Source organism: Fictibacillus sp. S7, from assembly GCF_004127935.1.
Classification (GTDB): Bacteria; Bacillota; Bacilli; order Bacillales; family Fictibacillaceae; genus Fictibacillus_C; species Fictibacillus_C enclensis.
The window spans coordinates 3,331,346-3,388,866 of sequence record NZ_QJKL01000001.1 but is presented as its reverse complement, the minus strand read 5'-3'; the positions used below and the strand labels follow the sequence as shown (position 1 = coordinate 3,388,866).

General features: G+C 45.7%; 61 protein-coding genes and 1 pseudogene (1 of these 62 cut by a window edge). 12 read left to right on the top strand and 50 right to left on the bottom strand.

Features of this window, described 5'->3' with window-relative positions:
* From DMO16_RS17605 to DMO16_RS17595, 3 genes are all read left to right on the top strand, one after another.
* Positions 1-63, top strand: partial view of a DUF1659 domain-containing protein gene (locus DMO16_RS17605; RefSeq protein WP_061973684.1) — the end only. 153 nt of this gene lie to the left of the window's left edge; the window shows 63 of its 216 coding nt (coding positions 154-216); its start codon lies off the left edge, out of view; the stop codon is at positions 61-63.
* Positions 64-111: 48 nt separating this feature from the next.
* A complete protein-coding gene (locus DMO16_RS17600; protein WP_129478912.1) occupies positions 112-330 on the top strand; it encodes a DUF2922 domain-containing protein in 219 nt (72 codons plus the stop codon).
* Positions 331-423: 93 nt separating this feature from the next.
* Entirely contained in the window at positions 424-561 is a 138-nt protein-coding gene (locus DMO16_RS17595; protein ID WP_061973680.1) for a YvrJ family protein, read from the top strand.
* A gap of 72 nt (positions 562-633) precedes the next feature.
* Here DMO16_RS17595 and DMO16_RS17590 read toward each other — a convergent pair whose 3' ends face one another.
* The 7 genes from DMO16_RS17590 to DMO16_RS17560 form a co-directional block, all read right to left on the bottom strand.
* On the bottom strand, positions 634-2,241 hold the full coding sequence (locus DMO16_RS17590; protein ID WP_129478910.1) for a catalase: 1,608 nt from the start codon (positions 2,239-2,241) through the stop codon (positions 634-636).
* 134 nt (positions 2,242-2,375) lie between these two features.
* On the bottom strand, positions 2,376-3,251 hold the full coding sequence (locus tag DMO16_RS17585; RefSeq protein WP_129478908.1) for an ROK family protein: 876 nt from the start codon (positions 3,249-3,251) through the stop codon (positions 2,376-2,378).
* Positions 3,252-3,367: 116 nt separating this feature from the next.
* On the bottom strand, positions 3,368-4,324 hold the full coding sequence (manA, locus tag DMO16_RS17580) for a mannose-6-phosphate isomerase, class I (RefSeq protein WP_129478906.1): 957 nt from the start codon (positions 4,322-4,324) through the stop codon (positions 3,368-3,370).
* A gap of 161 nt (positions 4,325-4,485) precedes the next feature.
* On the bottom strand, positions 4,486-4,995 hold the full coding sequence (locus tag DMO16_RS17575) for a M23 family metallopeptidase (RefSeq protein WP_061973672.1): 510 nt from the start codon (positions 4,993-4,995) through the stop codon (positions 4,486-4,488).
* 145 nt (positions 4,996-5,140) lie between these two features.
* Positions 5,141-6,595, bottom strand: a complete 1,455-nt coding sequence (gene panF, locus DMO16_RS17570) for a sodium/pantothenate symporter (RefSeq protein WP_129478903.1) — start codon at positions 6,593-6,595, stop codon at positions 5,141-5,143.
* The gene (locus tag DMO16_RS17565) at positions 6,592-6,870 is read right to left on the bottom strand and encodes a YhdT family protein (protein WP_082635860.1); all 279 of its coding nucleotides are present in this window, start codon (positions 6,868-6,870) and stop codon (positions 6,592-6,594) included. The genes panF and DMO16_RS17565 overlap by 4 nt, the downstream gene beginning before the upstream one ends.
* A 126-nt stretch (positions 6,871-6,996) precedes the next feature.
* Positions 6,997-7,410 (bottom strand): CHRD domain-containing protein, encoded by a 414-nt coding sequence (locus DMO16_RS17560; protein ID WP_164988949.1) that lies wholly within the window; start codon positions 7,408-7,410, stop codon positions 6,997-6,999.
* Between the two features lie 309 nt (positions 7,411-7,719).
* Here DMO16_RS17560 and DMO16_RS17555 point away from each other — a divergent pair, with 309 nt between their 5' ends.
* The gene (locus tag DMO16_RS17555) at positions 7,720-7,881 is read left to right on the top strand and encodes a Spo0E family sporulation regulatory protein-aspartic acid phosphatase (protein ID WP_162264559.1); all 162 of its coding nucleotides are present in this window, start codon (positions 7,720-7,722) and stop codon (positions 7,879-7,881) included.
* 29 nt (positions 7,882-7,910) lie between these two features.
* On the opposite strand, the gene DMO16_RS17550 is transcribed toward DMO16_RS17555, so the two are convergent.
* From DMO16_RS17550 to DMO16_RS17540, 3 genes are all read right to left on the bottom strand, one after another.
* A complete protein-coding gene (locus DMO16_RS17550) occupies positions 7,911-8,312 on the bottom strand; it encodes a thiol-disulfide oxidoreductase DCC family protein (RefSeq protein WP_129478897.1) in 402 nt (133 codons plus the stop codon).
* Positions 8,313-8,330: 18 nt separating this feature from the next.
* Complete coding sequence (locus DMO16_RS17545; protein WP_129478895.1) at positions 8,331-9,101, bottom strand: VOC family protein; 771 nt, start codon at positions 9,099-9,101, stop codon at positions 8,331-8,333.
* Positions 9,102-9,174: 73 nt separating this feature from the next.
* A complete protein-coding gene (locus tag DMO16_RS17540) occupies positions 9,175-10,371 on the bottom strand; it encodes a M20 family metallopeptidase (protein WP_129478893.1) in 1,197 nt (398 codons plus the stop codon).
* Between the two features lie 152 nt (positions 10,372-10,523).
* On the opposite strand from DMO16_RS17540, the gene DMO16_RS24375 reads away from it, so the two are divergent.
* Entirely contained in the window at positions 10,524-10,685 is a 162-nt protein-coding gene (locus tag DMO16_RS24375) for a hypothetical protein (protein ID WP_156412589.1), read from the top strand.
* A gap of 55 nt (positions 10,686-10,740) precedes the next feature.
* On the opposite strand, the gene DMO16_RS17535 is transcribed toward DMO16_RS24375, so the two are convergent.
* From DMO16_RS17535 to DMO16_RS17505, 7 genes are all read right to left on the bottom strand, one after another.
* Positions 10,741-11,697: an ABC transporter permease gene (locus DMO16_RS17535; protein ID WP_129478891.1), complete on the bottom strand. Its 957-nt coding sequence runs from the start codon at positions 11,695-11,697 to the stop codon at positions 10,741-10,743.
* A complete protein-coding gene (locus DMO16_RS17530) occupies positions 11,672-12,622 on the bottom strand; it encodes an ABC transporter ATP-binding protein (protein WP_129478889.1) in 951 nt (316 codons plus the stop codon). Before DMO16_RS17530 ends, DMO16_RS17535 begins: the two co-directional genes overlap by 26 nt.
* Before the next feature lie 168 nt (positions 12,623-12,790).
* Complete coding sequence (locus tag DMO16_RS17525) at positions 12,791-14,821, bottom strand: beta-galactosidase (RefSeq protein ID WP_241840586.1); 2,031 nt, start codon at positions 14,819-14,821, stop codon at positions 12,791-12,793.
* A 189-nt stretch (positions 14,822-15,010) separates the two neighbouring features.
* Entirely contained in the window at positions 15,011-16,003 is a 993-nt protein-coding gene (gene galE / locus DMO16_RS17520; RefSeq protein ID WP_129478887.1) for a UDP-glucose 4-epimerase GalE, read from the bottom strand.
* A complete protein-coding gene (locus DMO16_RS17515; RefSeq protein ID WP_129478885.1) occupies positions 16,003-17,181 on the bottom strand; it encodes a galactokinase in 1,179 nt (392 codons plus the stop codon). The genes galE and DMO16_RS17515 overlap by 1 nt, the downstream gene beginning before the upstream one ends.
* Positions 17,182-17,183: 2 nt before the next feature.
* Entirely contained in the window at positions 17,184-18,164 is a 981-nt protein-coding gene (gene galT / locus DMO16_RS17510; protein WP_129478883.1) for a galactose-1-phosphate uridylyltransferase, read from the bottom strand.
* 170 nt (positions 18,165-18,334) lie between these two features.
* Positions 18,335-18,721 carry a VOC family protein gene (locus DMO16_RS17505; RefSeq protein WP_061973651.1) on the bottom strand — a complete coding sequence of 129 codons (387 nt, stop codon included), beginning with the start codon at positions 18,719-18,721 and terminating at the stop codon, positions 18,335-18,337.
* Positions 18,722-18,850: 129 nt separating this feature from the next.
* Between DMO16_RS17505 and DMO16_RS17500 the strand changes: the two genes are divergently transcribed.
* The 4 genes and pseudogenes from DMO16_RS17500 to DMO16_RS17485 form a co-directional block, all read left to right on the top strand.
* Positions 18,851-20,053 (top strand): ROK family transcriptional regulator, encoded by a 1,203-nt coding sequence (locus DMO16_RS17500; protein WP_129478881.1) that lies wholly within the window; start codon positions 18,851-18,853, stop codon positions 20,051-20,053.
* A 112-nt stretch (positions 20,054-20,165) separates the two neighbouring features.
* Entirely contained in the window at positions 20,166-21,734 is a 1,569-nt protein-coding gene (locus DMO16_RS17495) for a hypothetical protein (RefSeq protein WP_129478879.1), read from the top strand.
* Positions 21,735-21,740: 6 nt separating this feature from the next.
* A complete protein-coding gene (locus DMO16_RS17490; RefSeq protein ID WP_061973645.1) occupies positions 21,741-22,433 on the top strand; it encodes an OmpA/MotB family protein in 693 nt (230 codons plus the stop codon).
* Between the two features lie 6 nt (positions 22,434-22,439).
* A pseudogene (locus DMO16_RS17485) lies at positions 22,440-22,730 on the top strand (phenolic acid decarboxylase); the annotation flags it as partial.
* A 14-nt stretch (positions 22,731-22,744) separates the two neighbouring features.
* Here DMO16_RS17485 and DMO16_RS17480 read toward each other — a convergent pair.
* The 3 genes from DMO16_RS17480 to DMO16_RS17470 form a co-directional block, all read right to left on the bottom strand.
* Complete coding sequence (locus DMO16_RS17480) at positions 22,745-23,254, bottom strand: GNAT family N-acetyltransferase (protein ID WP_129478877.1); 510 nt, start codon at positions 23,252-23,254, stop codon at positions 22,745-22,747.
* A gap of 109 nt (positions 23,255-23,363) precedes the next feature.
* Complete coding sequence (locus DMO16_RS17475; protein ID WP_206738118.1) at positions 23,364-24,041, bottom strand: class D sortase; 678 nt, start codon at positions 24,039-24,041, stop codon at positions 23,364-23,366.
* On the bottom strand, positions 24,042-25,094 hold the full coding sequence (locus DMO16_RS17470; RefSeq protein ID WP_129478875.1) for a processed acidic surface protein: 1,053 nt from the start codon (positions 25,092-25,094) through the stop codon (positions 24,042-24,044).
* 319 nt (positions 25,095-25,413) lie between these two features.
* On the opposite strand from DMO16_RS17470, the gene DMO16_RS17465 reads away from it, so the two are divergent.
* The gene (locus DMO16_RS17465) at positions 25,414-25,686 is read left to right on the top strand and encodes a hypothetical protein (RefSeq protein WP_061973637.1); all 273 of its coding nucleotides are present in this window, start codon (positions 25,414-25,416) and stop codon (positions 25,684-25,686) included.
* A gap of 241 nt (positions 25,687-25,927) precedes the next feature.
* Here DMO16_RS17465 and DMO16_RS17460 read toward each other — a convergent pair whose 3' ends face one another.
* The 24 genes from DMO16_RS17460 to DMO16_RS17345 form a co-directional block, all read right to left on the bottom strand.
* Positions 25,928-26,134 carry a hypothetical protein gene (locus DMO16_RS17460; protein ID WP_061973635.1) on the bottom strand — a complete coding sequence of 69 codons (207 nt, stop codon included), beginning with the start codon at positions 26,132-26,134 and terminating at the stop codon, positions 25,928-25,930.
* A gap of 216 nt (positions 26,135-26,350) precedes the next feature.
* Entirely contained in the window at positions 26,351-26,779 is a 429-nt protein-coding gene (gene fabZ / locus DMO16_RS17455; protein ID WP_061973632.1) for a 3-hydroxyacyl-ACP dehydratase FabZ, read from the bottom strand.
* A gap of 134 nt (positions 26,780-26,913) precedes the next feature.
* On the bottom strand, positions 26,914-27,222 hold the full coding sequence (locus tag DMO16_RS17450) for a DNA-directed RNA polymerase subunit beta (RefSeq protein WP_129478873.1): 309 nt from the start codon (positions 27,220-27,222) through the stop codon (positions 26,914-26,916).
* A gap of 14 nt (positions 27,223-27,236) precedes the next feature.
* Positions 27,237-28,058, bottom strand: a complete 822-nt coding sequence (locus DMO16_RS17445; protein ID WP_129478871.1) for a flagellar hook-basal body protein — start codon at positions 28,056-28,058, stop codon at positions 27,237-27,239.
* A 15-nt stretch (positions 28,059-28,073) separates the two neighbouring features.
* Positions 28,074-28,892 carry a flagellar hook-basal body protein gene (locus DMO16_RS17440; RefSeq protein ID WP_129478869.1) on the bottom strand — a complete coding sequence of 273 codons (819 nt, stop codon included), beginning with the start codon at positions 28,890-28,892 and terminating at the stop codon, positions 28,074-28,076.
* Positions 28,893-29,004: 112 nt separating this feature from the next.
* Positions 29,005-30,006 carry a rod shape-determining protein gene (locus tag DMO16_RS17435; RefSeq protein WP_129478867.1) on the bottom strand — a complete coding sequence of 334 codons (1,002 nt, stop codon included), beginning with the start codon at positions 30,004-30,006 and terminating at the stop codon, positions 29,005-29,007.
* A gap of 191 nt (positions 30,007-30,197) precedes the next feature.
* A complete protein-coding gene (gene spoIIID / locus DMO16_RS17430) occupies positions 30,198-30,464 on the bottom strand; it encodes a sporulation transcriptional regulator SpoIIID (RefSeq protein ID WP_026677325.1) in 267 nt (88 codons plus the stop codon).
* A 617-nt stretch (positions 30,465-31,081) separates the two neighbouring features.
* A complete protein-coding gene (locus DMO16_RS17425; protein ID WP_164988948.1) occupies positions 31,082-31,867 on the bottom strand; it encodes a M23 family metallopeptidase in 786 nt (261 codons plus the stop codon).
* 311 nt (positions 31,868-32,178) lie between these two features.
* The gene (gene spoIID, locus DMO16_RS17420) at positions 32,179-33,201 is read right to left on the bottom strand and encodes a stage II sporulation protein D (protein WP_129478863.1); all 1,023 of its coding nucleotides are present in this window, start codon (positions 33,199-33,201) and stop codon (positions 32,179-32,181) included.
* A 335-nt stretch (positions 33,202-33,536) separates the two neighbouring features.
* A complete protein-coding gene (locus tag DMO16_RS17415) occupies positions 33,537-35,198 on the bottom strand; it encodes a M4 family metallopeptidase (RefSeq protein ID WP_129478861.1) in 1,662 nt (553 codons plus the stop codon).
* 263 nt (positions 35,199-35,461) lie between these two features.
* The gene (gene murA / locus DMO16_RS17410) at positions 35,462-36,778 is read right to left on the bottom strand and encodes a UDP-N-acetylglucosamine 1-carboxyvinyltransferase (protein WP_061973608.1); all 1,317 of its coding nucleotides are present in this window, start codon (positions 36,776-36,778) and stop codon (positions 35,462-35,464) included.
* Positions 36,779-36,808: 30 nt separating this feature from the next.
* Complete coding sequence (locus tag DMO16_RS17405) at positions 36,809-37,552, bottom strand: YwmB family TATA-box binding protein (RefSeq protein WP_129478859.1); 744 nt, start codon at positions 37,550-37,552, stop codon at positions 36,809-36,811.
* A 162-nt stretch (positions 37,553-37,714) separates the two neighbouring features.
* Positions 37,715-37,948 carry a DUF1146 family protein gene (locus tag DMO16_RS17400; RefSeq protein WP_061973604.1) on the bottom strand — a complete coding sequence of 78 codons (234 nt, stop codon included), beginning with the start codon at positions 37,946-37,948 and terminating at the stop codon, positions 37,715-37,717.
* A 199-nt stretch (positions 37,949-38,147) separates the two neighbouring features.
* Positions 38,148-39,665, bottom strand: a complete 1,518-nt coding sequence (gene nuoN / locus DMO16_RS17395) for an NADH-quinone oxidoreductase subunit NuoN (protein ID WP_061973602.1) — start codon at positions 39,663-39,665, stop codon at positions 38,148-38,150.
* Positions 39,666-39,669: 4 nt separating this feature from the next.
* Positions 39,670-41,178 (bottom strand): complex I subunit 4 family protein, encoded by a 1,509-nt coding sequence (locus DMO16_RS17390; RefSeq protein ID WP_129478857.1) that lies wholly within the window; start codon positions 41,176-41,178, stop codon positions 39,670-39,672.
* On the bottom strand, positions 41,175-43,043 hold the full coding sequence (gene nuoL / locus DMO16_RS17385; protein ID WP_129480417.1) for an NADH-quinone oxidoreductase subunit L: 1,869 nt from the start codon (positions 43,041-43,043) through the stop codon (positions 41,175-41,177). Before nuoL ends, DMO16_RS17390 begins: the two co-directional genes overlap by 4 nt.
* Positions 43,044-43,059: 16 nt before the next feature.
* Complete coding sequence (nuoK, locus tag DMO16_RS17380) at positions 43,060-43,374, bottom strand: NADH-quinone oxidoreductase subunit NuoK (protein WP_129478855.1); 315 nt, start codon at positions 43,372-43,374, stop codon at positions 43,060-43,062.
* Positions 43,371-43,883 carry an NADH-quinone oxidoreductase subunit J gene (locus DMO16_RS17375; RefSeq protein ID WP_129478853.1) on the bottom strand — a complete coding sequence of 171 codons (513 nt, stop codon included), beginning with the start codon at positions 43,881-43,883 and terminating at the stop codon, positions 43,371-43,373. The genes nuoK and DMO16_RS17375 overlap by 4 nt, the downstream gene beginning before the upstream one ends.
* Positions 43,880-44,299 (bottom strand): NADH-quinone oxidoreductase subunit NuoI, encoded by a 420-nt coding sequence (nuoI, locus tag DMO16_RS17370; RefSeq protein WP_090236573.1) that lies wholly within the window; start codon positions 44,297-44,299, stop codon positions 43,880-43,882. Before nuoI ends, DMO16_RS17375 begins: the two co-directional genes overlap by 4 nt.
* Positions 44,300-44,327: 28 nt before the next feature.
* The gene (gene nuoH / locus DMO16_RS17365; RefSeq protein WP_129478851.1) at positions 44,328-45,332 is read right to left on the bottom strand and encodes an NADH-quinone oxidoreductase subunit NuoH; all 1,005 of its coding nucleotides are present in this window, start codon (positions 45,330-45,332) and stop codon (positions 44,328-44,330) included.
* A complete protein-coding gene (locus tag DMO16_RS17360; RefSeq protein ID WP_061973588.1) occupies positions 45,332-46,432 on the bottom strand; it encodes an NADH-quinone oxidoreductase subunit D in 1,101 nt (366 codons plus the stop codon). Before DMO16_RS17360 ends, nuoH begins: the two co-directional genes overlap by 1 nt.
* A gap of 3 nt (positions 46,433-46,435) precedes the next feature.
* Positions 46,436-47,695, bottom strand: coding sequence for an NADH-quinone oxidoreductase subunit C (locus DMO16_RS17355; RefSeq protein WP_129478849.1), 1,260 nt, complete (start codon positions 47,693-47,695; stop codon positions 46,436-46,438).
* Positions 47,695-48,207, bottom strand: a complete 513-nt coding sequence (locus tag DMO16_RS17350; protein WP_061973584.1) for a NuoB/complex I 20 kDa subunit family protein — start codon at positions 48,205-48,207, stop codon at positions 47,695-47,697. Before DMO16_RS17350 ends, DMO16_RS17355 begins: the two co-directional genes overlap by 1 nt.
* A complete protein-coding gene (locus DMO16_RS17345) occupies positions 48,198-48,572 on the bottom strand; it encodes an NADH-quinone oxidoreductase subunit A (protein ID WP_061973582.1) in 375 nt (124 codons plus the stop codon). Before DMO16_RS17345 ends, DMO16_RS17350 begins: the two co-directional genes overlap by 10 nt.
* A gap of 205 nt (positions 48,573-48,777) precedes the next feature.
* Between DMO16_RS17345 and DMO16_RS17340 the strand changes: the two genes are divergently transcribed.
* Positions 48,778-49,179, top strand: a complete 402-nt coding sequence (locus DMO16_RS17340; protein ID WP_129478847.1) for a DUF1722 domain-containing protein — start codon at positions 48,778-48,780, stop codon at positions 49,177-49,179.
* Positions 49,180-49,229: 50 nt separating this feature from the next.
* On the opposite strand, the gene DMO16_RS24975 is transcribed toward DMO16_RS17340, so the two are convergent.
* The 5 genes from DMO16_RS24975 to DMO16_RS17315 form a co-directional block, all read right to left on the bottom strand.
* The gene (locus DMO16_RS24975) at positions 49,230-50,051 is read right to left on the bottom strand and encodes a C40 family peptidase (protein WP_061973577.1); all 822 of its coding nucleotides are present in this window, start codon (positions 50,049-50,051) and stop codon (positions 49,230-49,232) included.
* A 130-nt stretch (positions 50,052-50,181) separates the two neighbouring features.
* The gene (locus DMO16_RS17330; protein ID WP_129478845.1) at positions 50,182-51,843 is read right to left on the bottom strand and encodes a glycerol-3-phosphate dehydrogenase/oxidase; all 1,662 of its coding nucleotides are present in this window, start codon (positions 51,841-51,843) and stop codon (positions 50,182-50,184) included.
* Between the two features lie 214 nt (positions 51,844-52,057).
* A complete protein-coding gene (gene glpK, locus DMO16_RS17325; protein ID WP_061973573.1) occupies positions 52,058-53,551 on the bottom strand; it encodes a glycerol kinase GlpK in 1,494 nt (497 codons plus the stop codon).
* Between the two features lie 131 nt (positions 53,552-53,682).
* Complete coding sequence (locus DMO16_RS17320; RefSeq protein ID WP_129478843.1) at positions 53,683-54,510, bottom strand: MIP/aquaporin family protein; 828 nt, start codon at positions 54,508-54,510, stop codon at positions 53,683-53,685.
* Between the two features lie 196 nt (positions 54,511-54,706).
* A complete protein-coding gene (locus tag DMO16_RS17315) occupies positions 54,707-55,249 on the bottom strand; it encodes a glycerol-3-phosphate responsive antiterminator (RefSeq protein ID WP_061973569.1) in 543 nt (180 codons plus the stop codon).
* A gap of 392 nt (positions 55,250-55,641) precedes the next feature.
* Between DMO16_RS17315 and DMO16_RS17310 the strand changes: the two genes are divergently transcribed.
* Complete coding sequence (locus DMO16_RS17310) at positions 55,642-56,859, top strand: IS110 family transposase (RefSeq protein ID WP_129476419.1); 1,218 nt, start codon at positions 55,642-55,644, stop codon at positions 56,857-56,859.
* A gap of 190 nt (positions 56,860-57,049) precedes the next feature.
* Here DMO16_RS17310 and DMO16_RS17305 read toward each other — a convergent pair whose 3' ends face one another.
* Complete coding sequence (locus DMO16_RS17305; protein ID WP_061973567.1) at positions 57,050-57,454, bottom strand: F0F1 ATP synthase subunit epsilon; 405 nt, start codon at positions 57,452-57,454, stop codon at positions 57,050-57,052.
* Positions 57,455-57,521 lie beyond the last annotated feature (67 nt).

Here is a 57,521-nt window from a genome sequence, read left to right as displayed (position 1 = left end):
CCTCTTCAGCAGCTGCCGTTGCTCTCGGTGGAACGCAATGATTCTCACAGCATCTATGCTTAAGACATTCACCCTCTTAAAAATGCTTAAAAAGAAAGGAGGTTTTTATCCATGGCAAAAACGTTGGAACTTCAATTTATCAATGAGCAGGACAAAACCGTCACTATCTCGCTTGACTCCCCGGCAGAACCGGTGGATACGGCAGCGGTTAAAGCGGCGATGGACACTGTTATCGCCCAAAACATCTTTGTTTCCACAGGCGGCGATTTTGTAAAAAAGAAAGGCGCGCGCCTCACGGACCGATCAACCAGTGACATTGTACTTCCATAATCAAAAATAACACCAAATAAGGGCTGTTGACCTCTTGTGTCAGCAGCCCTGTTTTTTAAAAGCGGGTGATCTCGTGCAAAGGAGGAAGCGAAAATGGAAACATGGCTCTCTTTCGTAAGCGATGTTGGCTTTCCGGTCGTAGTGACGCTGTATTTGCTGCACCGTATCGAAGGCAAACTTGATACATTGAACCACTCGATCCTGTCGCTGGCCGAACGGATCCAACGATAGCAAAAACAAAAAAGCCAGGCACTCCGCTTCATGGAGTGCCTGGCTTTTTTTGATGCCTTTCTTTATCGTTGATCAATAAGGATCTTCGGAATGTCCTTTTTCTTCTGCTTCCTTGACCGCGTCGGCTGCTCCCTCTGCCCCAATCGGTTCCTGGGTGGAGCTGTTGCCATCAGATGCCATGCGAAGTCCTTCTTCCAACCTTTTTCCGTAATCTTCATCACATTGGTGACACATATCTATCATTTTGCTCTTGATGCGTTCATCACAAGGAGCAAGTGTATTCACCAGGTTGGTGATGAGTTCCTCGCGCTCCCATTCTTCAAAATGACGGTATGTGTCACCCGCCTGTCCAAAGTTGTTCGGACGATCAATGCTTTCCCGCACAACATGGCCAGAGGCAAACGGTGTATGCTCCTTGCCGCTTTGCTTTGCTTCTTTTAGTCCATCCGTTGTGGAAGGTTCATAGTTCACATGCGGATTTTGATTTTCGCCAAGGTCAACCTTATATTGCATTTGGCCGCCTCGCTGATTGGTCGCCACCCGCTTTTTCGGAGCATTGATCGGCAGCTGGAGGTAATTGGCCCCGACCCGGTAGCGCTGTGTATCGGAATAGGAGAAGGTGCGTCCAAGCAGCATTTTGTCATCTGAAAAATCCATGCCGTCCACAAGCACCCCGGTTCCGAACGCCGCCTGTTCCACCTCATTAAAATAATCCTCTGGGTTGCGGTCGAGGACCATTTTTCCTACAGGCAGCCATGGAAATTGGTCTTCCGGCCACAGCTTGGTATCGTCAAGCGGATCGAAATCCAGTTCGGGATGCTCGTCATCACTCATAATCTGAACAAGCAGCTCCCATTCCGGATACTCTCCTTTTTCGATATGCTCATATAAATCCTGTGTCGCATGGTTGAAATTCTTCCCTTGAAGCTCTTCCGCATCTTTCTGCGTCAGATTTTTGATGCCCTGCTTCGGCTCCCAATGATACTTTACCAGCACAGCCTCTCCCTCTGCATTGACCCAGCGGTACGTATTAACCCCTGATCCCTGCATCTGGCGATAGTTGGCCGGAATGCCCCACGGAGAAAACAGGAACGTAATCATGTGCATTGCTTCAGGTGAGCTTGAAATAAAATCAAAAATCCGTTGTCCGTCCTGAATGTTCGTTACCGGATCCGGCTTAAAGGCATGAATCAAATCCGGAAACTTAATGGCATCACGAATAAAGAAGATTTTCAGGTTGTTTCCAACAAGGTCCCAATTGCCATCTTCGGTATAGAATTTGACCGCAAATCCACGCGGGTCACGCAAGGTTTCCGGAGAATGGGTTCCGTGGGTAACGGTGGAAAAACGGACAAACAATGGCGTACGCTTTCCTTTTTCCTGAAACAATTTAGCTCTTGTATATTTGGAAGGATGTTCATTCCCTACTTTTCCATACGCTTCAAAATAACCGTGTGCTCCTGCCCCTCTGGCATGTACGACTCGTTCCGGCACACGTTCACGGTCAAAATGACTGATTTTTTCCAGAAAGTCGTAGTTCTCCAGCGTGGCTGGCCCACGATTGCCTACGGTCCGCATATTCTGGTTGTTGGTTACAGGATGTCCCTGACGGTTCGTCAGCGTTTGGTCATTTTCTTCTTTAGACTTTTTTTCATTCGGGTTGGACTGATCTTTATTCACGTTCGTACCTCCCTGGTAATATGTAGTCGCAATACCTACATTTCCCTTTACATGGTAAAAAAACACCTCATTTCCTAAAATTAGATAAATATAGAAAAAAAGCCCGCCTGAGAAAAGACGGACCTGTGTAAAATTTAATGTTTGAGCGTTTTGGCGAGTGCCAATGCACCGCTAAGGCCGGCATTGTCGCCAAGACCCGGAGGAACAATATAATTCCTGATATTTTCCTCTGTCAGCTGGCTGTGCTGCACATAACCGTTCAGCTGGCTGATCACCTGCTGACGTACCATTGGGAAAAGATGCTCTTGTTTCATCACGCCACCGCCGATCACCATCTTTTTCGGCGACAGGATGAGAATATAGTTTACAAGTGCCTGGGCCAGATAATACGCCTGTAATTCCCAGACTTCCGGTCTGTCGGCAAGTTCAATTCCTTTCTGTCCCCAGCGCTTTTCAAGCGCAGGGCCAGCCGCCATGCCTTCAAGGCAATCCTTATGGTACGGGCAGTTCCCTGCAAAGCTATCTTCCGGATGACGCCTGACCAGGATATGGCCCATTTCAGGATGCGTTAAGCCGTGCAGCAATTTGCCTTCGGTGATGGCTCCGACGCCGATTCCTGTTCCGACCGTCATATAAATACAGCTGTCCAGTCCTTTGGCCGCTCCCCATTCCATTTCTCCCATAGCGGCAGCGTTTACATCTGTGTCAAAAGCAACCGGTACGCGAATGTGCTTTTGAATCTCTCCGACCAAGTTGTATTGAGCCCAATGCGGCTTTGGCGTGCTGGTGATATATCCGTACGTATCGCTGTTTTTATTCAAATCCACTGGTCCAAACGAACCGATTCCCATCGCGCTGATTTCCTTGCTGCGAAAAAACTCCAGAACCTGTCCGATGGTTTCATCCGGTGTGGTGGTCGGGATGCTGACCCGCTCCAGCACCTTGCCGTCCTCATCTCCAATGCCGCAAATAAACTTGGTTCCTCCCGCTTCAATTGCCCCGAGCTTCATTCCGACTTCCTCCTCGCATTCAGTTCTTTTCTTGTTTAATGTACCATATTCACCGACCGCCAGTCGTACTTTTTCGCGGTAAAAAAAAGGCAGCCTCCTAAAAGAGACTGCGGCTTTTATTTGGTGCTGTGCGAAGTGATGAAGGAAGCATTTCCTTTTAAAGAAAATTTCTTTACCGTTGAAGGAACAATAAAATGGTCCCCCTTTTTGAATGACGAAGATCCGCTTTGCGTTTCAATTTCGCCTTCACCGTCAAGCACACTGACAAGAAGATACATCGGGTTATCCAGGTTCTCTGCTTTTCCATCCAGGTTCCAGTGGTAGACCGTAAAATAGGATTCTTTGATCAGCTTCTTGATCTCCAAACCGTCCTGTTTATCTTCAACCGGCTGAAAATCCGCATCCTGGTGGGGAATCATCGCTACCTCAATCGACTGCTTGATATGAAGTTCCCTCGTATTCCCCTGATCGTCCTTGCGATCATAATCGTATACACGATACGTGACGTCCGAGCTCTGCTGCGTTTCAAGGATCATCGTACCGGCACCAATGGCATGAATGGTGCCGTTTGGAACATAAACAAAATCCCCAGGCTGAATTTTCACTTTGCGGAGAAGCTTATCCCATTCTCCATCGTCGACCATTCGCTGAAATTCACTTTTCGATTTGGCATGGTGGCCGTACACGAGTTCAGCATTTTCCTCGCAATCTATAACATACCAGCATTCGGTTTTTCCAAATGGTTCGTCCTCTTCTTGTTGCGCATAGTCATCATCAGGGTGCACCTGAACAGATAGATTGGTCTTGGCATCCAGGATTTTTACAAGCAAAGGAAAATCGTTCCCCTCCTGTCCGGCGAAAAGCCCCCTGTGCTTTTGCCACGCCTGATCAAGCGTCATACCTTGAAGCGGACCATTGAGTATCGTGCTTGGACCGTTTGGATGGGCTGAAATTCCCCAGCACTCCCCGGTTGTTTCCGATGGAATCTCATAACCGAAAACTTCCCTGAGCTTCGTTCCTCCCCAAATCCGGTCTTTAAAAACAGGCTGCAAAAAAATTGGTTCCGCGTACATACCAACATCCCCTCATCATTTTCATCCAATAACAAAAGATACAGCTTCTATTTTACCTTATTCCCGTAAGATAGTGAAACCGTGAACAACGGAATCTTTTGTGGCAAAACTTCAAAAATTTTGCTTCGATGAAAAGAAATAGAGAGGATATGCTTGTGCTTTTAGCTTTGATAGGTCTTGCTTCCCCAGTAAAAGATGCTGTGCCCCCTCCATCTGATCTGCTGGGCTTTGCCATTGTACCGCTGTTCATAATGAAGATGCGCCCCTGTGCTTGCCCCGCTGCTTCCCACGGCTCCTATCTTTTCGCCGCGCTTCACCTGTTGCCCGAGCTTAACTTGAACACTGCTCAAATGAGCATAGAGCGTCTCCCATCTGCCGCCGTGTGAAATTACGATATACCGCCCGTAACTTCGATTTCCCAGGTTCCTGATTTTTACGACCTTCCCTGGCGCCGATGCGGTTACCTCGTCCCCCTCGTCATAAAGGCGGTTTAAATCCACTGCATTTTGAGGATTGTGGTTCATCCGTGTCTGGCCGATCCACACTTGTCCCGGAGGAAAAGGAATCTGGAAAACCGGGGATGCCGCCGCCTTTTCAAACGGAAGATCCAGCATCACCACCAGGCTGATCAAGAACATACCACCGATTAAAAGCATTTTGTATCGATTCAAAGATAAAACCTCCCGGAAGCTAACATGGTATATTTATTAGCTTGCTGGAAAGTAGTAAAAATACATATGGGAAAAGGTGTAAAAATCGATTACTTGCGGTTCAAGAAAAAAACAGTGCCCCTATAAGAGGCACTGCTGTACAAAACTAGATGATATTTTGCCTTGAAAGCTCGTTTTCCGTATTTTTCTGAAACAGCAGGCTAAGCACGATATAGGTGGCCAGTGATATCGCCACCGGCAAAACGACCGTATGCATTCCCCACAGGTTCGGGGCGAGCTGGTCCAGAAGGATATAGGACACTACGCCTCCCACAATCGATCCTGCTGCACCTGCGGCATTTCCTTTTTTCCAATAGAGTCCGAGAACCACCGGCCAGATAAACGCAGCTTCCAGCCCTCCAAAGGAAAACAGATTCAGCCAAATCAGAAGATCAGGCGGATGAAGAGCCACAAAGAAAACCAGGACACCGATAATGGTGGTCACCGAAAAACTGAGTCTCTTTACGGATTGCTCGCTCGCATCGGGTTTAATGTAGTTGATGTAAACATCCTTCACGATGGAGGAACTGACAATCAACAGAATCGAATTCACCGTGGACATGACCGCTGCCAGTGGTGCCGCCAGCACGATTCCGGCGAGCCATCCCGGCAGTACTTTCAATGCAAGAAGGGGCATGACTGTGTCTCCGACCTTAATACCCGGAATCACCACCCGCGCAAAGACACCCGTCAAATGCATGCCAAGCATGATGAATCCGACCACAAACGTGCCAATAATCATCGCCTGATGCATCGCTTTGGAATTACGGTAGGACATCGCCCTTACCGTAATTTGCGGCAGCCCGACAACACCTACCCCCACAAGAAGCCAAAAGGAAGACAGATACAGCGGCGTTAACGATTTGTCTGCGCCAAATGGCGTAATTAGATTCGGGTTCTCTGCCGAGAGCGTCGAAATAATATGAGGAACACCCCCGCCGGCGACAATGGTTCCGGCAAGAATGATCAATGTGCCGATGAACATAACGATGCCCATTAACGTATCGGTAATCACAACGGACCTGAATCCCCCAGCTACCACATACACCAGAACCGAGAACGAAAAAATAATTAAAGCTGTTGGATAGGAAACACCGGTAAAGGATTCAATCAGCCGGCCTCCGCCTACCCACTGCGCAGCGGTGGAGGAAAACAAGAAAATGCTTATGCTTGCAGCGGAAAAGATCACCACCCATTTGTTTTCATAGCGGGCTTTCAAAAAATCGATAAGGGTCACCGCATCAATTTTTCGGGCCACAATGGCAAATTTCTTCCCGAGGACCGCCAGGGTAAAGTATCCCGTAACTAGCTGGGCCATCGAAAGAAGCACCCAGCCAAGGCCGAGGTTATAGGCAATCCCTGGTCCTCCGATAAAGCTGCTGGCACTTCCGTATGTAGCAACCATTGTCAATGCCAGAACAAACCCGCCAAGATGCCGGCCTCCCAAAAAGTAATCTTTAAGAAACCCAGGTCCTTCTGTCACTTGGCGCGCTGTAAATAATCCTGCCAAAAACATAAGTATTAAAAAGCCGATCAAGGGGAGGAGTACTTCCCAGTTCATTTTTCCTCCCCCTTTGTCTCTTGATAGGTGTCTTCTTCAAAGGGCAATTCTTTAAAGAAAACCTTCACCATAACGTAAACAAGAATGGAAAAGACCACGAAACCGGCTACACAGCTGTAGAAAAACCACGCAGGCAATCCCCATATGTACTGATATTCTTTAACGGGTTTCCCTCCGAGTCCATAGGCAAACGCGTACCACCAGATAAAATTCAGAACTGCAAGGCCTATTCCCATGAGTGCTTCACGGTTGGATACTTTGAAACGAGGATCCATCGAAACAGCTCCTTTCACACTGTCACTATAACTCATCATTTGTCTATTATACATAAGATCATGGACAAAATCTAAAAGTGGAAAAATAAAACAGCCTAGCTGAGTGAAGCTACGCCGTTGATATTTTTATTTAATTGGATCAATCTGGCCGCGCAGCTCCCCGCCCGTGCAGAATTCGGAATACACATTAACATAAGCGTTTCCCGCGCTGATTTCTTCAATAAGTTTGGATAAAGGCATGCCTTGAAGTGGCCCAATTAAATCTTTGCTTGTGATATTGCCCGTTACAATCCCGGTGTTGATGCTGATCCCAGGGTTGATGTTACCAAATAAATACGCTGCCGCTGGACCATTTTTTCCAGCTGGTCCAATATGAATACGCACTTGGGTCAACTTTCTTACATTGTTGACTTGAATGCGGTAATGCAGCTTGTTGCCGTTGGAGCTTAGGACAAATTCGGTGGTGCCGGATGCCCGGGTATGAACAGGCGAAACTTCATTATCGCCTTTTAACCTGCATAAAAAATGCTTTAACAACAATCCAACCACTCCTTTCCGATAGCTATTGACAGTATATTCCGGAATGGAAAAGAGGCTTGTTTATTTATCTAGCTTTTAGAAAAATAGTGTATTTCCCAAGGAATTTTTGAAAAATAACCATACATTTTTTACAAAAATGAACAAACCGTGAATTTTTACGTAAAAACTATGAAAAAGGCTTAAAAATAAACTATATATTGTGAAAATTAAATAGACAGCATTCTATATCTAGTATAAAATGGGAATATATAGTGATACATACTTGAGGTGTGCAGTTATAAAACATTTTTCTGTATAGGGGGAATGGATATGACTCAGCAGAACATGGTTACGTTAAAACTTGAGATCGATGCCATCCGCTTAACAATGTACGTTATGAGCTCCACTGTAACCAACCTCGCAGACCCGCTACTTGTACAGTTAAGCCAGTTACTAGACCAAAAACTAAATGAACTTCACAATTGTGCTTAAAGCTGTCCCCTTGTTTGGGGACAGCTTTTTTAATCGATGAACCGCCGGCGCACTTCCGGTGAAGGAATCATGCATTGGTCTTTCTTTCCAAACCATTTATAGCGGTTTCTGGCAATCCATTCATAGAGCGCATCACGGGCCCGGCGCGGAATGAATTTGGCCAGAACCGCTAATTTCCACACGCCTCCAAGGTCTCTTGCAATCACTATCGCCGCATCTGACTTTTGGTAGGCTTCGCCGTCTTTAATATAAACCACGCTTTCAAATGAATCCGCAGGAAGACGGAAGTGCTGCAGAATCTGCTTCCCGGCTTCTGACTGCAGCGAACCATAGGAAATCGTCCCTTTTTTATCCTGCTTAATTAAAAAGTTTACGATGCTGTTGCAGAAGTTGCACACACCATCAAACAATAATACCGGGCCATTGCGCATGATGTTATCTCACCTTCCTTATATCGTCATCCCGTTTGAGAGCACTAATTTGTACGGCCGCTCTCCCCTCTCTTCCAAAAAGCGCTGCGCCTTACCTTCAGAGGATGGCGAACAAAAGTGAAGGTCGCAGTCCTTCAGTTTCAACACAAAGCAATCGGCTTTGAGATCAGAATCGTGATACGATCCGCCAGCCGGCAGATCCAGCCGTTCTTGCCACAGTGAAGAAGACACCCTGCTGTTATCTACCATAATTTTTAGATGTTCCATAGTCAATTCACCGGCAGGGTGATTCCCAATCATACCATTCTCCTTCAATTCCTTTTCCCTGCTCTCGTCAGACTTCAGCCAATCTATGAAAAAAGGAGGAGCTAATGTACCATCTGCCGCATTATACTGCAAGAAAAGGAGTTTCCATTCCAAGGTGGATCCGTCCTCTCTCTTCCGGCTTCCGGGAAGCAAACGGGTCTTTACTCCTTTTTGCTCAAACTGCTTCTTTACCTCTTGAATCCTGTCTGTACGAATGGCAAACTGTCCGGGACCTGGTTGATCAGGAAGATCCCTCAACAACTGGCCAATCAAAGGGTTTTCTGTCGCTTTTTGTGCAATCCCTTGTTCTTTTATCGCTAAGTATTCAACATAACGGAGGCCAAAATAACACAATGCATTGTGGGTTCCCCAGCTCTCGTGGCTTCCTCCAAATATCGGGTGAAGCCTCTGTCTCTTTAATTCTTCCATATGGCTGTCCAATGACTCGCCGGTAAAGTACACCAGGTGATCAAATGCATACATCTTCTTTCTCCTTCCCACATCATACCTTTAGTAAAAAGGCAGCAATGCTTTTACATTGCCGCCATTGAGTTTTCTATACAGTTACTTCTTCCTTTTTACCAAGCATTTTTTCCGCTGTTCTGACAAACATGGCGACTCCCCGCTCCAGGGCGTCCTCATCGATTGTAAAACGGGCGTGATGATGCGGATAGGTAATGCCCTTCTCCTCATTTCTGGCACCTGTAAAGAAAAAGCAGCCGTCGGTTTGCTGTAAAAACGCAGAGAAGTCCTCTCCCACCATCGTAGGCTTCATCTGTTCCACGCTTTCTCCGCCGTATAGTTCTTCAGCGGTTTCCTGCAGCAGCCGTGTAACATTATCTTCATTGATGACGGCACGGTAGCCTTTTTCATACTTAAACTCATAGGCCGCACCGTGGGCTTCCGTAATTCCTTTGATGACCCGCTCCATAAGCAGTGGAGCCTGGTCCCGTATTTCAGGATCAAAGCTTCTAACGGTTCCGCACAATTCCACTGATCCCGGGATAACATTATGGGTGGTTCCCCCTGTAAACTTGGTTACGGAAATCACCAGCTGGCCGAGAGGATCAATGTTGCGGGATACAATGTGCTGCAGGTTGGTGACCACCTGCGAAGCGACTGCGATGCTGTCAATGGTCTGATGCGGAAGTGCTGCATGTCCGCCCTTTCCTGTTACGGTCAGGAAAAAGGTATCCGGTGCAGCCATCATCGGCCCGTAAACGATTCCTATTTTGCCAACTTCAAGTGGTGACCAAAGATGGGTTCCAATGACTGCATCCACACCGTCCATGACACCCGCCTGAACCATTTCTTCAGCACCGCCCGGGAAAACTTCCTCGGCATGCTGAAAGATAAACCGGATTTCTCCTTTCATCTGATCCTTTTTTTGTGAAAGGATCTTGGCCGCTCCCAAAAGCATCGCTGTATGGCCATCATGGCCACAAGCATGCATTACACCAGAATTTTGGGAGATAAAATCAACGTCGTTTTCTTCCGTAATGGGCAGTGCATCAATATCCGCCCGAATGGCAAGCACACGGCCCTTTTCGCTCCCGGTCAACTTTGCCATAACACTGTTTTTTGTGGGGCGGGAGAGCTCCAGGTTTCCAAACGACTCAAGGGTTTCGTATATAAATTGCGAGGTTTGTTCCTCGTGGAATGACAATTCGGGATTTCTATGCAAATGCCGGCGCCATTCAATGACCTGATCCTTCAGTTCTCTGCTTTCTTTCACTGCGGGTAATACCTTCATGACTCGTCACTTCCTCTGTTGTATATGGTGGTCATTATATAAGAAATGAAATAATTCGAAAAGATTTAATATACTGACATCTTAATTGTACAAAAAGACTTTAATAAAAGTGCCTCTCAGGGAAAAGGATATGATAAAAGGAGGCGTGCGTCATGGATGAAAAGAAAGAAGGAATCGGGCAACCATCTGAAAGCAATCGTGAGGATGTGTCACCTGATGAGGTGTATGAAGAACTGGAGTTTTCAGATCAGGCGGTAATCAGCGGCATCGTTCATCATCTTGCTCACCCGAGTGAAGAGGAAGAAGAATGCTGATCACAACAAAAGACCAGTACCCATGCACACAGCATAAGGTACTGGCTCTTTACGTTTAGGCTTTGACGTCGCGCTTTTGAAAGACGGCAAAGGTAATAATCAAAAAGAGAGCTGAATAGATCGCAAGCATCCCAAGCGAAAAGGATAAAGACATTCCCTTTACCACTTGAAGTCCTTCATCCAGGTACTGGGTAAGATCCATGTTCGGAAACAGCGTGTATTTCGCCCATGACTTGCTGCTGATAAACAGAACGAGCGCATTTCCTGCAAATGTAAGAAACAAGGAAATCCCGATGGCTACAGAACTGCTGTAGAAAAGGGTTGAAACCATAAAGGCAAGAAAAACCGTTACCGCAAACTCGATAAACTCCAATCCCATGTTGGCCAGCACATATTCTGAGATGAGCTTTTCATGGACCTTGTCGTCAATCATTGACAAATATGGCTGATCCATCCCGCCAAACCCATACAAAATACTGCCGAACAGCCATGTAGCAACAACGAGAATCACCCAAAGGAAAAAGGCGAAGGCCAAGGTGGCGATCAGCTTGGAAAGGAGAATCTTCCACCTGCTGTATGGACGGATGAGCAGCATCTTGATGGTTCCTTTGGCAAATTCTCCGGCCACAATATCACTGGCTATCACAATTACGAACAAGCCCAGCAGGGAGGAAAGAGGCGCCATGTCTTTCATGAACTTCCAGCTTGTTGTTTCATAAGGAGAGATATCATTTTTCAATGCGTATTGATTTTGTTTATACTCGTTTTCGAGCGACTGGGCAACAAATTTTGGACTGTTGTCCTTTTTGGCTTCAGCAATCTGGCTCTTTAACTCTTTATTTTGTTGAGTGACCTCCTGCTTCCAGTTGGATTTTACAGTGTCGTCTTCCGTCACTTTTCCGTAAATGGCTACGCCTAAAACGATCAAAATAGGAAGCGCGATAAATACCCATGTCCGGGTTCTGCTGAAAATCTTGATCCATTCATTACTGACCAGCGACAGAAACTTCATTCAGATTCCCTCCTTTTCCAGTCATTTCAAGGAAGCGCTCTTCCAACGTTTTCTTTTTCACCTGGATCCCATACACCAAAAAACCGGCTTCAACGAGCCTTTTGTTGATATCGCCGATTTCCTGATTTGTGTTTGCTTCTACAATCAGTTCCTTTTCGGACACCTCCACTGTTTTTTCCGGAAAGTGTTCAGCAAGGAGAGATTTGGCTTCGTTCATTTCGTTTTCCAGCAGGAAGTGCACCCTGGCCTGCGCCTGATCGGTTACATTCGTCACATTATCAATTCGGACGAGTTTCCCATGTTGCATAACAGCCACTCTGTCACACATCAATTCCATTTCGGCCAGAATATGACTGGATACGACGACAGAAGTTCCCTGGTCGGCAAGCAGCCGCAAATAGTTTCTGAGATCGTGCATTCCCTGCGGATCCAATCCATTGGTCGGTTCATCCAGAATGAGGAGGGAGGGACGATGCAGCAGTGCCTGCGCAACACCCAGCCGCTGTCTCATGCCCAGAGAATAGGTTTTCACCTTTTTATGGATGGCCTGTTCCAGATCCACCAGCTTTACCACTTCATCAATCCGTTCCCTGGTGACGCCGGGCAATATGCGCGCATATTGCATGAGATTCTTATATCCGGTTAAATAATCATACATCTGTGGATTTTCAACAATGGCTCCAATCTGTTCCATTGCTTTTTCATAGTTTTTACGGATATCAAGACCGTTTACCAGGATTTCGCCCCCGCTCATGGAGATCAAGCCCACAATCATGCGGATGGTGGTTGTTTTGCCTGCTCCGTTCGGACCGAGAAGTCCAAAGATCTCCCCCTTCCTCACCCCAAAGGACAGGTGGTCCACCACATTCTTCCCTTTCATCTTTTTCGTCACTTCTTTTAACTCCAAGGTATGTACAGTTTCCATACTTCCTCCTTTAACTTTGTTACTGCCTTTACAACTTTTCCAAATACTAACATATTACACAATATAATACGGGTCAATAGGCGAAGAAGTTTCATGTTCTTGCCAGAACCAAAAAAACTCCTTTATGCGCGCTTGTCATAAAGGAGGAAAGTTTGTATTTCATTCGATCTATTGCATCAGGACATAGGAACCCAGTGAAGGCAATCGCACTACTCCATTAAAGATCTCTCCTGTCATAACATCCTTCCAGTTGCCCTTGGGCAGTGTCAGCCTGTGGCTGGCGGTGGTGGAATGATTCAATAAGCATAGATATTTCTTACCGCCTTTGCCGGTGCGGACTACCATTTCCACATCATCAGGAAGTTCAAGCATTCCAACACCGGCCTCTTTGAAAATATCTTTATAAAGGCGCATCAAAAAGTATTCTTCTACCGCAGTGCCAATGTAATAAACAACGCCTTTTCCGTATCTGTTTCTGGTTATAGCCGGTTCGCCTTCGTAATACGCATCGCGGTATACACCGATTACGTCTGCCGATATGGACTGAATGATATCACACCATACCGTTGCCGGTGACAGTATGTCCTTAATATTTCCCTTGGTGCCTCGTACCCTTGTTTGTTGACCGGGCTGAAGGGCTTCGAACTCTTTGACGTAAACGCCCGCAAGCTCTGCGAGCTCCCCGGGCAGGGTCAGCTCTGTCAACGCATTGTTCGGTTCTTTCAAGCCCGAACGGTAAGAAAGGACGACCGTGCCTCCCTCCGCCGAAAACTTTTTCAGTTTTTCCGTAAATTCTGGATCTGTCAGGAAATATACAGGAGCAACCACGACTTTCAGGCCATCAAGGGTGCTTTTTGGTGATACGATGCATGTCGCACTGTTGAGATGATAAGCGCCATAGTAAAAACGAAGAAGTTCCTGTTTGTAATCGAATGCCCCGCTTTGCGGCTGAATGCGCCATGCCCAGGCATTTTCCACATCGTAATACATCCCCACTTCAGGGATATAATCGGAAGCAACCCATTCATCTCCGAACGTTTTAAGTGCGGCAATGGTCTCTTTCACCTCTTCAAATTTCCTTTTTGGCTTTCCATCATGACCAAGGATGCCGTGGCTGAACTGCTCGGTACCAAACAGGGAAGAACGCCACCGGAAATAAAGAATTGCTTCGGCCCCGCGTGCAATGGCCTGATACGTCCAAAGCCTGATCTGCCCCGGCCGTGGAAGATAGCCGGTATGATTCCAACCTTGTGCCCCCGTAATCTCTTCCATAACCCAAAAGCCCTTTCCATCCTTTGTTGAACGGCAGATGTCATGCTGCATGGCTATGGACGCCGGTGTGGCGGGTTCGGGGCTGCTTCCCCACACCGGATAGTTGCCACTGGAAACAAAATCCAGATTTTCGGCCATATCCCTCTGGTCGATGGCCTGTTCATTAAATACAAAATTATGGGTAATAAATTGGTGATCGGAAATCATTTCCCGCAACAGATCAACCTGCAGCTTGCTGTAGGCTGTATAGCTCGCTGCACAAAAACGGTCAAAATCAAGAAGCAATCCGGGATTATGCTGCTGGTACACGTTCAACGGCAATGGTATCTGCTCCCATTCCGTATAGGTCTGGCCCCAAAAGGCAGTTCCCCAGGCTTCGTTTACAGCCTCAAGGCTGCCATAACGATTTTGAAGCCAAAACAAAAAGGATGTACGGTCCTCATTTCCATAACTGCGGTCTGACTTCTCATGGCCAAATTCATTATCAATCTGCCATCCGATCACATCCGGATGATGACCATATTTTTCCGCCAGCTTATGCACTACTTTTTCTGTAAACCGTTGATAGGTTGTGCTGTTAACCGTATAGTGCCGGCGCCCCCCAAATGAAATGGGATTGCCGTTTCGATCCGTCGGCAGGATGTCCGGATACTTCTGCACCATCCATGCAGGAGGTGCGGCTGTTGGAGTGCCCAGTACGATTTTAATTCCATTTTCGGTCAATTCATCAATGATTTCATTCAAAAGACTAAAATCATAAACGCCTTCTTCCGGCTCAATCAAATGCCAACCGTATTCCGCCATCCGAACAACATTGACACCAAGCTCCTTCATCAATCTGATATCTTCAGTCCATCTTGATTTTGGCCATTGTTCAGGGTAATAATCCACTCCCATATACAAGCTGAATCGCTCCTTTGTCTGCATGCTCAGATTTCTCTCACATGCCAAGTGCTTTAAAAACACGGGCTGTCCAAGAAGTCTGGAAGCCGTTGATTTTCGTTGAAGATTTTTTACGCAAAAAGGGATGCCTGAAGGTCGATTTTTGACTTTCAGGACAGCCCCCGTCAAAGCTTCTTTCAGTTGTAGAATACCCTTTTTACGAGCCACAAATGCCTATTGAGCGGAATAACCGTCCGGATGATTCACATGCCAATTCCATGCATGTTTGACGATTTCCTTCAAATCTGGATATTGAGGAATCCATCCCAGTTCATCCTTCGCTTTTTGCGATGATGCAATCAGAACAGCCGGATCACCCGCTCTTCTTGGCGAGGAGACCGCTTGAATCTCCCGTCCGGTCATCTCCCTGCATGTTTCAATCACTTCTTTGACCGAAAACCCCGTGCCATTACCCAGGTTGTACACGCCGCTCTCCTCTGTGCTTTTGAGCTTTTCGAGGGCCAGATAATGAGCCTCCGCCAAGTCCATCACATGGATGTAATCGCGAATGCATGTCCCGTCTTCCGTTTTGTAATCCTCTCCGAAAATCGAAACATGCGGCCGCTTGCCGAGAGCCGCTTCCAGAACGATCGGAATAAGGTGAGATTCCGGTGTATGGTCTTCGCCAATTCTGCCTTCAGGATCTGCTCCTGCCGCATTAAAATAACGAAGGGCTACCGACTTCAAGCCATAGGCCTGATCCGCCCAAAAAAGAAGTTTCTCTATAGCCAGTTTGGTTTCACCATACGGGTTTCCTGGAACCGTGCGGTCACTTTCCGAAATAGGAACCGTTTCAGGCTCACCGTATACCGCTGCCGTGGATGAAAAAACAATCTTTTTCACGCCGTTTTTCACCATGCGGTCTACTAAATTCAAAGACCCTGCTACATTATTTTGATAATAGGAGATTGGATGTTCCACACTTTCTCCTACCAGTGAATTTGCTGCAAAATGGATGACTGCTTCAATTTCATTTTCTGCAAACACGGCATCAAGCAGCTCACTGTCATGAAGGTCTCCTTTATAAAAGGAAACGCCCTCCATAACCGCTTCCTGGTGGCCTTTTTGCAGGTTATCGAATACAACTACTTTTTCCCCTTTATTCAGCAAATGCAGCACCGCATGACTTCCGATATAACCTGCACCGCCTGTAACTAAGATTGCCATTATCGTTTCACCCCGTTAAGTTCTTTCACTCCGTCTCCAATTTCGCAAACATAAAAGTCAGGCACTAAACCTGTTCTTTCCGTATATCGGCCAGCTACGTTTTCTTTGAAATCTTCCACCTGTTCCTCTTTTACAATAGAAATGGTACAACCGCCGAACCCGGCACCGGTCATTCTTGTTCCAATGCACCCGGGCTGCTCTTTTTGAAGATCAAAAAGCGTGTCGAGCTCTGTACCTGTCACTTCATAATCATCTCTTAGTGACATGTGGGATTCGTTCATATATAAACCAAAGGCAGTGATATCTCTGTTTTCAAGCGCAGCGACCGCCTTCTGCACACGGTTATCTTCGGTTACCACGTGTCTTACCCTTCTCCTGATCACTTCATCCTCTATATACTGTTCTACTTTTTTGAATTGAAAAGGAGTCAGCTCACCAAGGGTCTCTATATCTTTCAAATGCTGCTGAATGATTTGGAGCCCCTGCTCGCATTGGCTTCTTCGCTCATTATACTTGGAATCGGCCAGCCCCCTGCGTTTATTGGTGTTGGTAATCACAAGCTTGTAACCTTCTATTTCAAGTGGAATCATCTCAAATTCATAGGTTTGGCAATTGAGAAATACAGCTTCATTCCTTTTGCCGAAGCCTACAGCAAACTGGTCCATAATTCCGCTGTTTACCCCAATAAATTCATTTTCCATGCGCTGACACAGCTTGGCAAGCTCCAGCATATCGATTTCGCTGTTTTCAACCGCTGAAAAAGCAAACGCACTGACCATTCCGATGGATGCGGAAGAAGAAAGACCTGCACCATTCGGAATATTGCCATGGTATAACACATCTGCGCCAGAAAGAGAGATTCCGCTTTTCTGCAGCTGTAAAAGAATGCCCTTTGGATAATTAGCCCAGTCATCAGCATCGTAAAAAACGATAGGCTGATTGGCATCCACAGTTACTTCCTGCGGAAAATTTCCACTCTTCAAACGGTAAATCCCATCTTGTCTCTTGCGCACGGCCATATACGTGCCGATCGACAGTGCCGCAGGAAAAACATAGCCGCCATTGTAATCCGTGTGCTCCCCAATCAAATTGACCCTTCCTGGCGCAAAGAAAAGTCGAACCTCGTCGGTATTTCCCGGAAAATAGTTTAGAAATTGTTCTGCGAGCTGTTGCTCCATTCTTATTTCCCCCTCTTTTCATGATATCGCTGTATGCAGTTCCGCAAAATTTCTGCGTTGTCTTCTACTTTTGTCGGATTGGCCGATGCCCATCCACCGGTTTCAGAGGAAGAATTGTATTTTATTTTATCACTTGCACGAAGCGGAGGATAAAATTCAATGTGGAACCGGTAAAAATCGTTATAGTCATCCTTTCTGTCTGAAGGCCGCTGGTGCATGACCATCATATACGGAAATAGTTTATCGTAAATCAAATCCATGCCGCCAACGAGTTCCTGAAGCATATCGCCAAGTTCCATTTTTTCCTCTTCGGAAAACTCGGTGATGGCTGTTTTTTCATCTTTGCCGACAATATAGGCGCCATAGGGATAGTCTGTAAAAAACGGAATGAACGCGATAAAATGCTCGGTTTCCAATATCACCCGCTCACCAAACCTTTTTTCCTCTGCTATCATATCGTCAAACATGTTGCGGTTATTCTCTTCGAAATACTCTTTGCAGGCATTGAGTTCTGTTTTTACTTTTAACGGGACAAATGGATAAGCATACACCTGACCATGTGGATGAGGCATGGTTACTCCGACTTCCTCTCCCCGGTTTTCAAAAATCATGACATATTCGTGGTTAGGATCTTGCTCCAGCTGTACGAACGTATCCGTCCACAGGTCCATCAGCTTCTTCATATGCTCCCGTGAAAGATCCGGGATGGTATCGTAGTGGCCGGGTGAATACAGAACCACTTCACATTTCCCATGCGCTTCTCTTGTTTGATACAGGCTTCCACCAACTGCATCCGGCTGCGGTGGATTCGGTGACAGCACAGGGAAGTCATTATGATATAAATGAACATCATAGTGATCAGGAACTTTTCCGGAACCCGGGCAAAACGGACAAAAGTCCTTCGGCATGTGCGGGCGGTTCTGCCGGCTTGCCGCTACCATCGTCCAGTCCTTTAATAAAGGATTATAACGTAACTCAGCCATTGTATTTCCTCCTAGTGTGTATTTATTAAGTGTTGTAAAAAACGTCACACGTCTATTGAACTTTGTTAAATTAAATTATTAAGTTGATACCAGATTACCACAAGTGAAAAGGTTTGCATACCCAGAGACACCATTTTTACAATAAAAAACCGGGAGAGCTTCCCGGTTTTTCAGCCTTCGATGTAATTGGAGATTTCAATCAGGTTCTCATCCGGATCACGAATATATACAGAAGTAATCGGTCCCTCGGCTCCCGTTCTTTCCACCGGTCCTTCGAGCAAAGATACTTCATGATTTTCCAGGTGTTTTATCACATGGTTTAAAGGGATATCCGTGATAAAACACAAATCCGCAGAGCCTGGCAAGGGTGTTCCAGCTTTTGGTTCGAATTCCCGGCCCGCTTGATGAAGATTGATTTTTTGGATCCCGAACGTAAGCGCTTTTCTTCCCTGTCGAAAAGTCTCTACCTTCATGCCTAACACTCTGGAATAAAATTCACAGGTCTTTTCTATATCCTTTACCGTCAAAACCAAGTGGTCCAGCCGCCGAATTTCCAAACTCAGTCCTCCATTTCATTGAATGATCTGTTAAGTAAATTTTATCAAACCCATCTCTTTCTATCCATAATGATAAAAAGAAGGTATACTATATGTTAATTAATTAAATTAACTTGAGGTGTCATTGCCATGCAACGTGGTACGTTCCAATTCATGAAATCGTTGAATCGAAGTATTATTTTAAATCAAATCCGATTGGAGGGCCCGATCTCCCGGGCGCAGATTGCCAAGGATACAAAGCTGACGCCCCCAACTGTCAGTTCTATTGTAAAAGAACTGATCGATTCGGGTCTTATAAAGGAAAGCATTCAGGGAGAGTCACAGGGCGGCCGAAAACCGACCATGCTGGTCATTAATGAAAAAAGCTTTTATGTCATTGGGCTCGACGCGGGGCCAAAAGATATTAAAACCATACTGACTGATTTAAATGGCGGCGTCCACCATTTTAGTGAAAAAGCTCTTTCGCTACCTGTTACGGCAGATGAGTTATTAAAAATGATGAAATCAGAAATACAGGGGCTTTTGGATCAGTACAAAGAGGAAGAAGATAAAATCATCGGCATTGGTGTGGCCATGCACGGTGTTGTCGATGTCGACCGGGGAATATCGCTCTATGCCCCGAATCTTGATTTAAGAAATATTCCTATAAAAGAGGAACTGGAAACAACCTTTAACCTTCCTGTAAAGGTGGAAAATGATGCAAAAGCGATTGCTCTGGGTGAAGTTTGGTTCGGCAGCGGAAGCGGCGCAGCCAGTGTAGTTGCCGTAAATGTCGGCAGCGGAATCGGGGCAGGAATCGTCATAAATGGACAATTGTTTCACGGGGAACATTTTATTGCTGGAGAAATTGGTCACATGACAATTGATATTGGCGGAAAACAGTGCAGCTGCGGAAATTATGGGTGTTTGCAGACGCTGGCTGCAGGCCCCGCGATTGCCGAAAAAGCCAAAAAAGAAGTGGCCATCGGAAAAGAAAGCCGGTTAACTGAACTATCGGGTGGAAATCTGGAAAATATCAGCGGCCGCCTGATTCACAAAGCTGCTATGGAGGGAGATCAACTGAGCAGGGACATTTTGCACTCTGCAGGGATTTACCTCGGCATCGGCTTAATCAACCTGATCCACCTGCTAAATCCCGAACGGATTATTATTGGCGGAGGTGTAGCCAATGCCGGTGAAATTCTATTGGACGCGGTAAAAGAAACCATTGCAAAGATGGCGTTGACAGAACGGGCAAAGCAAACCGATATCCGGCTCTCAGGGCTCGGAAATAAAGCCACCGCTATTGGCGCGGTTTCCCTCCTGCTTTCTGAGCTTTTCTCCATACAGTAAGTCGAAAAAGACGCCCGTTTCCTGCCAGGGAACGGGCTTTTGCGCGTAAACCCGGTGTACTAGCCAGTGCCTGCCCTTCATATGCTTGTATGGAAACGGAGGGGTGGACAGCATGGATTTGTTAACAAGTGCCGTTGTTGGATTGATTGGTATTTTGGTTCTTACCGGACTGATTGGTTACGCCCAGACAGGGTATAGACTGAAAAATTGGATCAGAGAGCTGCAGGAACTTGAAACCCGGACTGCAATGCAGCCGCGTTCCCGCTGGATCCAGCGTGTATGCTCGGATTATCGCCAATATCATTTGTCTGGTGTTTCGTCCCTGAATACACAAGCTTTAATTGAAAAACATCTCTTTCAGGAGCGCATTCCCTTGGTCGGATTGATGCGTGTTCCTGTGGGCAATATTCAAAAAGTGATGCAGCAGCTTCCGGCTTTTACCATCATACTCGGGGTGCTGGGTACTTTTATCGGCCTCACCCTTTCCCTTCTTTCCATGCAGGATACACTGTTCCGACTTGGAAATGCCGCCAGCGGGCCGACCATGACCATGAATTCGATCATTTCCTCGTTAACTGCTCCGTTTGAAGGTATGAGCGTTGCTTTTATTACGAGTATCGCAGGGATCGGCGGAGCTCTGATTCTCAATATTCTTCAAACCGGTTTCCTCTCCCGCGGCTCTTCCCTTACGTACCTTCAAGGAAAAGTCATGTCGGACTGTGAGGTTTACCTCGATCATGCCTTCAACAGCCTTTTATTGCAGGAAAAGCCCCAGGATTCAGCTGAACGTCTGCTCGACCGACTTGCAGTGAAAATCGAAGAAAGCTTCCAGCGAAGTGTGGGTGAATTCGGCAGCTCGATGACCGAATTTACAGCCGGGCTGAAAACGGCCATGGAGGATGTAAAAGGCATTCTGCATGCGCAGCGGCTGCACAGCGAGTCGTTTGCCGCTTCCACCAGCACACTCGAGCAATTCGGGAATCAGCTTCAAAAAACCACCGAAAAACAGGACAGCATGCATAAAGCGGTGGATCAAAGCATCAGTGTCCTGACTTCACAGATCAAAGCTTTTGAACAGCAGTTCCAAAAAGGAGCCGATCGCCAAAATGCCGGGCAGCAAAAATTCGAGCTGCTGATCCAGCGGTCGGATAAAATGCTTGTCGAATTCCAGCGCCGTTCGGAGGAGTTTGCCGGCAACCTCACCCGGGTGATGCAGGAGCAGCTACAGCATTATGTCAGCCAGCATGAAAACCTGGAAAACCGGCTGGGCCAGAAACAGGAAGAATGGTACTATCGCTATTCTGAAAAACAAGGGGAATACGGCAGGGCCGCCGCCGATTTTGCCTCTTCCGTACAGCTGCTTGAAAAAGGATTCTACAATGCGGTTGAGCATATCAAGCGGGATTTTGTGGAACAAATCCGCCACGTACTGGAAAGGGAAAGGCAGCTCAGCCAGCAATCCCAGCCTCAGCGCAATGATGACATGCGGGAGCTTGCCCGGACACTGGAGAACCTTTTTCATGGACTGTCGCGCGACTTCACCAGCAGCAACCGGACGCTCGGGGACATGTACCAGCTGCTTCAGCGAATGTACCAGACAGCCGTGGACAATCAGACGGTCTATGATAACCGGGAACATGAGGCAAGGCTCATCAGCTCGCAGGAACCAAGAAGGCGGTGATGAATCATGCGTGCCCGTAAAGATGTGTTTGCCGAACAGCACCAGGAAGAAATCTATTGGCCCAGCTTTACCGATATGATGGCCATGATGGTGCTCATCATGATTTTCATCGCCATTCTTGCGTACGTTCAGAGTATTTATAATGCGTATGACCAATCACAGATCAAACAGGAGCTTCACCAGGTGGCCGATGTGAAAAAGCACATTTCGGACCTGATCGAAAAACAGCTTGAAAAAAATGTGGGGAAAGATAAAGTGGTTCGTGGGCCAAACAATACCATATCGGTCGAGGGCAATATTCTGTTTGATACGGGAAGCGCAGAAGTCAGCGATAAGGGGAAGAAGGTTCTTAACCCCCTGGCTGATGCGCTCGCGGAGATTATCGATGAAAAAGACATGAGTAAATATCTTTATATTATTCTGGTAGAAGGTCATACCGATTCCGTTCCGTATGACAACTGGTCCCTCTCTACAGAACGGGCGGTCGCCGTCGTAAAATATCTGGCAAAAGCTAATCCGAAACTCTCACGCCTTCCCTATGCCCAGTATCTCGCTGCCACCGGATACAGCGAATACAAGCCGATCGCCAAGGGAAGCTCACCTGCCGCTCTGCAAAAAAACCGCCGGATCTCGTTTCAGATCATTTTGGATGATAACAAATGGCAAAACAAACTCAAGAACATTGTGAATCAGCAGTAAAATAAATTATCGCTGAACTTTATGCCAAAAGAAAAACGTATGCATGGTGTCATCTTCATTCAGAAATGGGTTCATGAACATCCAGAGATTACGGTCTGCTACCAAAACGATCACATTGACCTTATGCATGAGTCCGGTGAGAATTATGAAACCTATCCAAAATATGTAATTCATGAATTTGCAGATATCACATTTATTGAAAATGCCGGCGTAAACAATGAGAACATGGTAGCCCAAGCTCCATACGAAGAAATGACAGACGACATTCATGCCGGAAAACTTAAAATGCTGAAATAAAAAAACGAAGGGTGCTATCCCTTCGTTTTTTCAGTATCCAATATAAGCTGATAAAAATGGACATCCTGCCACCGATCAAATTTGTGCCCTACTTCCTTCAAACAGCCAACAAATTTAAAGCCGAAACGTTTGTGCAGGCGAACGCTTGATTCGTTCCCTCCTGTAATCCCCCCGATTACCGTATGGTAACCAAGATTGCTGGCCCTCTGAAGGATTTCCTTCATTAATTCTTTCCCTATTCCCTGGCCCCGAAATTCTGATGAGATATACAGGGAAACTTCTGTCGTACGGGCATAGGCTTCTTTATCCCTGAAAGGACTGAGAGAGCCATAGCCGGCAACCTTTCCGTCCACTTTGGCAACGATCAGCGGGAAAGCACCCCCGTATTTTTCAAACCATTTTTTTCGCTGCTCCAATGTTTGCTCCTCCAGATCAAAGGTAGCCGTCAATGTCCGGATGGCTTCATTATAAATATCCAACAACGCGGGTAAATCGCGAAGAAGGGCATCCCGAATATGTACCATGGTGTATCCTCCTTTGTAGAATCTTTCGCATCTCTATTACTTTATCAAAATTTACTTTCTCCAGACAAAACAAAAAAGCGAAGGGAAATGATACCACCCCTCGCATGCGTTATGATTTGCTTACTTGTGATGAAACCAAAAAGGCCTCCAGAATATATCGCTTTGGCGCTGCACCAATGTAATCAAACGGGTAGCAGGTGCTGACCGTCAAAACCGCACGCGGCTTCGGCACAATGATCGTCCGGTCGTCTTTATCAACAATCCTGACCTTTTTTACTTTATAGGTGAAGGTGCCGGCAGACGTTGTCACTTCCAGCGTATCTCCTTTTCCGACCTTTCCCAGGCTTCGGAATACTGTGTCACGGTGTCCTGACAGAACAGAATTATCTTTTTCCCCGGGGAGAACACTTCCCTTATAATGTCCGACTCCCTTGGCCAGTTCATCCTCGTTTGTTCCATGGTAAATGGGGAGCCTGGCTTCGAGCTTTGGTATATAAAGAGTGCCCATCTTCTCTCCGATTTCAGGTCTCTTTTTATACAGCGGTTCTTCCTTGGCAGGGACCGGATCATTCTTCGTCACCTTGGCCGTTTCCTTGCCCGTGTCAGCTTCCTTTTTATGCTGGGCATATGCTTTGGGCTCTACCCTTTCACCAGCGAAATATCCTTTGGAATATTCCATGAGATATTTCGAAAAGATGCCGACACCCAGTATAATGACAATGATTGAAAAAGAAAGAAGAAGCCCTTTTTTCCGGCGTCTTCTTTCCATTTGATTTCTCTCGGTCATTTATGACATCCTTGCTCTGCGGTATAGAAATAATCCGGCTCCAATAATGGCCAATCCTGCCAGCGCGCCATCCAGGTTGTTGGAATCCGTTTTTGGCAATTTTCCGCCGTTTACGGTGCGCGGCGTTTTTTGACTTGGTGCTTTAACCGGCTTTTGCGGGGCAGAAGCCACTGCTTTTTCTACCGTTTTTGATACCTGACCTACTGTCCCGGCACTGCCCTTGGCAATATCAGACGTGATTTTCATATCTGCCAAAAGATTGCCTTTTAAGTCATAAAGCTCGATTAAAAGGTAATCTCCCTCCAGCACGGTCATCTGCATAAGTTCCGCTGCAGTCACAGCTGTTTTCTTGTTCCCATCAACAATATAAAACTTAGCTTTCATTTGAAAGATGGACAGCAAATCTTCAAATGCCTGTCCAACCTGCTGAATCTGCGCCTTTGTCGGATGATCCGAATCTATGGCAGCCATACGGTCCATAATGGCCATCAATTGTTTTTCAGTTTCCGGGTTATTGAGATCCTTTTCAAGGGAAAGCAGATGGTTCATCAAGTTATCGATCTCTTCTGGTGTCAGGTCAATCTCCGCCAAAGCGCCCTGCATTTCCTTTTCGATGGCTGCAAGATCTTCTTCGCTTGGCATCTCATCTGAACCTGCGTCGCCGTACATGAGGCTGGAGACAGCAAAATCAAGATCATCTACATAAATGTAATCCTCAATTTGTTCGCCATTCTTTGCCAACAGATCCTTTAGCTTCTGTTCGTTCAAATCATATTCGCTGTAGATTTCATTAAGGTTGCTGTTGTCGCTTTTGATCACAGGCCCCAAGAAATTTTTTAGTTCTTCCACTGTGTTAAAATCCGAAAGGCTGCTGTCGGCATAATCGGAAAGGTAGTTATCATAGTCTTCTTTGCTAATTTCATAGCCGCGTTCCTTGCTTATTTCTGCTAGATAGGCCGTAAGATCAGTATCCTTTACCGCCGCAAATGCATTTGCAGGCAAGAAGTAAAAGGTTAAGAGAACAGCCAGCATGCTTAATAAAATCTTCTTCATTCGTTCCTCCTGAATATGTTTTAGTTTCCTAATCCTAGTATAGATTATTACGGTTTTATTACATGGTTCTTTAGACCTATTTAATAGGTAAATATTTGGTAAAATAAGCCAGGAAGGAACCAGAAAAAGGCAAAAAAAAGCCGCCTCTTAAGGAAGCGGAGACAAAAAGATATATAAAAAAGGGGGTACTTCTATCATTCCCGAAATCTCGCTTTTTATCCCTGATTTGAAAAAAAGTTTTATAGTTTTTTATGTCTCCAACTCCATCAAACCGGGTATGACTAGTAAGACAGGAAATGGATAGAAAGGAGAATGTTCATTGCGTTATTTTATCAATATGAATAGAGAGTTTAAAGATGAATTCGGCAGAGTCTTTACCTTCGATCCCATCCAATGCCGGGAAAAGGAAGATGAAATCGAATTAATGAATGAGTTGGATACCAAGGATATCGGCAAGCCTTATATCTTTCCCAAAAATTCGGTTGCGGAAATTACCAAGGATGAGTATGACCTGCTCGTTTCAGCTATACGGTCAGGAGTGGAAGGCGCCGACACCCGCGAGGAAATCCTGGCCAAATATTCAAGAGACTGACCGCTTGCAAGAGCGGTTTTTCTTTTTCCTCACATCGGACTATTGCGGAGTACAGCACAAGTATGGCAAACACGGTTTTCAATCCCTAAAAATAGTTCATATTTCACGTTTACGTAAACGTTAATCAAGCCACCAAGCTGATGGAATATTTGATTCACGTCAACACATGGCTGAAAGACTATCACATCAAGCTTGTATAAATGAAAAAGCACGCCCTTATCCGGGCGTGCTTTTTTAACATTTATTGATCAGACTTTTCAGTATCTGTACCTGTTTCTTTTGTTTCGCTGTCAGTGCTTGTCTGGTCAGCCTTCTTCTCGTCATCTACCTTCTGTTCTGTTCCTTTGCTGGAATCCTGTTTTTCGGTGTCGCTGTTGCTGTTACAAGCTGTCATTAACATAATCGCCAAAAGAGAAGCCCCAATTTTCATTAAAAAGCTTTTGTTCATCCCATCGTTCTCCCTTCGATCAGTTCAGATTGGAACCGCCACGCTACACCTGATCATCAGCGGTTCTATCCCTACTATATCAAGAAAAAACAAGGTATAAACCCGATTTACCAATACCTTACACAGGCTTTACAGTAGGTTAAAGTTATTGATACGCGCTTAAAAAAAGACGACAAAAAAGGCCGTAAACCACTGTTTACTGGCCCTCTCTTCACTTTATTTTCCCACTGCAAAAGTAATTTCAGCATCCATGGCAAGTTCTCCGTCAACCGTAGCAGTCACTTTGCCTTTGCCGATTCCTCTGCGGATTTGAAGCAGCTCCACTTCCATTAAAAGTGTGTCTCCCGGTCTTACCTGACGCTTCCATCGTACTTTATCTGCACCGGCAAACATGGCAATCTTACCTTTGTATTCTTCCATGGAGAGAAGAGCCACCGCGCCTGTTTGCGCACAAGCTTCCAATGTCATAACGCCCGGAAAGATATTATAGTTGGGAAAGTGACCATTAAAGACTTCTTCATTGGCAGTGATGTTCTTCTTACCGACTGCACGCTTTCCCGGCTCCAGTTCTTCAATCGTATCCAGCAATAAAAACGGATAGCGGTGGGGAATAATTTCTTTAATTTGTTCAATGTTTAATTTCATGGAAATGACTCCTTTACCTCTAATTACGTAGTTAGCTTTCTATGTGTCTCTGGACATTATACATGATTGAAAAAGGTTAATCCAATGGCTCAAAAAAAGAAGGCTTATAGCCCCCTCTTTCTATCTGTGATTCATTACTTTTTTTGATTAATCAAATCGGAAATATGCATCCATGTTTCCTTCTTGAAGACATCTCCAGCTTTCCCGTCGCCTACCACGGAATAGCCGATGATTGCTCCAGCCATAAGGCAAACTACCATTAAAACAGCAATAACAATCAAGCGAAGCCAAATCGGGAAGCGCCTTCTTCTTGACTTTACGGTTTCCGTCTCTTGCTTCTCGCTTTCTTGTGGATTCGGTTCCTTTGTCTTTACCGCTTCCTTCTGCCTGGATTCTTCTATTTTATTTTTACGGTACTCTTCCCTGCTGAGTTCGTTAGCCATCTTTTCATCACCTGTTAACGAATTCCGTTGACCAGTCCCATCATTTGGTCCGCCATCGTAATGGTGCGGGCGTTAAATTGGTAGGACCGCTGCATATTGACGATCTCCGTCATTTCGTTTCCTACATTCACATTGGACATTTCAAGGGCGCCCTGCTTCAAGTCCGTGTTGCCCGGGTTTGCAGCCCGTACCACTTGATTGGTATTTACACCAGCCGGAATTCTAAAATTGTGCCCCGCCGCGATAAACTGCTGGGGGTGGACCGCCTCAACCAGTGCCAATCGGCCGCTGTTGATGATCCTTCCATTATCTAACGTTACCGAAAGATTCCCGTTTTGTCCAATAGAAATTTCTTTATAGTTCTCAGGAATCCGAATCGGACCATTTTGGCCGATAACCGCATTGCCGTCTGAAGTAACAAGATCCAGCTCACCCTTGGCGCTGCCTGGCTTCAGATAAAATGCTCCATCCCTCGTATATTCAATACTGTCTTCACCGTCTGTACCCGTCCCCTGAACTTGAAAAAACAATTCAGGCTTTACCAGTGCAAGATCAAGCGCGCGGTCTGTTGTTTTCAATGCCCCCATCCCAAGGTTCAATCCGGTAGTGCCAACCCTTGCTCCACTGCCCGAGCGGATCCCTGCGGGTGTAAGCCGTCCCTGTTCATTCCGTCCGTCCAGTTTGTTGTTGATCTGCTGAAACAACAGGTCGGAAAACTGAACATCTCTTGATTTAAAGCCGGTAGTATTGCTGTTTGCCATATTGTTGGCTGTCGTATCCAGCTTGTGCTGAAGCTGCCCCATCGTTACCGATGCATTAATCATGGATGTGTTCACTAACGTATCCTCCTATCAGATTCTGCCCACTTCATTCACCGCTTTTTCCATGCTCCTGTCATATGCCTGAAGTACTTTCTGATTGGCTTCAAATGAACGGTAGGCCGACATCATATCTGTCATAGCCTGCTCAGCGTCCACGTTAGAGCGCTCAATAAATCCCTGCTTGATCTGAAAGCCGGTCCCCGTATAAACGGCTGCTGAACCGGGGTGTGTAAGCCTGAACAGGCCGTCTCCTTCCTTGACGAGATCCATTGGATTCGAAATCAGTGAAACACCAATCCTGCCTGCGTTACGGCCCTGATCGAGGATCGTCCCATCCGGGCTGACCGTGAAATTCTCACTTGATACCGTAATCGGGTTTCCTTTCTCATCCAGTATAATGTTCCCTTCTGCAGTCACCAGATGATTAACGGTATCCACCGTAAAATGCCCGTTCTTTGTGTATCTTGTCTCTCCGTCTTTCGTCTCAACAGTATAAAACAGTGAGCCAGGTTTTCCGGTTTTCCGGTCCACGGGAAGTGATCCCTGCAAAATGGCGAGATCGGTCCCTATGCCGGTTTCCTGCAGGTCTCCCTGAACAAAATTCGGTACCGCATCTTGTACGTAAACACCTGTGGCCAGATTGCCAATCGGCCGTTGCCCAGCCTTTTGGCCTGCCACCCCCTCTGTGCCTCCCATTTGCTGCTGCAGCATGGTTGGAAACGCCCTCAGTGATGTTTGATCGGCTTTATAGCCAGGTGTATTGATGTTGGCAATATTGTTGCTCAGCATTTCCTGCCGCCGCTGCTGAGCAATCATACCGGCCGCTGCTGTATAAAATCCTCTCAGCATAATCGAGCCTCCTCTTTCCGAACAGTCTGTATACGTTTAGTATCGGCAGGTTTTTTTCAATATGAAGGAAAAAGAGAAAAGCCCGCCTTTTTTGGCGGGCTTACATTATCATTTATTTGAATCTTCGCTTTGGCAATTTATCCATGTGTTCGAGCATAAGACCCGTTCCATTGGCCACGGCTTTCATCGGCTCTTCCGCAATAAAAATCGGAACTCTCAATTCTTGTGCAAATAATTGATCAATTCCGTGCAGCAAAGCCCCGCCGCCCGTTAGAATTATACCGCGGTCAATAATATCCGATGATAACTCAGGCGGTGTTTTTTCAAGCACACTTTTGGCCGCATGCACCATCATCATAACCGGCTCAAGCAGCGCCTGTGTAATTTCTTCCGAACGAATGGTAATGGTACGCGGCAGCCCCGTTACCATGTCCCGGCCCCGGATATCCATTTCTTCATCCCGTGCTCCAGGGAATACAGTAGCCACATTCAATTTAATGTTTTCTGATGTTCTTTCTCCGATCAAAAGCTTGTATTCTTTCTTTATATAATTCAGGATTTCGCCGTCCAGCTTGTCCCCTGCCATTTTTAACGAAGAGGCAGTAACGATATCACCCATGGACAGAACCGCCACATCCGTTGTTCCTCCACCGATATCAACGACCATATTGCCGCTTGGCTGGAAAATGTCCATTCCGGCACCGACAGCTGCCACTTTTGGTTCTTCTTCCAGATAAATCGCCTTGCCGCCGCACTTCTCGGCCGCTTCCCGTATGGCTTTTTGTTCTACAGAGGTAATGTTCGCAGGGGTGCATATCAGTATTCTCGGTTTGGTAAACATGCCCTTTACATTTATTTTATTAATAAAATGTCTTAACATTTGCTCTGTTACTTCAAAATCGGCGATCACGCCGTCTTTCAGCGGGCGGATGGCCACGATGTTGCCGGGGGTCCGCCCCACCATTCTTCGGGCTTCTTCACCGACAGCCAGCACTTTTCCCGTGTTCGTGTCGATTGCGACCACGGATGGCTCATCCAGTACAATGCCTTTGCCCTTTACATAAATCAATACATTGGCCGTACCGAGATCAATACCAACATCCCTTGAAAACATTCAAAAGTCCTCCCTGTATGTTTCAACCAGCACATCTTACAAATTTCGTCAATTTTCGAATTTCTATCCAATAAAACATTCTATCATAACTTTTGTTGAACTGGGAAAAAATATGTTAATTTTTTAAGACATTTTCTTTAAGCATAACTCAGCGGCATGCAGATTTGCATGCCGCTTTCAGGTGAGCCCTCTTATTGGACGACTTCCTCCGCTCCTTTTTTGTATTTTACACGTGTCGCTTCACCACCCCGCAAATGTCTGATGGACTTATGATACTCCAGAATCTCTTTCACATTGTTCGCCAAATCCGGGTTAATCTCAGGTAATCGTTCCGTCAGATCTTTATGAACGGTGCTTTTCGAGACACCAAATTCTTTTGCGATCATACGCACAGTTTTTCTTGTCTCCACGATATACCTTCCTATCTTGATGGTTCGTTCTTTGATGTAATCGTGCACACCACTCGCCTCCCCAAATTGGATGTGAGAGATGCGATAGAGACTTCTATGTTCAAGCTACGCGACCTGTCCTTGTGTGTGTTTTTCATGATGTTTAGAGTGTCCCGTCCCCTTCTCACCGCAGCCATACTACGTCTTCTCACCGCTCACCCTCAAAAGAATTGTAGGTTTTGTATCATCTTATTAAGACGAACGGACATATATGCCAAAATCTCAACTGGGACAAGGAGAAAAGCTGAGGTGACCGTTTAAAAGCGAAGACGTTGGAACTCTCGAACACAAATACGCTTTTTGTATTTTGTGAGAGAGTGAAACGGCATAGCAGGGACGAAAGTGAACCTTTTTCGTCCTATTTGGTCCCCGAAGCTAGATCAAGAAAAGCTGAAGCAGGCGTTCAAAGGCGATCAGCATTGGAAGGCTTTTTCATAAAACGCTTTTTGTTTTCTGAAAAAGACTGAAATGATCGAGCCTCTGCCTGCTGAAGCTAGATCAAGAAAAGCTGAAGCAGGCGTTCAGAGGCGATCAGCATTGGAAGGCTAACCAATCATTTTCATAATCGCAAGACTGCCAAACAACAAATAAGCAGCCTGCGCTATGCAGGCTGCCTATCGTTTTCCTCAATTATCATTGGTTGAGGATTCTTTTGTATTTTCGCTTGTTGAAGAAGATTCTTTTTCCTGTTTTTGCTTAGGAGCTGCGCTGCTTTCTTTTGCAGCGTCAGACTTTTCTTTTTCAACGGAAGCTTTTTCATCTTTTTTGCTTGCTTGTTCTTGCTTGTCCACTTGCTTCTCGATTTGGGAAGCAGACTGGTTCCACGCTGATACAGGATCAACGGCGATTCCGTCTTTGCGGATTTCAAAGTGAGCATGGATTTTAGCATCCTTGTCATACAGGTTCTGGCCGGCAGCACCGACAACTTCACCTTGATTTACCATGTCGCCTTCTTTTACCTTAACGGAAGCAAGCGAAGAGTAGTGAGTGATTAAGCCGTTGGCATGTTCAACCTCTACCACATATCCAAGCTCAGGGTCTTTCACGGATTTTGTAACATTACCACTCATAGCAGCAGTGACATCAAACGTTTTTCCGCTCTCAGTAGCCAGGTCAATTCCTTTGTTTTGGTAGTAGATATTATTATAAAATACGAGAGCAGCTTCTTGTTCTTTTGCTGATGCATCCGGGTTAAAGAATTCTTTTTTGATCACTACGCTTTTTGGATCCTTGGCCGGCATTTTGAAAACTTCCTTGGAAACACTGACCGGTACGGCTTTTTCATTATTTTGGAATGCACCATTCGGCGTATCTTTAGAATTGGAAGCACCGTTTTGATACCAAAGCACAGAAGCCAGAACGACAGCAGCAAATGCGAGATAGATTGCGGGATATACCCAACGTTTTTTCATGAATTTCCCCATTCTCCTCCCTTTTAGAGGAACTGTTTTTTGGGTTTGCTTTTCTTCATCTTTCATTTTTATCATCACCTCAGCAACCATTCTGAACAGAATTCAGAAAATATATACTTTGGCATGAAAAATTTCCGGAATTTATTTTTCGACAAAAGGAAGAAATTTATGCATGACTTTTTTCAAGAGGGATTGACTTTCGTTCCAGGAGTCTCGCCCCTTTCCCTTCAGTCAACAAATCAATGATGATTTTTGCCCCCTGTTCCAAAGAGATGTACAGCAAAAAACCCGGCCAATTGCGCCGGGTTTGATTATTTTTTTACGGTGGATTGTTCTTCCTGGGGATGATAAGCGGTGATGGCGATACCTTTATAATAATACTTGACGATCTCTTTATAATTCTTACCGTCCTTTGCCATTCCGTTGGCACCATACTGGCTCATGCCTACGCCATGGCCAAACCCTTTGGTATCCGCGATTACTTTGTTACCCTTTCTTGTCAGGGTGAAATCCGATGAACGAAGCCCCAGTTTTTCACGGACGTCTTTTCCTTTAAAAGTTTTTCCGCCAATGGTGATGCTGGCTATTCTGTTACCCTCGGTTCTGTTGGTTACCTTACCAATTAATCCATTGTCCTTAATCCCAACTCCCAATTTACTTTCCACCTCTAAAAGAGGAATCTCCTGCTTCTGTGAAAACTTAGGGGTGTTTTTGTCCCAGGGGCTTTTCACACTTTTGAGATAAGGATATTTTGTGCCCCAATAATCCTCACTGTTCTCGGTATATCCATTGCTGGTCGAGAAAAAACTGGCGAAAATGGGCTGTCCGTCGTACGTTAGAATATCTCCCCGGGTTGCTGCTACGGCCTTGGTGATTTTCTGCATCTTCTTCTCATAATCACTGCCCCAGAGCCTTTTCAGCTCATCATCGCTCTTATACACCTGGTAGAGGATGGAATCAGTGACCGCTGCTCCGCCTGGTAGATTCACATCCTTCTTGTTCGCAAGCATACGAGCGATATAGGTTCTCGCTGTCAGCGCCTGTGCTTTTAAGGCTTCCATTTCAAAATCAGCAGGCATTTCCGACGCGACAACCCCTTTTACATAATCTTCGAGCGGCACCTTCTCTACCTTTTCTTCCACTGTCCGGTATACCGGAACAGCCAGGGTAGAGGAAAGCGTTTCTACGGATTTCTGCTGCATTTTCTTTGGCTTTGCTTCTAGCAATTGCGGCGCTTTGGAAGAATAGGGAAGCACGACGAGAGCTGGAATCAGAACAAGAACCAGTACAAAAATAGAGAGATAGAAGCTGATCGGCTTCAGTCGTATGAACATTCAGGCTGGCCTCCACTAATTTGATTAGTCTTTACAATTTATGGAGTACCGCACCCTATTAGAACTTGTTTTTTACTCTATCGTTTTGCTTCATAGAAAGAGGGGCTGTCCAAGAAGTCTGGAAGCCGTTGATTTTCGTTCCAGGCCGCTCGCTTTCCGTGGGGCGTGCGGTGAGCCTCTTGGCGCAGGCGCCTGCGGGAGTCTCACCTGTCACGCTAGTCCCACAGGAGTCTCGCACCCTCCACTTCAATCAACTTTTCATGGAAGCTTTTTACGCAAAAAAGAGCTGCCTGAAGGTCAATTTCTGACTTTCAGGACAGCCCCTTTCATGCATTTTAATAGACACCTACAGCATCAAATGATTTGTTTACCGCGTTCACTTCTGCCGATCCGGCTCCGTAAAGATCGACCGCTGATTGAACAAGAGCGGCTCTAGCCTGGCTGAACGTCGCATTTGCCGTCAGATAAACCGTGTTGGCACGATAGTACAGGGCTCCAAGCTTGCTGTTTCCAATGCCGGGAACGGTTACGCCATAGTGGGTTCCCCCAACAGCGAGCAAGTAGGCTTGCTTATTGATAATTCCGCTGTTTGTGTGTACGCCTCCGTTATCGCTTGTACCTGTGTATCGCTTGGAGTAATGATCAGGATCACCATACTTTGTGGGATCACTCATGGAGCGGAGTGCATCATTTGCAACCTTTGGCGTATAAATATCCTCACCGATCTCATAATCGGGATTGCGGTTGTCGTAATATTCGACGAGTGTACCAAAGATATCAGAGATGGCTTCATTTAATGCCCCAGATTCATTTTGGTACACCAAGTCGGAGCTGGTGTCTGTAACCGCATGGGTTAATTCATGGGCTACAACGTCAATTCCCCCGGAAAGAGGAACAAAAGTCGTTCCATCCCCGTCTCCGTAAACCATTTGCGATCCATTCCAGAACGCATTATTGTAATTCCGGCTGTAGTGAACCGTTGATTTTAAAGCGCCGCCTTTATTGTCATAGGAATTTCTTCCGAATACATTTTTATAATAGTCGTACGTGACGCCGGCATAATAGTGAGCATCTACAGCAGGCGCATCATATGTCGCGTTATAAGCATTATCCGCATCGGCCCATAAAGAGCCTGGCAGAGACTGGCGGTTCTTTCCGTCATATGTAAAGATTCCGCTTCCCCTTGTGTTATCCTGCAGGTAATACGTAGAACCGGACAATAAGGTCCTCAATGTTTTGAAATCTCCCAATACACCTTTTCCTGTTCCAGTCGCATTGGTTCCCGTCAGTGTTCCGCCCGGCTTGCCGGCAGCCTGCTGTCCGTGAGCTTCATCAATATTGTTATATTTATTTATAATTTTACCTGTTGCCGCTTCCACAAAATAATTGTAGTTACCCGGTTCAGGAGAAAGGAAGTTTAAATTGACAAGATAGGCATAGACCGCTTCATTGCCGGATGTATAAACAACGAGATCAGCAGTCGGTGCTTTTTCATAATCAGGCGTGTAGCCTAAATCGCTTACAGCCTTAGCAATGGCTTTCTTTGCAGAAATCTTTTTTGTATTCTTCAGGCCGCTCTTTTGTTCAAGGTTTGGGACCACCGAACCAGATACCACCATCAAGACGCCCTCCTTGTCCACTACTGCTGCCTGTGTAGAGCCCCAGACCGGAACCCCTTGATACACTTGCTGAAGTCGCAATACCGTTGATCCGAGCCTGTCTTTCTGTTTAGACGCTACGGTAAATGAATCCTGAGCCTTTTGTGATCCCAATTTATAGGCACTCTTCTGCTGGTTCAAATATCCCAGTACAACCGCTTCCGCTTTGTGCCCTGAAGCTTTAGTCAAACTGCCTGAAACAAATTCCGGCGTTCCTTTTTCCTGGCTGACCTTGTAGCTTGAAAATACATTTTTGGGTGCAGCCAGCGAACTGACAGGAGAAAGTAAAGAAGCTGCCATACCGACTGATAATCCTAATGCCAGAGCCTTTTTCTTCATAAACAGTATCCCCTTTTTCTAATAGAATGGCAAGGCAATCTACCAAGTGGATTGCCTTGCCATCTAATAGTACACTATTTATTTTTAAATTCACACTATTCAAAAAATTTTGATTATATTTTACTAAACTAAAGTGTCTTCAAATGCCACCTGGGTCTATATCCCTGTATTTCCATAAAGTAGAATCTGCTATTGGCACTATTGACATGACTCAGACGTATAAAAAGCTTCCCGCAAAAATTGCGGGAAGCTCTCAATATGAATTATGCAAGATTAGATTTTAATGATACCGATGTTTCTTCTTTTTCAACTTTCGTTGACTCTTCATTGACACGCTCAATATCAGCGCCCAGATCACGGAGCTTTTCTGTAAATCTCACGTATCCACGGTCAATGTGTTTCAGCTCGGTCACTCGCGTATAGCCGTCTGCGACCAATCCAGCAAGAACAAGAGCTGCTCCTGCACGAAGGTCTGTAGCAGCAACTTCTGCTCCCTGTAAGGAAACAGGTCCATTGATTACAGCTGAGCGACCTTCAATTTTAATATCACCGTTCATGCGGCGGAATTCTTCTACGTGCATAAAGCGGTTTTCAAAAACGGTTTCTGTAATGACACTTGTACCGCTCGCCCGAAGAAGCAATGCCATCATTTGTGATTGCATATCTGTCGGGAATCCTGGATGCGGCATCGTTTTAATGTCCACAGGCTTTAGTTCTTTTGGCCCAATGACACGAAGACCTTTATCTTCGTCCTTAATTTCGATTCCCATCTCTTCCATCTTGGCGATCAATGGGCGAAGGTGTTCAGAAATCGCGCCTTCCACCAATACGTTTCCTCCGGTAATCGCAGCGGCTACCATATAAGTACCTGCTTCGATACGGTCCGGAACAACCGTATGCTCGGCACCATTCAATTCTTCCACGCCTTCAATGCGAATGGTTCCTGTCCCAGCTCCAACTACTTTTCCTCCCATGGAGTTGATGTAGTTTGCAAGGCACACAATTTCAGGCTCTTTCGCAACGTTTTCGAGAATGGTGGTTCCCTCAGCAAGAGCAGCAGCCATAATAATGTTTTCGGTTGCTCCAACACTTGGGAAGTCGAGATAAATTTTCGCGCCTTTCAAACGGCCATCAATGCTTGCTTCGATAAAACCGTTACCAATCTTAACTGTTGCACCCATGGCTTCAAAGCCTTTTAAATGCTGGTCAATCGGACGTGATCCGATGGCGCAGCCTCCCGGCAAAGCAATTCTGGCAATCCCGACACGCGCAAGAAGCGGTCCCATTACCAGGAAAGAAGCGCGCATTTTGCGAACATACTCAAAAGGAGCTTCTGTTTTAAGAGTACTGGAAGCGTCAACTTTGATTTGGCCGTTCTCAAACTTAACTTCAATATTTAAATAACGCAAAACCTCGTTAATCGTATATACATCAGCAAGGGTCGGCACATCTTTAATCGTGCTTGTGCCTTTACTGGCTAAAATGGATGCTGCGATGACAGGCAGTACGGCATTCTTTGCTCCTTCAACTTTCACAGAGCCTTCTAACCGCCTACCACCACGGACAATGATTTTTTCCAACGATATTCCCCTCCGCGTCCAATTTCTATATTAATATTCAGACGTAATTATTGGTGTTCCAATTGTGACGGCTGTTTGGCCGCCCATTCCTTGATTTCTGATTGCAATCTGCAGATTCATTGCTTTATGAGCTGTGTTAATTTTCTCATCCCAATGCTCAGTATATGCCGAGATTGATACAAACGTCTCTTCCTTGAGTTGTTCAACAGGAACAGCGGAGAACGTTGTCATGAGCCCAAGCGCTTGTTTATACAAACCAAAATCCATTGTACCATTATGTATCCCAGAGATACAAGAGAAAGTTGAACTTTTTCCCTCAAAATAGGTTGCGACCCTATCCTGGTACATTCGGGCAAATTGCTGAATTTGTACTTTATTCCAGCCCTTTCCTTTTGCCGCATAAACAAGATACGTTGCAAGCTTTCCTTTTTGGGGGTAGGCTACCAGCGTAAGGCGTTCTTTTATGTGTCCTGACGCTGAAATCCGCACCCCGGTAATTTTGAAGTGCTCATTCGTATTCAGTCCGCTCCATTTAAATCCTTCAGCTGCATTCCTTAATAATGCCGCTTTTTGACGATACCCATTTACATCATTCACAAAACCTATACTCCCTTTTGTATAAAGGGACCAATTTTTAACATTTATATTGCTTTGATCCATAGCATGCTTCATTTCTGAAAGCTTGGTAAAGCTTTTCATTTCCTGAGCATGAATGACTTGGTAAGAGTGAAACAAAAATAAAATAACAAAAAACAAAACAATGTTTTTCTTCATAACTTCCACCCGTCCTCTCCTCTATTTCTCATTCTTGCCAGAGGAAGGCACGTTATTCATGGAAGTTGAAGTCATATTCCGACATTATCCCGCAGCTTATTTTGTTAAACATTGCACAATCTTTTGCTTAAAATAGGGTTCATATGGTTGTTTCATTGTTCATTAAAATAAATATTTTAGCTGTGTGGAATAGTTCAAATATGCGAGAAAGAAGTTGCTTACGAGGCTGGCAAGAGCAATGGTTACGAGTATGAAAAGCACTCTGGCCTGAATCACTTTGCCTTTTCTGATAAAAGTGTCGAAATTTAATGCCTGCATGGCCCACCATGTAATTCCAATGAAAAGCAGGTGAACAAGGATATCAAGCAGCGCCTGCTGCCCGGATTGTTCAAACATTTTGTTTCCTCCTTGCCATTTAGGAGTTATTAGCTAACCACCATGATAGCACATGCCAATAGAACGTAGCATAAACTGAATTCTACCACAAAGGAACAGACAAAAGTCCTATTTTTTTAGCTGTTTCCAATATTGACAAATCTGAAAGTTATGTAAGCGCTTTATAAAAAAATAAAGGACCTGCCTTCTTGGCAGATCCTTATTTTTGTTCCATTGTCTGGAAAAAATCCGTCAGCTGAAATTGTTCATAAAAGAAATGCAATGCCGTACCTGGGAGAATTCCTAAAATAACAGTCGCTGCCGCACACACTGCCGTCACAAGAAGCAGCCCTTTTTTATGCAGCAATCTTCCTTCCTGATGTTCCGGCCGGAAAAACATTTGTCCAATGATATTGAAGTAATAAAAATAGGAAATTACGGTGGTTCCGACGAGTATACCGGCTAAGACATAATGGCCTTGGGAGGCACCAAGCGCATTCATGAAGATGCCGAATTTCCCAATGAAGCCGGCGGTTGCCGGAATCCCTGCCAACGAAAGTATAAAAATGGTCATGGCGATCGCAAGCCACGGCGAACGCCGATACAGCCCTGCAAACCCCGAAATATCGTGGGTTTTACTGTGTGCGGTCACTTCCTGAATAACAGCAAAAGCACCAATGTTCATAAACAGGTAAGCCAGCAAATAAAACCATGTGGTTTCAAAAAGCATCGCTGAGACTGAGACAAACGGAACCAGAATATAACCGGCCTGCGCGATGGAAGAATAAGCAAACAACCGCTTTATATTCCGCTGGCGGAGGGCAGCAAGGTTTCCTGCAATCATGGTAGCTCCTGCAAGAAAAGCAAGGTAGGGCTGAACCTGAAACAGCAGCGGGTCTCCCTTAATTCCGGGTGCTGAACTGAAGACAAGCAAGAAAAACCGCAGGATCAGCGCGAAACCGGCTGTCTTGGAGACCACACTCAAAAAAGCGGTAACCGGAAGAGGTGATCCCTGGTAAACATCCGGTGCCCACATGTGAAAAGGCGCAGATGCAATTTTGAATGTCAGCCCGGCAAAGGTGATGAAAAAGGCAAACGCGATTAAGAACTGATTTTGCAGAATACTCGTATCCTGCAGGGCATTTCCGATGGTATAAAGGTTCGTTTCACCGGTCAGCCCAAAGATATAACTCATCCCAAATAAGGTAATCGCGGTGGAAATTCCACCTGTTACTACGTATTTAAAAGATGCTTCGTTGGATTCTTTGTCCCGCTTCCGCAGCCCCGCCATTACATACGAAGATAAAGAAAGGAGTTCAAGGCCAATAAACAGCGTGATCATATCAGCACTTGAAGCCATGATAAGACCGCCAAGCAAAGCGGTCAGCAGAAGATAATAAAATTCTCCTCGGTATTCCTCTTCGCGGTCCATTTTATAATCATAAGCCAAAATTAAAATCAGCCCTGTTCCCAATAGAAGAATCAGTTTAAACGCTTTTGAAAAGGAATCGAGCCGGTACATATCATGAAACAAGGAAGCGGGTTCATGGCTGAACTGCAGAAACAAAAAGACCGAAGCCAGGACAATCCCAGCGGCAGACAGGATGCCGAGGATCCTGCGGCTTTTTTGCCGGGGCATGAACAAATCCAGCAAAGACAAAAGCAACGCTGTTCCCAGCACAGTAAATTCCGGCGCCATGATACCCCAATTCATTGAAGTTAAGGTTTGCAAATCCATCGGGCTACCCCCTTAAGCCTAACAAGATTGTATCTAAAACAGTGGTTAGTGATTTGCTCAGAATTTCAGGATAGACCCCGATCAACAGCACGAGGGCCAATAACACAAAAGCAGGAACTTTCTCCAGGACGGTCAGATCCTTAAAAGCGGAATGCGTTTCTTTTTTCGGTCCAAAGGTAACGGCAAGTACAGCACGCAGAATGTAAACCGCAGTCAGGATGATGCCAAGGGCGCCTATCGCTGCGATAATGGGCATCGTTTGGAAAAGACCAACAAAGGCAAGGAATTCACTGATAAACCCTGACATCCCCGGCAAACCAAGAGATGCAAGTCCTCCGGCAAGCAGTACCCCTGCAGTGACGGGCATCGCTGCTGCAAGGCCGCTGAAGTCCTGTATATCCGAAGAGCCGCTTCTCTCGTATAGCACGCCAATCAGAAAGAACAACAGCGCAGAGATAAGGCCGTGAGAGACGAGCTGGAAGATGGCTCCCTTCACACCCGCTTCGTTCATGGCTGCCAGCCCAATCAGCACAATGCCCATATGAGATACCGATGAATAGGCGAGTACTTTTTTCAGATCGGTTTGAACGATGGCCAGAAAAGCACCGTACAACAGATTGATCACACCCAGGATGGCAATTAAAACACCCAGTTTCTTAAATTCTTCAGGAAAGAAGCCCATACCGAACGTGAAAAGCCCATAAGCTCCAATCTTCAGGAGAATTCCGGAGTGAAGCATGACAATGGAAGGCGGTGCCTGAACGTGAACCCTGAGCATCCACGTATGAAGCGGAAAGATGGGAAGCTTGATCCCAAATGCAATCAGCAGCGAAACAAGCACAGACAGACGGAACGTGCTTCCTGCAACGGCTGCTCCATCCGGGCTTGCCAGTATTTTTGTCAATTCTCCATAATTCAGAGTACCTGTTTTCATGAACAGGGCAACAAACACAATCAGCAGAATCGCTGAACCGATTCCGTTATAGATTAAAAAGCTGTAGGCGGCTTTTTCCCTGTCGGCATATCCCCATCGCCCAATAAGAAAGAACATGGGAATCAGCGTGATTTCAAAGAAGATGAAGAATAAAAATAAATTTTGGGAAGCAAATACGCCCAGCATGCCCAGTTCCAGGATCAAAAAGAAGATGAAAAAGCTTTTTGAAGCATTCTTCATGTTCCACGAGGCGAGCGCTGCAAGAAAGGATACAACTGCCGTTAATATCAACAGAACGAGAGAAAGGCCGGTAATGCCCAGTTCGTAGTTGATTTTCAACTGCATGCTTCCATTGAGGCCTTCCAATGTGTAGGAAATCCAGTTTGCCTGCTCGGTCATCTGAAGACCTGAAACAGAGGAGTGAAAACCGGCCGCGGCGATCAGAACGAGGATCAGCGGCAGAAGCGTACCGAACAATCCGGCAAGCTTGATGGCCCTCTCGTTTTTCCATGAGAGAAGGCTTAATGCAAGGATGCCGACGAGTGGTGAGAATACGAGCAGGGACAGCATATAATTCATGAGAAATACCCCCCTGTAACGGCAAAGATTAGCAGCAGGAGAACCAAACCGGCAAAAGCGATGGCGCCAAACCTCTGCACCTGGCCATTGTGGAATTCAGACCCTTTTTTACCGACCCAGTGAACAAGCCCTGCTGTGCCGTTGACAGCGGCTTCCACCAAATACCGGTCGACATAGCTCCAAAAATAGCTGAAAACCGTAGTCCCTCTGACTACCGTAGCCTGGTAGATTTCATCCGCATAATACTTGTTGTAGATGAGGGAGCTTAATGATGGGAAGGAACGGGACAGCCAGTCTCTCGCCAATGTTTTCTTTCCGTACATCACATAGGCAAGAGCGATCCCTGCCAAAGACAGAACAACAGCAAGAACCGGAATCCACACCGGACCATGCACTTCCTTTGTTGAAAATGATACAGGTCCCTGGCTCAGGTAATCCTCTAAAAATGATCCGAACCACGGGGTATTCAAGTACCCGGCCACAATCGCAAGCAGCCCCAGTACAAGCATGGGAAACTTCATGGATATTTCAGACTCTTTGACTTCCTGAGTGTGATTGGCAGGACTTCCGGAGAACACCATGAAAAACAGCCGGAACATATAGAACGCGGTGAAAAAGGCGGCGATCAGCGCCAAGGTAAACAAAACATACCTTCCGTTCTCATAGGTCGCCATCAGAATTTCATCCTTACTGAAGAAACCGGAGAACAGAGGAAAACCGGAAATCGACAGGGCACCAATTAAAAACAGGGGAGCTGTTACTTTCAGCTTGTTCCACAGTCCGCCCATTTCTTCAATGTTTTGCGTATGTACTGCATGGATGACACTGCCTGCGGCAAGGAAGAGCAGCGCTTTAAAAAAGGCATGTGTCATTAAATGAAAGATTCCGGCTGTATAGCTCCCCGAGCCAAGAGCGAGCATCATATAACCGAGCTGGCTGACTGTCGAATAAGCGAGCACCCGTTTAATGTCTTTCTGCATTAAACCAATGGATGCCGCAAAGACCGCGGTTATCCCACCTACCACTGCGACTGTGGTCATCGCTGCGGCGGATGCTTCAAACAGCGGGTACATGGAAGCCACCAGATAGACACCTGCAGCTACCATTGTTGCTGCGTGAATGAGCGCAGATACCGGGGTCGGGCCTTCCATGGCATCCGGAAGCCAGGTATGGAGAGGAAGCTGGCCTGATTTTCCGACGGCTCCAACAAAAATCAGAATGGCTGTCAGCGTAATCATGTCCGGTGAAATGCTTTTATTTCCTATCGCTTTGAAAATCTCATCGTATTCGAAGCTTCCCGTTTGCCAGAATAAGAGAATAATGCCAATAAACAGACCGACATCCCCGATTCTGGTCATAATAAAGGCTTTCCTTGCAGCTGCCTTTGCTTCCGGCTTAAAGTAATAGTAACCGATCAGCAAAAATGAACCGAGCCCTACGAGCTCCCAAAAAATGTAGACCTGAAGCAAGTTTGGTGACAATACAAGGCCGAGCATGGCAAAGGTGAACAAACCAAGATAGGCAAAAAACACATGAAAGCGGTCATCTCCGTGCATATAGCTTTTGGAATACAAATGCACGAGAAAGCTTACAAGCGAGACGACAACAAGCATCAATGCATTCAGCGGGTTAATCTCAAACCCCATTGTTACAGGATGGTTTCCGATATTTAGCCACAGTCCTTCTGCTTTATAGGACTCTCCCCCCCATTGGCCGGCCATGACAATGACAGACATGACCAGAGAAAGAAAAGTTAATAGAATACCAGCATAAGCAGAGGCTTCCTTTAACTTTTTTCCAAAAAGTAAAAGAAGGATGAAGGATAGCAGCGGTAACAGTGGTATAAGCCAGGCATTCTGCATCATCATTTCCAACCCCTTTTTAGCGCTTCATAATATCCATTTCATCCACATTAACAGTCTTGCGGTTACGATACAGAGCCATTAAAATGGCAAGGCTCACTGCAGCTTCAGCAGCAGCAACCGTTATGGTAAACAACGAAAAAATCTGCCCTGTAAGACCCGGATTTACTCCATATTTCGCAAAAGCCACCAGATTAATATTCACTGCATTCAGCATCAATTCAATGGAGATTAATACAATCACCGCGTTGCGCTTGGTGAGAGCGCCAAACAATCCGATACAAAACAAAATAAGCGCAAGCACCAGGTAGACCGATAAAGGAATCGTACTCATTTGCCTGCCTCCTTCTCATCATCCCTTTTTGCAATGACAATAGCGCCGATTAAGGCTACGAGAAGCAAGACCGATGTTAATTCAAAAGGAATGACATATTTTGAGTAAAGCTCAACGCCAATTTTTTTCGTGTTATCAATATGAAGGTCGGTCGCCGGATTTCCTAGGCTGAGACGGTTAATACCAAAAAACATGATCAGGAAAAACACAAGGATTCCTGCTCCCGACAATAAAACGGTCATTTTTGGCAATTTCCATTCCGTTATTCGCTCATGCCGGGTCAGCATGATACCAAACAGCATAATGATCGTAATAGCCCCCGAGTAGATCAGCACCTGTACGGCGGCCACAAACTCGGCGGAGAGCGTAATATAAATTCCCGCGATGGCGAGAAAAGTAAATACGAGCGCAACCACCATATGAATGACGTTGGACATATTGATCATCATGACTCCGCCTGCAATCGCCGTTAACGCAAGGATAAAAAAAGCAATACTCTCACCGGTCATGCTTTATTCTCCTTCCTTACGTTATTGTCGTTTTCATCCAGCCAGACCAGGTCTTTAAACAATTCATCCCGACTGTATTCCGCCAATTCAAAGTTGTTTGTCATAACAATCGCCTCAGTCGGGCAAACCTCTGTACACAAGTCACACAAAATGCAAATTTCAAAGTTGATATCATACGTATCAATGATTTTCCCCTTTTTGCCCGGATCAGGATGGGGTTTTCCAGTAAGCTGAATGCAGTCTGTCGGGCAGATGTTTGCACATTGATTACAGACAATGCATTTTTCCGGATAGAACTTCTGAATGCCCCTGAACCGGTCAGGCATTTGAAGAGGAACATCCGGATACTGTGTTGTCACGTTCTGCTTTGTTAAGTTGCTGAGTGTATATTTCAAGCCTTTCGCAAGACCCTTCATTATGCACCACTCCTATTCTGCAGATTGCCTATCTTAAAAAAAGTTCCTTTACCACAGCACTTACAAAAATATTGACAAGAGCAACCGGCAAAAGAACCTTCCAGGCGAATTCCATCAGCTGGTCTGCTCTTAATCGGGGCATGGTGCCGCGTACCCAGATCATAAAGAAAACAATCAGGCTGAATTTAAGGGCAAACCAGATGATTCCCGGGATGAAGCCCAAGAACGGAACAGGATTCCATCCGCCTAAGAATAGAACCGTCGTCAGGGCTGCCATCGCAAACAGATACACATATTCAGTCAGCATGAAAAACGCCCAGCGGAAGCCTGAGTATTCCACATGATACCCGGCAACCAGCTCTGATTCAGCTTCCGGCAAATCAAACGGCGTCCGGTTCAATTCGGCAATGGAGGAAATGAGAAAAACGATAAATCCAAGTGGCGACAAAAACATGTATGCCACCGTTTTCTGCCCCTCGACAATCTCTGTCAGGTTCAGGCTTCCGCTGAACATAATCACGCCGACAACCGAGACGACGAGAGGAATTTCGTAGGATATCATCTGGGCGGCTGACCTCATCCCCCCAAGCAGGGAATATTTATTGTTGGAGGCCCAACCCGCCATCAAAATCCCTACTGTGGTAATACCAGATATGGCTATGTAATACAAAAGACCAATGCTAAGATCGGAAAATTTCAGATGATCGGAAAAAGGAATGGCCGCCAGTACCATAAAGGCCGGAGCAAACGCAAGAACAGGAGCCAATACGAAAAGCGGTTTGTCCGCTGCCTTTGGAATGGTATCTTCCTTGATCAGCAGCTTCATTACGTCAGCTACTGTCTGCAACAGCCCGAATCGCCCTCCGACCCGGTTTGGCCCGGGGCGAAGCTGCATAAAGCCAAGCACTTTCCGCTCTGCAAGGATGGCATACGTTACAAAACCGAGGACGATCACCAGGAGGCATGCTCCCAATCCCAAAAAGATCGCTGCATGAATCCACCCTGGTGGCGAGGTTAACAAGTCATTCACCATCAGCCGTCCACCTCCCCTAACACGATATCGATACCGCCGAGAATGGTAATCAGGTTGGAGATATTTTCACCGACAAGAAGCTTGGGCAGGATCTGAAGATTGTAGAAGGAAGGCCTCCTGAACTTCAGGCGGTACGGCTCCTTTTTCCCTTCCGATGCAATATAGCAGCCAATTTCTCCCCGCGGAGACTCAATCCGTACAAAGGCTTCTCCTTTAGGCGGTTTAATGATTTTGGGCACCTTGGCCATAACCTCTCCGGTTTCCGGAAATTGTTCGACAGCTTGTTCAATGATCTTCAGAGATTCCTCGATTTCCGCCATTCTGCATTGATAGCGCGCCCAGGCATCGCCGCTGTCAAACGCGGGAACGTCAAATGTAAACCGATCGTAAAGGGAATAGGGTTCGTCTTTTCTGAGATCCCATTCAATTCCTGTACACCGTAGGTTTGCACCGCTCAGTGAATAATCCAGCGCTTCTTCTTTGGAATAAAATCCAATTCCCTTCACACGGTTCAAAAAGATCTCATTTCCCGTCACCAGATCATGATATCCTGCAAGCTGTTCCCGCATGTAAGGCACAAAATCCCTGACTTTTTCGATCCATCCTTCAGGAGCGTCCCATTTTACACCGCCGATCCGCATGTAATTGAATGTCAGGCGGGCTCCGGAGATCTCATTTAAAAAGCCGATAATAGCCTCTCTTTCGCGGAAGGCATAGAGAAACGGGCTCATGGCGCCAATATCAAGCAGATAGGTTCCAAACCACACCAGATGGCTCGCAACCCTTCCAAGCTCCATCACCAAAACACGAAGATAATCGGCACGTTCAGGGATTTCGATATTCATCATGGTTTCCACCGCGTGACAAATCACATAGTTATTGGTCATGGCTGCCAGATAATCCATTCGGTCGGTATACGGGATAATTTGTGTGTATTGAAGGTTTTCGGCCAGCTTTTCAGTTCCTCTGTGAAGGTAACCGATGACAGGATTGGCTTCTACAATGGTCTCTCCATCTATTTTCAGAACGATCCGGAAAACCCCATGAGTACTGGGGTGCTGCGGGCCGACGTTCAACAGCATTTCTTCGGTGCGGATCACTGGCTACACCTCCACGTCATAGGGTTCGTAGTCTTTGCGGAGCGGATGTCCGATCCAATCATCCGGCATCATAATTCTTGTTAAATTCGGATGCCCTTTGAAGGTAATTCCGATCAGGTCATATGCTTCTCGTTCGGGCCAGTCGGCGCCCGCCCATAACGGAGCCAGGGAGTCGATGACCGCTTCTTCTCTGTTTATTTTTACTTTAAGTGCGACGGGACAACGGTGTGAGTAGGAGTAAAAATGGGTGTACACTTCCAGGTGAGTCTCAAAATCTGTGGCATGAAGTTCTGATAAATAATCAAAACGAAGTTCTTCGTGGTGTTTTAACAACTGGGCGATTTTAAAATATGTATCCGGTTGGGCAACCAGAGTCGGAACATCCTTGGACAACAGGTTGATGTAGCTGTCTTCCAGTGCGTCGTCTCCCAATTCTTTTTGGATGATGGCTTTATATTTATCCAAAAGCGGCTGAAGAGGAGAAGGCTTTTGTTCCTCGGCAGGTTCATCAGCCGTTTTTGCGGCTGCTGCTGCCTTTGCCCGTGCCGCAGCGGCAGCTTTTGCTTTCGCGGCTGCTATCGCTTTGGCTTTTTCATCGGATGCATCAGAGGAGTCTGCCGCTCCTCCCCTGGAGGCTTTTGCTTTCGCGGCAGCTGCTGCTTTGGCCTTTGCGGCTGCGGCGGCCTTCGCTTTGGCTGCAGCAAGAGCTTTTTCATCTTCTGTGGCCGCTCCGTCTGATGCACCTTCACGGGCGGCTTTTGCTTTCGCAGCAGCTGCTGCTTTGGCCTTTGCCGCTGCGGCAGCCTTCGCTTTGGCTGCAGCAAGAGCTTTTTCATCTTCTGTGGCCGCTCCGTCTGATGCACCTTCACGGGCGGCTTTTGCTTTCGCAGCAGCTGCTGCTTTGGCCTTTGCCGCTGCGGCAGCCTTCGCTTTGGCTGCAGCAAGAGCTTTTTCATCTTCTGTGGCCGCTCCGTCTGATGCACCTTCACGGGCGGCTTTTGCTTTCGCAGCAGCTGCTGCTTTGGCCTTTGCCGCTGCGGCGGCCTTTGCTTTGGCTGCAGCAAGAGCTTTATCCTTCGCTAAAGTATCATCTGGTTCATTGCTCTTTTCTGCAGGTTCACTTTCTTCTTTCTTTTCCAGCGCTTTTTGTTTGGCAAGCTCCAGTGCTTTCGCCTTCGCTTCAGCGGCTGCACGCTTTTTCAACTCTTCCTTTGATAACGACTCATTGGATTCAGGCGGTGTTCCATCATGTTCGTTTGGCATTACATCACCTTCTTCCCTGTCTTCGCTTCATACCGGATCTTTTCCTGCAATTTATTGATGCCATATATCAAAGCAGCAGGGTTCGGCGGGCATCCAGGGATATACACGTCAACCGGCACAATCTGGTCCACTCCCTTAACAACCGCATAGGACTTAATATAAGGACCACCAGCGGTTGCACAAGAACCCATGGCAATGACCCACTTTGGCTCGGGCATTTGATCGTACAGCCTTTTCAGCACCGGGGCCATTTTTTTCGTTACGGTTCCCGACACAATCATCACATCCGACTGACGCGGAGATGTCCGGAATATGCTTCCAAAACGGTCAAGGTCATAGTGAGAGGAACCGGTTCCCATCATTTCTATCGCACAGCAGGCCAGACCGAATGTCAGCGGCCAAAGAGAATTGCTCCTTGCCCAGGCCTTAATTTGTTCGAGGGTGGCCATAAATACATTGCGTTCAAGCTCTGCTTTTTCTTCAGGAGAAATATCGGAAAGCTTCAGATCCATTTCAGCACCTTCTTCTTCCATGCGTATAGTAAACCAAGCGCAAGCATCACAATGAAAATACCCATTTCGATCAGCGCAAAGGCACCCAGATGATCATAAGCGACTGCCCAAGGATACAAAAATACGGTTTCTACATCAAAAATGACGAACATGAGAGCAAACAAATAATAGCGTACATTAAATTGAATCCAGCTTTGATGAAAAGGTTCAATTCCGCTTTCATAGGTGGTGTACTTTTCCTTTGTTGGCTTATACGGCCGAAGCAACCTGCCTGCAGTTAAAGCTCCCACCGGCAAAAGGATACCCAGCGCAAGAAAGACGGCAACAACTAGATAATTGTTCTGGTAAATGTGGATAGCGTCCATCTCTTACCCCCCCTAATCATCTGAATTTTTCAAACATTATGTAATCGTCTTCATTATAGCAAATTCCAATATTTGTGTCGACAATACGGAGGTAGCAGGAGTTCTGCCCCACTATAGAGTATATGTGCTTGTTCAGCGGGTAGAATGACGTTCAGCCTTGAGGAGATGGATTCCCAATGCTACATTGAAAAAAAGGAGGGAAAACATGGATACAAGAAAGAAAGCTGAAAAGAAGTGGGCCCAACAGAAATACGAAGTGATGGCCAAAAGCTATCGGTATTACAGCGGCATCAGAGACAGATTCCGCAAAGCAAAAGAGGAAGAAGATTATGCAGCCATTTTGGAAGAGCTAAAAGAATTGGAACAGGTACCGTATACCAAAAAGGGATTCAACAATACATCCCAGCATTTATGGGGCTATTTTAAAAGAGGGGCCACACAGGAGGAAAAAGACGAGTTCTTTGAACGGCTGGAGAACTGTTCATCCCTTCCTGATGAATTTGACAAAGGGGAGGCGGCCGCTGAACATCTGCTGAACTATATTAAAAAAACCCTTTTAGCCTCGCACCCTCAACCTTATCTCAGTCAATCCTCCATATTAAAATAGGGTGCCGGGGCTTCTTGTAAAAGCCCTGACACCCCTGACGAGCGCATTTTCTATTCCAGCACACGCCTTGCTCCAATGTATTTGGTTTTCCAGTAGGAATCCGTCATTTTTACTGCTCTTACTCCCTTTGTCGTTGCGCCGATAAAGGTCTGATTTCCATTATATATCCCTACGAAGGTTGCTTTTTTCTTTCCGACTAAATCATAGAAAACAAGGTCACCTTTATGCAGCTTGGCGGCCTTAACGGAAGTTCCCGCCTTGTATTGATCAGCAACCGTACGAGGAAGCGTTAATTGAGCGGCTGTTTGATACGAATAAAGGACAAACCCGCTCGCATCAAATCCTTTTGGTGTTGTTCCCCCCATTTTAAATGGCTTTCCGATGTTCTTTACAGCTACGGCCGCGGCCTGATCGCCGAAATAATTATCGACCATATCATTTTTAATCTGCTTTTCTTTACTCCAGGACGTAATGGTATATTCCATGTTTCCTGTTTTCTTTACCATAAAATAAAGATGATTATAGCCTTCTGACAGCGTTCCTTTATAAGACTTGTTAAGCTTTGCAAAGAATGTTGCGGAAAATTCAATCTGCCCCTTTTCATGTCCCACTTCAGTCAGACGCTGAAGCTGGAACTCCTTCACATTCTTTTTGAATACCACAACATCCATTTTTGCTTCCTTGGCAAACTGCCTTTGAGCTTCCTTGGCATTTGGAATGGCAAACTTAAAAAAGATTTGAACCGGATTCACATTAAACGGAATGTCATCTTTTGCAGCTGCATAAACGTTTTCGGCGGGCTGCACTCCTCCAACTGTCATTCCTGTTACTAAACTTGCTGCAACAACAGCAGCGGCCATCCATTTCTTCATCTTACATACCTCCGACCGTTTGATTTGCGCTCAAGAATTCTGTGCACAATCGATTAGTCGCCACTTAATGGAAAAAGTTACATAAAAAACCGGAATTTCATGAAGAAATTCCGGTTTTTAAAAACAACGATTAAACAGCTTGTGTGCTGTAGCTCATTTGGCGCTCCAGTTCTTCCGTATGCTCTTGTGTTTGCTCTGGCGTCCAGTTCAAATGCTTCGCCATAAACGCAATCGCTTTTTCCTTCCATTGGCGAACATACGCGATATCGAAATACATCGCGCTTGTACGTCGGATAAAATAATCGGCAGGAGTTGTAGCCATCTCTTCATCCATTGCATAGACCAATGTTGCATATACATTGACTGGCAAGTTGTTCAACTCGGCTTCTTTTTTACCGTCACGGATGATTTCAAACAAACGGTCAACATTGGAACCGTACTTTTTAACCAGCTGCTCTGCATCTTCTTGGCTTAAACCAAGGTTAAGCCCTTCTGCTGTCTTTTCCCGGATGAACTCCGGATAATGGCTGCTTCCGCCGACATTTCCGCCGGAAAGCACCAGGTGCTTGGTATTGCTAGTGTCATATTTGATGCCAATTTCTTTTTCAAGCTGTCCGGCTACGATATCTGCTACTTTTTCAGCCATTTTTCGGTATCCGGTTAATTTACCGCCGGCAATTGTGATCAATCCAGAAGGAGAAAAGAATACTTCGTCTTTCCTTGAAATCTCAGAAGGATCTTTTCCTTCTTCATGAATCAATGGGCGTAATCCCGACCAGGAAGATTCAATGTCTGCTTCCGTCATTTTCACCTCCGGAAACATAAAGTTGATGGCGTTAATGACATAATTGACGTCATCATGCGTAATTCTTGGATTTTTAAGATCTCCTTTGTAATCTGTATCAGTTGTACCCACATACGTTTTGCCATCACGAGGAATCGCAAATACCATTCGGCCGTCCGGTGTATCAAAATAAACAGCCTGGTGCAACGGGAACCGCTCCTGGTCGATCACAAGATGAATTCCTTTTGTATGGTGAATTCTTTTACCTTTTTTGGATTTATCAATATCACGCAATTGATCCACCCAAGGACCTGCTGCGTTTACAATTTTCTTCGCATAAATTTCATGCGTTTCACCAGTAATCGTATCTTCTGATTTAACGCCAAGCAGTTTTCCGCTTTGATCATAGATGAAATCAACTACTTTAATGTAGTTTACGGCTTTCCCCCCACGGGCTGCTGCTTCTTTCATAATCTCAAGCGTAAGACGTGCATCGTCGGTTTTATACTCAACATAGTAACCTCCGCCGAGCAGATCTTTACTTTTGAGCAGTGGTTCCCGTTTCATTGTTTCTTCCTTGGTCAGCATGGAACGGCGTTCGTTCCGCTTTACTCCAGCCAGGAAGTCATAAACCTTCAAGCCAATGGAAGTTGAAAATTTGCCAAACGTTCCTTCTTTATAGAAGGGAAGAAGCATCCACTCTGGTGTGGTTACATGTGGTGCATTTTCGTAAACGATCGCACGTTCTTTCCCCACTTCTGCCACAAGGCCCACTTCGAACTGTTTCAAATAACGAAGTCCGCCATGGACCAGTTTGGTAGAACGGCTGGATGTACCTCCGGCAAAATCCTGCATTTCCAACACGCCTGCTTTCATACCGCGCGTGGTAGCATCCAGAAGAATCCCTGCTCCAGTAACCCCGCCTCCGATGATCAACAGATCCAGGGACGAGTCTTTCATGTCCTGAATATACTGCTTTCTTTTATTGCTTGAAAATGAAATATCCATATCAACGCCACTCCTTCATCATTCCATCAATTTATTCATTTCCTAAATTTCCACAATTAAAGCACCTAATTTTACTCAGAGAATAAAAAAGAGACCACAATACCCCTGTATCGATGTACAAGGTATTGTGGTCTCTCCATAGCTCCGACCGTTATTAACTTATAGTTGTATCATAACAAGTTATCCCGGAAAGTGCAAATGGTGTGCTTGTGGTTTATTGGAAAACCCGCGCGGCTTCAACTGCTTTTTTCCAGCCTTTATAAAGGTCTTCTCGTTCCTTCTCTTCCATTTCCACATCAAAATCTCTTTCCACTTTCCACTTGTTCGCAATTTCTTCGCGGCCCTTCCAGAAACCAGTTGCAAGTCCGGCAAGATACGCGGCTCCAAGCGCTGTGGTTTCATTGATTTCAGGACGTTCTACAGGAACACCAAGGATATCGCACTGGAACTGCATGAGGAAGTTATTCATAACCGCCCCTCCGTCCACGCGAAGCTTTTTCAATTCAATATTGGAGTCGGCTTCCATAGCTGTCAGCACGTCACGTGTTTGAAAAGCAAGGGATTCCAGTGTGGCACGAACAAAATGTTCTTTTTGGGTACCTCGTGTTAAACCGAATACTGCACCACGTGTTTTGCTGTCCCAATACGGAGTTCCCAATCCAACAAAGGCAGGGACTACGTAAACACCATCGGAAGAAGTCACACGGGTCGCCAAATCCTCACTTTCAGGAGAGGTACGAATAAGCTGCAAGCCATCACGAAGCCACTGAACCGCGGAACCGGCAACAAAAATGCTTCCTTCCAGCGCGTACTCAACTTTTCCGTCAATGCCCCAGGCCAGTGTCGTTAACAGCCCATGCTCCGAACGCACGGCTTTCTCACCTGTATTCATGAGCATAAAGCATCCTGTACCATAGGTGTTTTTCGCCATACCGGTTTCAAAACAAGCTTGTCCAAACAGGGCAGCCTGCTGGTCTCCCGCAATGCCGGCAATTGGAATACTTTCACCGAAAAAGTGATAATCAATGGTGTGTCCGTAAACTTCAGAAGAAGATTTTACTTCAGGAAGCATGGACGCCGGTACACCCAGGATGTCCAGCAATTCTTCATCCCATTTCAGATCATAAATGTTATACATCAACGTACGTGAAGCATTGGAATAATCCGTAACATGAGCTTTTCCGCCAGTCATTTTCCAAAGAAGCCAAGTATCAATCGTTCCAAACAGAAGGTCTCCGTTTTCTGCCTTTTCCCTCGCGCCTTCAACGTTGTCCAGGATCCATTTCACTTTTGTTCCGGAAAAATAAGCGTCAATAAGCAATCCTGTTTTGTCTCTAAATAAATCGTTATATCCTTGTTCCTTTAACTCTTCGCAAATGTCTGCGGTCTGTCTGGATTGCCAAACAATCGCATTGTAGACCGGTTTACCAGTGTTTTTATCCCAGACGACCGCTGTTTCCCGCTGATTGGTGATGCCAATTGCTGCGATTTCCTTAGGAGATGTATTGGTACCCTCTAGTACTTGAGCGACCACAGCCAAAATACTGCCCCAAATTTCCTGTGCGTTGTGTTCTACCCAGCCCGGTTTGGGAAAATGCTGTGTGAACTCCTTTTGCGCCACATTGACACATTCGCCATCTTTATTAAAAAGAATGGCCCTTGAGCTTGTTGTCCCCTGATCGAGAGATAAAATGTATTTCTTTTCCATGTTCTTTTCCTCTCCTTTACAAAAATAACTGTTTTTTGATGCATATTTTTTATTTGACGTCTTCCGTAAACTTTGTAGCTCTTGGAAGTGGTTGATTTTCGTTTCTAGATAGCTCGCTTTTACAACTATATTTAGTTCTTGATTCGTTCGCCGTGTGTAAAGCTGTGGGTGCCCCGTTTACCGGCAAAATGGGCGGCCGCAATGACAACAGCAGATAATACTGTCCAGCTCCAGAAGAAAGTGGTTACTTTGCCCTTGAACAATACCTCATAGAGAAGTGCTCCAAAAACGCCTCCGAGAATCGGTCCCACTACAGGGATCCAAGCGTACTTCCAGTTGGATCCTCCCTTTCCGCTGATTGGAAGGAAGAAATGGGCCAGTCTCGGTCCAAGGTCACGCGCCGGGTTGATGGCATAACCGGTAGTACCACCCAAGGATAATCCGATCGCCACAATTAGAAAACCAACAATTAACGGGTTAAGTCCTTCTGTAAATTTATTCGCGCCTATTGCCAAAAGTCCTACCAGCAAAACGGCTGTTCCAATGAACTCACTTAAAAGGTTCGATAATGTATGTGGTATTGCAGGGTCTGTCGAGAAAACTCCCAATTTAACGGCTTTGTCTTCTGTTTTTTCCCAATGCGGAAGGAACTGAAAATAAACAATAACCCCTCCAAGGAATGCACCCAGCATCTGAGCCAGGATATAGCCGGGAACCTGCGACCAGCTGAACTCTCCGACGGCAGCCAATGCCAATGTGACGGCCGGGTTAAGATGGGCACCGCTTACATTTCCAACCGCATATACCCCCATCGCTACCGCGAGTCCCCATCCCAGAGCTACGACGATCCATCCTCCGCCTTCTGCCTTGGATTTCTTCAAGCTGACGTTGGCGACAACTCCACCACCAAATATAATCAAAATCATGGTTCCTACAATTTCTCCCAGTATCGGTGACATTCTGCAACACTCCTCTCAATTTTAGCAACGATAATATCCTATTCAAAACAAAAGACCAGCAAAAAAATCCCACACATACATGTAAGGGCTTCCGCTGATCTCCGATTCTCCGTCAGAATATTAACTTGTCTATTATTTAAACACAGTTTGCAAACGCTGTCAATAAAGCGCGGCGAGGGAATAAAAGGAATCACCCTCACCACAACTCTTTATCCGAGGTGGTTACCGCCACAGCTCCTGCTTTAATCGCCAGTTCGATTTCCTCTTTTGTGCGGATCAAGCCGCCGGCAAACACGGGTATCCCCGTTTTTTCGTGAACCTCCTGAATGATGTTGGGCATGAGTCCAGGAAGCACTTCAACGTAATCCGGCTGGGTTTTTGTGATAATTTTATAACTGGTTTCGAGTGCAATGGAATCGAGAAGAAACAAACGTTGAATGGCAATTACACCTTTTTTCTTGGCAGTGGCGATCACGTTGCTTCTTGTGGAGATGATGCCTGCCGGTTTGATTTCCTGACAGATAAACTCTGCCGCATATTCATCCGCCTTCAGGCCGCTGATCAGGTCGGCATGAACGAAAAGTTTCTTGTTCGCCCGTCCCGCCAGTCTTACCATATCCTTCAGCTGGGCAATGTGGCTGTCCAAGATGACGATATAGGTATAGGAGGTGTCCAGCAGCTTCTCCAGGTCCTTCCATTTTCGGACGGCCGGCAATACGGTTTGGTTTTGAAATGTCATAGGTATACCTCCCAAGCCGAGTTTTCCTTATTATATCCTTTTTTATGTAGAAACGAAAAATAGGACTGTCCAAGAAGTCTGGAAGCTGTTGATTTTCGTTCCAGCCCGCTCGCTTTCCACTACAATCAACTTTTCAGGCATGCTTTTTACGCAAAACATACTAAGATTAGTAGCACAAACCACGGCCATGGTTTGTGCTACTATTTTTTTGTAGAGGTGAAGAATAGGTCGAGGCAGCCCCGGAACTTTAAGTTCGCACGCAAAACAGACCAACTTCACCGTCCTTATATGAATCAGTTTCAGTATGTTGGATCCGTTGAGATCGTGTAAAAGAAAATGGAATCGATAGGGATAGGTGAGGACTTCTGCAATCGTTTTGAGGGAGGAACGTAATGATGAGTATTATTGCTTTTGACGTAAGTATGGGAAAAAGTTATATGGTGATTTACAACACCTCGAGGTGTTGTGTTTTTGAAGGAGAAATACTACATAATAAGATTCATTTTGAGAAACTGTATCAGCGCATTGTCGCACTTGTTCAGCAGGATGGACATACACCAGAAATTGTCTTTGAAGCCACAGGAGTTTACTCCCGCCAATTAGAGCGATTTATGAACGATCATGGTTTTCCTTATTGCTTATTAAATCCTCTCGAATCTAAACTTCAAACGGCTTCTATGCGAATGCATAAGACGGATAAAAGCGATGCCCATCGGCTCGCTCAAACTCATTTTACCTCGGACAGAAAAAATAAAATCGCACAAGACGATTATTATGATCAAATGCGCTCTCTTTCCCGTTATTATCATGAACTGGATCAGGAATTAAAATTGGTCAGAAGTCGTATACATACCCTGCTTCAGCTTACTTTTCCAGAGATAGAAACACTATTTACGGGAAAATCGGAGTTGTTTTTGAACATCTTACAACTGTTTCCTCATCCGGATTGTGTAAAGCAACGATCGAAAACGGTCATTCGAAATCGGTTGCTTGCCAATACCAGTAAAAAGCTTGCCCCCAAAACGGCAGAGAAGAAAGCCATACAACTTCTAGAAATCGCTGAGTATTCTTATCCAGCTGTAGATGAAGATGATATAAGATGCGAGCAGTTAAAGTACTATGCCAAACGCTGTTTGGCTATTCTGCGACAACGTGAAGAAGTGATTAAGCAGATGGCAGACCTTTCACAAGAACGAAAAGATTATCAAGTGTTAATGAGTTTTCCTGGCATTGGGACCAACACAGCTGTGCGTTTAATCGCTGAAATTGGTGACATTCACCGTTTTAAAACCAACAAACAACTGAACGCTTATGCCGGTATTGATATTCGGCGTTTTCAATCCGGCACCATCTTGTATAAAGATAAAATCAATAGGCGAGGGAACAAACATTTACGAAAGATCCTGTATCTTACCATTCAAAATATGATTAAACAGAGGCGTTTTGGGGATAACCATTTTGTAGATTACTACGACAAACTAAAAACGCAACCTTATAACAAACGTCATAAAGTCGCGTCCATCGCGTGTGTGAATAAGTTATTGAAATGCCTATTCCACCTTATTACACACAATTTGCATTACGATTACCAGATAGCAGCTGGTAAGTAATGTTTTGACTATTATATCATAATTCTCCCCTAGTTTAAAAAACAGCTACAACTAGGGGTATTTAGAATGCCTTAAATAAAGTGACAATACCGAAGGCTTAATGACTCCCTAAAAAACTATTGACTAATCGTAAGAAATGGGACTGCCTGAAGGTCTTTTGACTTTCAGACAGCCCCATTTGACTGTTCATTTATCTGTGTTTGGCCACATCAAGGCGGTTGATCGCGCGGCGAAGAGCATATTCTGCTCTCGCCTGGTCCAAATCGCTTTGATTGGTCTCAGCCAAACGGCGCTCAGCACGCTCTTTAGCTGCTTCAGCGCGATTGACCTCAATCTCATCTGCCAGTTCAGCAGCTTGAGCAAGGATTGTTACTTTTTCAGGCCGAACTTCGATAAATCCACCGCTAACGGCCACATATTGTGTTTTTCCATCTTGTTTCACACGTACTGCACTGATGGTTAAAGGAGCAACCAACGGAATATGTCCTGGCAGGACACCCAGCTCACCGCTTTTTGCTTTTGAACTGACCATTTCTGCCGTTCCTTCAAACACAGGACCATCAGGGGTGACTACACTTACGTCTAACGTTCTCATTTCGTCTTACCCCCTTATAGGTTTAGGCCATCGTTTTTGCTTTTTCAACAACTTCATCAATAGAACC

Coding starts and splice junctions, on each gene's coding strand:
- nuoI (WP_090236573.1), bottom strand. CDS start 44,299: ATGAAGGGTCTTGCGAAAGGCTTGAAATATACACTCAGCAACTTAACA.
- DMO16_RS17530 (WP_129478889.1), bottom strand. CDS start 12,622: ATGGAAACTGTACATACCTTGGAGTTAAAAGAAGTGACGAAAAAGATG.
- spoIID (WP_129478863.1), bottom strand. CDS start 33,201: ATGTTCATACGACTGAAGCCGATCAGCTTCTATCTCTCTATTTTTGTA.
- DMO16_RS17495 (WP_129478879.1), top strand. CDS start 20,166: ATGGATTTGTTAACAAGTGCCGTTGTTGGATTGATTGGTATTTTGGTT.
- DMO16_RS17600 (WP_129478912.1), top strand. CDS start 112: ATGGCAAAAACGTTGGAACTTCAATTTATCAATGAGCAGGACAAAACC.
- nuoN (WP_061973602.1), bottom strand. CDS start 39,665: ATGGATTTGCAAACCTTAACTTCAATGAATTGGGGTATCATGGCGCCG.
- DMO16_RS17490 (WP_061973645.1), top strand. CDS start 21,741: ATGCGTGCCCGTAAAGATGTGTTTGCCGAACAGCACCAGGAAGAAATC.
- DMO16_RS17340 (WP_129478847.1), top strand. CDS start 48,778: ATGGATACAAGAAAGAAAGCTGAAAAGAAGTGGGCCCAACAGAAATAC.
- DMO16_RS17515 (WP_129478885.1), bottom strand. CDS start 17,181: ATGGAGCAACAGCTCGCAGAACAATTTCTAAACTATTTTCCGGGAAAT.
- DMO16_RS17375 (WP_129478853.1), bottom strand. CDS start 43,883: ATGACCGGTGAGAGTATTGCTTTTTTTATCCTTGCGTTAACGGCGATT.
- DMO16_RS17535 (WP_129478891.1), bottom strand. CDS start 11,697: ATGAAGTTTCTGTCGCTGGTCAGTAATGAATGGATCAAGATTTTCAGC.
- nuoK (WP_129478855.1), bottom strand. CDS start 43,374: ATGAGTACGATTCCTTTATCGGTCTACCTGGTGCTTGCGCTTATTTTG.
- DMO16_RS17305 (WP_061973567.1), bottom strand. CDS start 57,454: ATGAGAACGTTAGACGTAAGTGTAGTCACCCCTGATGGTCCTGTGTTT.
- DMO16_RS17565 (WP_082635860.1), bottom strand. CDS start 6,870: ATGGATCCTCGTTTCAAAGTATCCAACCGTGAAGCACTCATGGGAATA.
- glpK (WP_061973573.1), bottom strand. CDS start 53,551: ATGGAAAAGAAATACATTTTATCTCTCGATCAGGGGACAACAAGCTCA.
- DMO16_RS17595 (WP_061973680.1), top strand. CDS start 424: ATGGAAACATGGCTCTCTTTCGTAAGCGATGTTGGCTTTCCGGTCGTA.
- DMO16_RS17545 (WP_129478895.1), bottom strand. CDS start 9,101: ATGTATGCATTTGATCACCTGGTGTACTTTACCGGCGAGTCATTGGAC.
- DMO16_RS17345 (WP_061973582.1), bottom strand. CDS start 48,572: ATGGACGCTATCCACATTTACCAGAACAATTATCTAGTTGTTGCCGTC.
- DMO16_RS17310 (WP_129476419.1), top strand. CDS start 55,642: ATGATGAGTATTATTGCTTTTGACGTAAGTATGGGAAAAAGTTATATG.
- DMO16_RS17470 (WP_129478875.1), bottom strand. CDS start 25,094: ATGAAGAAGATTTTATTAAGCATGCTGGCTGTTCTCTTAACCTTTTAC.
- galE (WP_129478887.1), bottom strand. CDS start 16,003: ATGGCAATCTTAGTTACAGGCGGTGCAGGTTATATCGGAAGTCATGCG.
- DMO16_RS24975 (WP_061973577.1), bottom strand. CDS start 50,051: ATGAAGAAATGGATGGCCGCTGCTGTTGTTGCAGCAAGTTTAGTAACA.
- DMO16_RS17450 (WP_129478873.1), bottom strand. CDS start 27,222: ATGGCTAACGAACTCAGCAGGGAAGAGTACCGTAAAAATAAAATAGAA.
- DMO16_RS17425 (WP_164988948.1), bottom strand. CDS start 31,867: ATGAAAAAACGTTGGGTATATCCCGCAATCTATCTCGCATTTGCTGCT.
- galT (WP_129478883.1), bottom strand. CDS start 18,164: ATGGCTGAGTTACGTTATAATCCTTTATTAAAGGACTGGACGATGGTA.
- DMO16_RS17415 (WP_129478861.1), bottom strand. CDS start 35,198: ATGAAGAAAAAGGCTCTGGCATTAGGATTATCAGTCGGTATGGCAGCT.
- DMO16_RS17320 (WP_129478843.1), bottom strand. CDS start 54,510: ATGTCACCGATACTGGGAGAAATTGTAGGAACCATGATTTTGATTATA.
- DMO16_RS17350 (WP_061973584.1), bottom strand. CDS start 48,207: ATGGATCTGAAGCTTTCCGATATTTCTCCTGAAGAAAAAGCAGAGCTT.
- DMO16_RS17405 (WP_129478859.1), bottom strand. CDS start 37,552: ATGAAGAAAAACATTGTTTTGTTTTTTGTTATTTTATTTTTGTTTCAC.
- nuoH (WP_129478851.1), bottom strand. CDS start 45,332: ATGGTGAATGACTTGTTAACCTCGCCACCAGGGTGGATTCATGCAGCG.
- DMO16_RS17355 (WP_129478849.1), bottom strand. CDS start 47,695: ATGCCAAACGAACATGATGGAACACCGCCTGAATCCAATGAGTCGTTA.
- DMO16_RS17435 (WP_129478867.1), bottom strand. CDS start 30,006: ATGTTTTCAAGGGATGTTGGTATTGATCTCGGTACGGCCAATGTATTG.
- DMO16_RS17315 (WP_061973569.1), bottom strand. CDS start 55,249: ATGACATTTCAAAACCAAACCGTATTGCCGGCCGTCCGAAAATGGAAG.
- DMO16_RS24375 (WP_156412589.1), top strand. CDS start 10,524: ATGGATGAAAAGAAAGAAGGAATCGGGCAACCATCTGAAAGCAATCGT.
- DMO16_RS17500 (WP_129478881.1), top strand. CDS start 18,851: ATGCAACGTGGTACGTTCCAATTCATGAAATCGTTGAATCGAAGTATT.
- DMO16_RS17585 (WP_129478908.1), bottom strand. CDS start 3,251: ATGAAGCTCGGGGCAATTGAAGCGGGAGGAACCAAGTTTATTTGCGGC.
- DMO16_RS17390 (WP_129478857.1), bottom strand. CDS start 41,178: ATGAATTATATGCTGTCCCTGCTCGTATTCTCACCACTCGTCGGCATC.
- DMO16_RS17555 (WP_162264559.1), top strand. CDS start 7,720: ATGACTCAGCAGAACATGGTTACGTTAAAACTTGAGATCGATGCCATC.
- DMO16_RS17460 (WP_061973635.1), bottom strand. CDS start 26,134: ATGAACAAAAGCTTTTTAATGAAAATTGGGGCTTCTCTTTTGGCGATT.
- DMO16_RS17440 (WP_129478869.1), bottom strand. CDS start 28,892: ATGCTGAGAGGATTTTATACAGCAGCGGCCGGTATGATTGCTCAGCAG.
- DMO16_RS17525 (WP_241840586.1), bottom strand. CDS start 14,821: ATGCAGACAAAGGAGCGATTCAGCTTGTATATGGGAGTGGATTATTAC.
- fabZ (WP_061973632.1), bottom strand. CDS start 26,779: ATGAAATTAAACATTGAACAAATTAAAGAAATTATTCCCCACCGCTAT.
- DMO16_RS17400 (WP_061973604.1), bottom strand. CDS start 37,948: ATGTTTGAACAATCCGGGCAGCAGGCGCTGCTTGATATCCTTGTTCAC.
- manA (WP_129478906.1), bottom strand. CDS start 4,324: ATGTACGCGGAACCAATTTTTTTGCAGCCTGTTTTTAAAGACCGGATT.
- DMO16_RS17550 (WP_129478897.1), bottom strand. CDS start 8,312: ATGCGCAATGGCCCGGTATTATTGTTTGATGGTGTGTGCAACTTCTGC.
- panF (WP_129478903.1), bottom strand. CDS start 6,595: ATGAACTGGGAAGTACTCCTCCCCTTGATCGGCTTTTTAATACTTATG.
- DMO16_RS17480 (WP_129478877.1), bottom strand. CDS start 23,254: ATGGTACATATTCGGGATGCCCTTCTTCGCGATTTACCCGCGTTGTTG.
- DMO16_RS17540 (WP_129478893.1), bottom strand. CDS start 10,371: ATGAAGGTATTACCCGCAGTGAAAGAAAGCAGAGAACTGAAGGATCAG.
- DMO16_RS17475 (WP_206738118.1), bottom strand. CDS start 24,041: ATGACCGAGAGAAATCAAATGGAAAGAAGACGCCGGAAAAAAGGGCTT.
- DMO16_RS17330 (WP_129478845.1), bottom strand. CDS start 51,843: ATGGATATTTCATTTTCAAGCAATAAAAGAAAGCAGTATATTCAGGAC.
- nuoL (WP_129480417.1), bottom strand. CDS start 43,043: ATGATGCAGAATGCCTGGCTTATACCACTGTTACCGCTGCTATCCTTC.